The sequence below is a fragment of the Streptomyces thioluteus genome, assembly GCF_039535865.1.
Map to the genome: position 1 here is coordinate 1 of NZ_BAAAXZ010000085.1, position 57,671 is coordinate 57,671.

Consider the following 57,671-nt stretch of genomic DNA (forward strand, 5'->3'; position numbering starts at 1 on the left):
GAGATCGGATCGGTCATGCCCGCCAGCATCACCGGGCCGAGCCGGTGGTGCTGGCGGGCATCGGACGGGCAGCTTCAGAAGACGGGCAGCTTCAGAAGCGGATGTCGTCGGCCACCGGGACGTCCGCGGGCACCGGCACCGCCGAACGCTTCGTGCGCAGCGACGGCTTGTCCGTCTTCTGCGGCCCCGGTCGCGCCGCAGAACGCCGGCTCCAGCGTGTTCATCAGCCCCTGCGTCACCGCGCCGTTGTTGGAGGCGTTGGCGAAGACGACGACCGTCCGCCTGCCGTCGCGCGTCGCGAAGGACTGCGTCTGGTAGCCCTGGACGATGCCGCCGTGGCCGTAGACCTTGCCGCAGGAGAGGGAGACCTCGCGGAGGCCCAGGCCGTAGGCGATCTTGGCGGTGGGAGTCGGCAGCACGGCCGTCATCTGGCGCAGCGACGCGTCGGAGACCAGCCGGCCGCCGAGCAGCGCGCCGACGAAGCGGTCCATGTCGGCGGCGGAGGAGATGACGGCGCCGGCGCTCCAGACCCAGGAGCCGTTGGACTCGGTCGAGTCGAGGAGCGGCTTGGAGCGGTCGTCGTTCGTCAGGTAGCCGGTGATGTGCGGGCCGGCGATGGTCTTGTCGGGGACGACGAACGAGGTCTGCTCCAGCCCCAGCGGCTCGATGATCTCCTCGCGCAGGACGTCCGCGTACGCGCGGGCCGTGAGGTGCTCGACCGCCATGCCGAGCAGCAGGTAGTTGGTGTTGGAGTACGCGTACTGGGTGCCCGGCGTGGACTGCTTTCCGTGCTTGACGGACAGCGCCGCCAGCTCGGCCGGCTTGTAGACCGTGTTGCGGATGCGCTTCTCGAAGGCGCTCGTGGTCTCCTCGCCCGGCTGCTCCAGCAGGTCGTTGGTGTGGTCGTAGATGCCGGAGCGGTGCTGCATGACCTGCCGGACGGTCATGTTCCAGCCTTCCGGGAGGGTCCCGGCCGGGAGGTAGCCGCGCAGCGGCTTGTCGAGGTCGATGCGGCCCTGTTCGGCGAGGTGCATGACCAGGACGGCGGTGAACATCTTGGTGTTGCTGCCCACGCGGAAGCGCCAGTCGGCGTTCATGGGGGTGCCGTCGAGGTTCGCCTTGCCGACGGCGACCGACCGAGGAGTGCCCTCGCCGTCCCGGATCACCGCGAAGGCGCCCGGTGCACCCGCCGCGACGGTGCGCTGCAGCGCCGCGCGGACCCCCGCGTCGTCCCGCACCCCCGGATCGGCGACCGGATCGGCGACCGCGCCCGTGGCCCCCACGGCCGCCAGCACCACACTGCTCATGGCCACCGTCGCGGCCCGTACAACACCAGTTCTCATGATCGGGATCGTATAGGCGATCTGACGACCCGTCAGCAGTGAGGTGTGGTCACACCCGCGCCGACCGCGGTCCCACCGGCTCCAGCGCGTCCAGTTCGCTCCGCGCCCCCGGGATCCTCGCGAGCGCCTGGCGGCCGGGGCCGGTCAGGGCGTACTGGACGGCGAAGCCGGAGGCGACGACGAGGGCGCCGCCGACCGCGTCGAGGACGTAGTGGTTGGCGGTCCCGACGATCACCAGGAAGGTGAGGGTCGGGTAGACCATGCCGAGCGCCTTCATCCACAGCTTCGGCGCGACGACCGCGATGACGACGCCGCACCACAGCGACCAGCCGATGTGCAGCGAGGGCATCGCGGCGTATTGGGTTGGACAGTTCGGTCAGCGCCCCGAAGTCGGGGTTGGAGAGATCCTGCGGGCCGTTGGCCGTGTCGATGAAGTCACGGCCGGGCATCAGGCGCGGCGGGCGAGCGGGTAGGCCCAGAAGCCGACGAGCGCCATGAGGGTGGCGATGGCCAGGGCCGTGCGCGCCCAGCGGTAGGTGGCCGGGCGGCGCAGGTAGAGGAAGCCGAGCAGGGACAGCGGCACCAGGAAGTGGAAGGTGCCGTAGTAGTAGTTCATGCCGCCCTTGAGCCAGCCGACGCCCGCCACGAAGTGGTTGAAGGCGTGCTCGAAGTCGACGTGCAGGAACTCCTCGATGCCGAGGATCTGCCGGCCGTGGGTCTCGGCGACGCTCCGCTCGTCGGGGGGCGCTGCCGCGGATGTACGAGTAGGCGAAGTAGCCCACCCGTATCAGCATCAGCTCCAGCAGCAGGTTCGGGCGGTTGAGCGGGGCGCTTCCAGAAGCCCATGAGCGGGATCCAGGAGAGAAGCGGCCGGGCTGCGGGTCGGCGACCGGGGTCGGCACGGGCCGCTCCCACATCGCGGAGCCGCGGGTGAGGAACGGTACGGCGCAGGCGGCGGCGAGCGCGCGGCGAGCAGCGGGGCGTTGTCGCCGACGGGGGCGAGGGACGGGGTTGTCCGGCATGAGGATCCTGCTGGGCAGCGTCATGACGAGCACGACGAGCACCGGCCACACCAGCCGGTCCGCGCGGCGGCGGCCGACCCGGCCGACGAGGGCGAGCAGGATCCACAGTTGCTGGTGCTGGAAGGCGGTGGGCGAGACGGCGACGGTGACGCAGCCGGTGATCGCGGCGGCGAGCAGCCGGCTGCCCGTCGCGGGCGTAGTGCACGGCGCGGCGCAGCCGAGGACGGCGACGGCGGCGGCGACGCACCGCGTAGAGCGCGATCTCGACGGGACCGTGCAGGCCGAGGCGGAGCAGGAGGCCGTGCAGGGACTGGTTGGCGAGGCCGTCCGGCTGGTCGCCGAGGCCGGCGCCGGCGAGGTGGTGGATCCAGTACGTCCAGGAGTCGTCCGGCGCCGCGGCCCAGGCGAGGGCGGTGGCGGCGGCGAACGTCGCCCCCGCGGTGACGGCCGCGCGGCGGCGGTCGGTGAGCCGGAGCAGGGGGACGAAGAGCAGGACGGCCGGCTGGAGGGCGGCCGCGAGGCCGCAGAGGACACCGGCGGAGCGGCCGGGGCCCGCCGCGAGCCGGGGCAGGCAACAGGCGGGCACGACGAGGAGGACGGGCAGGATGCTGGTCTGGCCGAGGGTGAAGGTGTTGCGGACGGGCAGCGAGAGCACGGTGAGGCTCACCGCGACGGGCGCGGCGAGCAGGGCCGTGCGCCGGGAGAGCGGTCCGGGCAGCGAGCGGGCGGCGACGAGCGCGAGGGCGACGACGAGCAGCAGGGTGCCGATCGTCCAGCCGATGCCGAGACTGTGCTCGGCGGCGCGGGTGAGCGGTCTGAGGACGAGACCCCCGAAAGGGGTGCCGGTGAACTGGTCGTTGTCGTAGAAGGAACCGCGCGTGCGCAGCACGCCGTGGTCCCCTATCCAGGTGGCGAGTTCGGTGAACCGGCGTTCGGGCGGCCGGCGCAGGACGACGGCGGCCTGACGGACGGCCAGGACGCCGGCGACCAGCCAGAGGGCGCCCAGCGCCAGGACGGTCCGCGGGCCCGCACTCGACGGACCTGCCGGTCCGCCCCGTTCTGCATTCACCACGCCCCTGCCGCTCCTCCGGTCGACCTGCTCGGTCACTCTCGTCGGGCCCTGTGCGACCTTACTGAGTCCTGGCGGACACCTGCAGGCCACCCCCAAGTCACGTACAACCTTCCCCAGATGGCCTGAATGTGTTCCGGACAGATCTTTGAGGCCCGGCCGCACGGCCGGGGTGGAACGGGGTGGCCGGGTACGCGGCGGTGGACGCCCGTGTCACGGATCTATATCAGGTGCTCGCACCGAGTGACGACAGGCCCACGCGGTGGAACCGGGAGCCGTCCGACGGGCTCTCAGAAAGCGAGGGTTCCCGGCCTACCAGCAGGACCAGGAAGACGAGGAAGAGGCAGGGCCGACCGTGACAAGACTTCCCCGCGCGGTGCGGACCGCCGCCACCGCGGCACCGCTGCTGCTCCTGGGCACGGCACTCCCGGCGGCCTCCGCCACCGCCGCGGACGCCCCGCCCGCCCTCCCGCTCGTACCCGCCGCGGTCCGCTCCGTCCGGCCCGGCGACCGCCTGACCGTGACGGCGCGCGACGGCGAGGCGGGCAACGGCGACGTCGTCCTCTCCGACGCGTTCACCGCGCGCGGCACCCTGCGGATGCGGGCCCCGCTGCTGACCGCGACGGTCACCGTCGCCTGCGACGCCGCCCCCGGCGACCACCGCGTCGAGACGAACCTGCCGCCCGCGCAGGGCGGCGCCGCGCACCCGGCCTTCCGCACGACGCTCCGCGTCCGGGACGCGGACGCGCGGGCCCGGCGGGAGTGCCGCGACCGGCAGCGGGACCACCCGGCGCCGGCGGACCCGCCCGAGGAGCGCTGGCCGGCGCACACGAGCTGGCCGCAGAGCCCGTGGGACGTCCGCTCCTTCGCCCCCGGCAGCCGCGTCAGACTCACCGACAACGAGGACGAGGGCGTGGACGACGGCGCGGTCACCATGATCTCCCCGGCGTTCGCCGCGGCCGCGCCCGCCCGCGACCGGGGCCGTGCCGTGAAGGTGGCGATGGCCACGATCTCCTGCGGCACGAAACCGGGCGTCTACCCCGTCTACCGCAAGGGCCCCGTCGCCACCGGCTCCACGAAGGAGGTATGGGCCCGCTACCGGGTGACGGAGGCGTCCGCGGGCAGCACGGCGTGCCGGGAGACCGCCGCGGACCCCGGCCCGGAACACCGCGCCCTGCCGTGGGCGGTGGGCGGCGGCGCCCTGGCCGTCGCCCTGCTGGGCGCGGGCGGGGCGTTGGCCCGCGTCAGACGGACGCGACGACGTACGGCCGGCGGCTGAGGGCCGACGGACCGCGGTCGTCGGCGGGCGCCCGCGAAACCCCTCGCGCCCCGGCCCCCGCCGTGCCACGCTGCCGCCCCATGACCGAACACCCCGTGACCGACCCCCTCACCATCGCCCCGGCCCCCGCCGGCTCCCCCGTCGCCGACGCCCTGTTGCGCGCGTACCTGGCCGACGTCGCCGGCCGCTGGTACCGGCTGCGGCACCAACGCCCCTGCACACCGGAGGAGTTCGAGCGCCACCTCGCCGAGATCCGCGACGACGACCTCGACCCGCCGCGCGGCGTCCTCCTCGTCGCCCGCCGCGGGGACGAACCGGCGGGCTGCGCCGGGCTGCGGCGGCTGGACGACGAGAGGGCCGAGGTGACCCGGATGTACGTGCGCCCCGCGCACCGCGGCCGGGGCGTGGCGCCCGCCCTGCTGACCGCCCTGGAGGAGACGGCCCGCCTCTGGGGCGCGGCCCGGGTGGTGCTGGAGACGCGGCGGGACCTGACGGAGGCGCGGGCGCTGTACGCCCGGCACGGCTACACCGCGATACCGGCGTACGTCCACGGCCCGCACGCCGAGGTGTGGCTGGGCAAGGAGCTCGACCCGGCCTGACGTACCGTCAGAAGCGGTGGTCCGACCGCTCCCCGTTGTGCGGCTGCTCCGCGTCCGAGCCGCACATCTCGGTGCTCAACTCGCGGACGAGCGCGTCGAGATCGGTGGGCCGGTCCGGTGTCCACCAGTCGCCGAGCAGCTCGGCGAGCGAGTCCTCGCGCGCCCGGAGGAGCAGCCCGGCCTGCCGCCGCCCCTCCTCCGTGGGGAAGACCTGGACCCCGGCGCGGGCGACCAGCCCCCGCGACTCCAACTGCCGTACCGCGTCGGTGAGGACGTGCAGCGGGATGTCCACCCGCTCGGCGAGCAGCGGCGGTTCGATGTGCCCGTGGCGCTCGGCGCGCAGCAGCATCCAGCTCGCGGCGGGGTGCAGATCGAGCCCGGCCCGTTCGGTGATGTGCTCGTAGACCTGTTTGCGGCCCTCGCGGCTGCCGAGCAGGGACAGCGCGCGGGCGACCTCGTCGCGCGAGGAGCGTTCGACGGGGTTGCTGGAGACGACCTCGCTGGCGTCGGGGGCGGTGACGCCGCCGCGCAGCGGCTCCTCCTTGAGCCACCAGGCGAGGGCGAAGGCGAGCAGCCCGACGGGGGCGGCGTAGAGGAAGACGTCGGTGATGGAGTCGGAGTACGCGACGAGGACGCCGCTGCGGACGGACGGCGGCAGCCGGTCCAGGGCGCGCGGGTCGGCGGTGAGGCCGGCGGCCGTCACCCCCGGCGGGAGCGTGGCTCCGGCCAGCGCGTCGCGGACGCGCGGCCCGAGCTGGTTGCTGAAGATCGTGCCGAAGACGGAGACGCCGAAGGAGGCGCCGATGGAACGGAAGAAGGTGGCGCCGGAGGTGGCGACGCCGAGGTTCTCGTAGGAGACGGAGTTCTGCACGACGAGCACCAGCACCTGCATGACGAGGCCCAGCCCGAAGCCGAACACGAAGAAGCAGACGCTCATCACGGCCGTGCTCGTGGCCGGCTCCAACTGGTGCAGGAGCAGCAGCCCGACGATCATCACCGCGGTGCCGGAGATGGGGAAGAACCGGTAGTGGCCGGTGCGGCTGACGATCTGGCCGGAGCCGGTGGAGGCGATCAGCATGCCGGCGACCATGGGCAGCATGTGGACGCCGGACAGGGTCGGCGTGACGCCCTTCACGACCTGGAGGAAGGTCGGCAGATAGGTCATCGAGCCGAACATCGCGAAGCCCACGATGAAGCCGATCACCGAGCAGAGCGTAAAGGTGCGGTTGCGGAACAGCCCGAGCGGCAGCACCGGTTCGGCCGCACGCCGCTCGACGAGGACGAACGGCACCAGCAGCAGCACGCCGAGCACCCCGAGGCCGATGATCTGCCACGACGACCAGGGGTAGCTGACCCCGCCGAGCGAGGTCATCAGCACCAGGCAGGTCGCCACGCAGGCGATCAGGAACGTGCCGAGGTAGTCGATGCGGTGCGGGGTGCGGCGGACGGGGATGTGCAGGACGGCGGCGATGACGGCGAGGGCGACGATGCCGATGGGCAGGTTGATGTAGAAGACCCAGCGCCAGCTGAGGTTGTCCACGAACAGCCCGCCGAGCAGCGGGCCGAGCACGCTCGCCCCGCCGAAGACCGCGCCGAACAGCCCCTGGTAGCGGCCGCGTTCGCGGGGCGGGACGATGTCGCCGACGATCGCCATGGACAGGACCATCAGCCCGCCGCCGCCCAGGCCCTGGAAGGCCCGGAAGCCGATCAGTTCGGGCATGTCGCCGGCCATGCCGCAGAGCGCGGAGCCCACGAGGAAGATGACGATGGCGGTCTGGAAGAGCTTCTTGCGCCCGTACTGGTCGCCGAGCTTGCCCCACAGCGGGGTGGCCGCGGTGGAGGCGAGCATGTAGGCGGTGACCACCCAGGACAGGTGCTCCAGCCCGCCGAGGTCGCTGACGATGGTCGGCAGCGCGGTGGAGACGATCGTCTGGTCGAGCGCCGCCAGCAGCATGCCGAGCAGCAGCGCGCCGATCGCGAGCCGGACGGTACGGGTGGTCTGCCCCTCGCCGGGAGCGGGTGCGGCGGCCTCCGCCGCACCCGGGGTCTGCTGCGCCATGGCACCGCCTCCTCGGGCTCGGGTCGGTTCCGGCGCGTCCTTCCCATGGTCGTCCGGACGGGCGATTTCGGCCCGCTGGACTGACCCGTCGTGGGGTGTCCGCTCCCCCGCCCACCCCTGTGACCTGGTGCGTTGGCGCAAAAGCACTACTTTTTTGTATCTTTGGGAAACAAAGTGGCTCCGCCCGCACTCCCTGACCGGTGGGCGGAGCCGCTTGTTTCTTTTTCGCGACCGCTTCTTCGCGACTACGTTCTTCGCGACTACTTCTTGAGCAACGCGACCTCGGGGAAGTCCGCCGACGCCCCCTCCAGCAGCGGGCTCGCCGTCCCGTTCAGGTGCCGGTCGAAGAAGGCCGCCACGTAGGCACGGGTGAGCGCGTTCGCCCGGTCGCTCTTGAGCGTGCCGAACGCCCCCTCGGCGGCGTCCGGCGGCAGGCCCTCCGGCAGGCCGACGGCGTCCGCGAGCCAGTGGTTGTCGGTGAACGTCATGTGGCCGCCCTTGCCGACGTCCAGCCACCGCTTCCAGCCCGTGAGGTTCTTCCAGGCCGGGCTCCAGGTGTCCCGCTCGCCGCCCAGCTCACCGGCGCGGGCCGCGCCCAGCAGCATGACGGGCTTCTTGATCCCGCCCGCGGGCTGCTCGGTGAAGAAGTCGCCGTCCATGTCGGCCGCGGCGGCCACCCGCGCGTCCTGGCCCGCCACCTCGACGGCGCTCGCCCCGCCGATCGAGTGCCCGGCGACGCCGATGCGGGACTTGTCGACCTTCAGACCGGCCACCAGGCCGTCGCCGGTGGTGATCCGGTCGAGCAGGAAGCGGATGTCCTTGGCCCGGTTGCGGACGATCGCCCCGTTGTCGACGTCCTCCCTGACGCACAGTTCGCACTTCTCCACGCGGCCGCCGGGGAACTCCACGGCGGACTCGTAGGTGTGGTCGAGGGCGGCCACGACGTAGCCCCGGCTCGCCAGGTCCTCGGCCAGCGAGGTGAGCGAGGAACGGCTCTGGGTGAGGCCCGGCGAGAGGACGACGACCGGCCGCGCCCTCCCCTGCGCGGGGGCGGCGTCCACGACGGCGTGGGTGCGCACGGTGCTCAACTTGTCGTTGCCGTACAGCTCCCGGGAGAGCGCGGCGGAGACGTACGGCGCCTTGGCGCCGGCGGCGGAACGGGCCGGGTACCGGACCGAGACCATCAGCTCGCGGGGCCCGGCGGACGGCTTCCAGGGGTCGGTCCGGGCCGAGTCCACCAGGCGCAGGGTCTTCTCGCCGATGGCCTGCTTGCCGGAGGGGGCGGGGACCTCGGGGGCCGGTGCCGCGGCCTTCGCGGGCTTCGGGGCGGCGACGGCGGCCGCCTGGGGCGCCACCAGGGCGGCGGTCAGCAGAGCGGCGGCGACGCCGCCCGCGCGTACGGAATTCTTCATGATCGCCACGCTAGGAAGCGGAGGGGCGGACGGCATCGGCCGCCGGGAGGAGCGGGCCGCGGCGCGGGCCGTACCGCGCGGGGTCCCCTCCCCGCCGACCGGCGGGGTTGGCTGACGATACGTCACCACACAGGCACCCCAGGTGACTTGAGGCCCCACCCCTCAAAGGAGGACGACCGGACGGCCACCGCCGTTCCACCGCGCGACGGAGGGGACCGGCCCCCGCGGACGAGGCTCCGCCCCCGCCCCGCCGGACGGCATGGCCGCGCCGGGCGGACGCGCGGCGTGACGGCCTGCCGGCGGCCGTCACGGTCTCGTACCACCGCAGGCACCGGGGCCATGCCTTGTCCGTTCCGGAGGCGACTTTGTATCGTGGATGAACAAAGCCCGTCCCATCACCGCAGGAGTTGCAGTATGCGCAGGTCAGAGACCATGGGCGCGATCAAGGCCGTTCTTCTCGACATGGACGGCACCATCGTCAACTCCGACGCGGTCGTCGAGCGCTGCTGGCGCCGCTGGGCCGAGGAGCACGGCCTGGACGCCGACGAGGCGCTCAAGGTGGTGCACGGCCGCCAGGGCTGGGCCACCATGGCGCACCTCCTGCCGGACCGGCCGATGGAGCTCAACCACGAGGACAACCGCCGGATGCTGGAGGCCGAGACGGCCGACACCGACGGCGTCGTCCCCATCGGCGGCGCGCCCGCCTTCATGGCCTCCCTCGCGGACGTCCCGCACGCGCTGGTCACCTCCGCGGACCGCGCCCTGGCCGAGGCCCGCATGGGCGCGGCCGCCCTCCCGATGCCGGCCGTCCGCATCACGGCCGAGTCGGTCAGCGCCAGCAAGCCGGACCCGGAGGGCTTCCTCAAGGGCGCCGCGGAGCTGGGCTTCGCCCCGTCCGAGTGCGTCGTCTTCGAGGACTCCGAGGCGGGCGTCGCGGCGGGCCGCGCCGCGGGCATGCGCGTCGTGGGCGTCGGCCCCCGCGCGGCGTCCCTCGGCCCGGACGCGCACGTCATGGACCTGACGCGGCTCCGCGTGGAGCGGACGCCGGACGGCACGGTCACCCTCCACTTCACGGAGGCGTGAGGCCCGGTCCTGCACCCGGATCACCGATCCGGGTGCAGGACCTTCCGGCACACGCGTACGGACCTGTCCCGTACGGACTCACCTTGTGCGACAGCACCTTGACGCGGCACGGTGACGACCGATCCCGCTCCGGACCCGCCGACTTCCCCGGGGACAAGGGCTCACCGAGGCGCGCACTGTCGAAGCGTCCCGAAAGGGGATATCCGGTAGTCATCGGGGCATTCGGTCGGCAGGCTGGAGCCATGAACTCCCGGCTCGGTGACACGCCAAGGCACTCCTGGCTCGGCGCCCCGATCGACGCCCGCCCCCTGTTCGCCCCCGAGCACGCCGCGCTGATGGCCACGCTGCGCGGCCTGGCACCCGCCGACTGGGGCAAGGAGGCGGTGCCGGGCTGGACGGTGCGGGATCTCGCCGCGCACGTCCTGGGCGACTTCTACGGGCGCCTCGCCCGGGACCGCGACGGGCACCGGGAAGGGCCCGCCCTCGCACCGGGCGAGACGCTGGAGGCGTTCATCCACCGCATCAACCAGGAATGGGTGCACACCTTCTCCCGGGTGAGTCCGGCCGCGCTCACCGACACCCTCGACCTGGTGGGCGGGCAGGTGGCCCGGTTCTTCGAGGCGGCCGACCCCGGCCCGCCGTCGCTGGGCGTGTCCTGGGCCGGTGTCGATCCGGCACCGATGTGGCTGGACAGCGCCCGCGACTTCACCGAGTTCTGGACCCACCGCCAGCAGATCCGCCACGCGGCCGGCCGGGAGACCGACCCCGACCCGCGGTTCCTGTCCCTGGTCCTGGACACCTTCATGCGAGCTCTGCCCCATACCCTGCGCGAGATCGCCGCGCCGGTCGGCACACAGATGCAGGTGCGGATCGACGGCCCGGCCGGCGGCACCTGGACCGTGACGGCCACCGGGGATCGCTGGTCACTCGCCGAGCCGGACGCCGCACGTCCCGCCGCGGCCGTTCGCCTGGACGCGGAGACCGCCTGGCGGCTGTGCGTCCGCGGCATCCAGCCGGACGCCGCCCTCGCCCGTGCCCGCATCGACGGCGACCGGGAACTGGCCGAAGCCGCTTGCCGGATCCTGTCGATCGTCCACTGACAGCGACGTCCAGGTCCACCAGCGGCGATGCCGGTCGCACGCCCCGCATCACCACGGACGGCGCACTCACCAGTGCGTCACCGACCCGTCGGACGCGACCTGGCCCATCGCGTCCGTCCGCTCGGCCAACGCCCGCAGTTCCGGCGAGGCGGAGCGGCCCGCGACGAGCATCAGGTCCCGGATCGCCGCACGGGCGGCGGTGTGCGAGCGGACCATCTCGGGGGCCAGTTGCTCCGCCGCCAGGAAGCGCTCCACCGCGTCATCGACATGCCGCAGTTGGGCATGGGCCCGCCCGACGTCGAGGGCGAACCGCGCCTGCCGCTCGGTGGACATCCCTGCCGTGTCCAACTGCCCCGCGACGTCGAGGGCTTCCCCGGCGTCACCGAGGTCGACGGCGACGGCCACCGCGTGGACCTCCACATTGGTCGGGCCGAACTCCAGGTTGAAGTCATTCCTGTTGCGCCCCATGCGCCGGGCGACGCGGCGCGCGCATTCCGTCGCGTGACGGGCGTCCGCCCGGTTCCCGGACCGGGCGTGCACGAGGGCGAGCACCAGGTGGAAGGCCCCCAGGAGGGACAACTTCTCGTCGGATCCCCCGGATTCGCCGACGCTGCGCTCCAGCGCGTCCGCCGCCGCCCTCGCGACGTGCTCCGCCTGGTCGTACCGCTTGAGCCAGACACAGGCGTGGGCCAGCCGGTAGGTACCCGCGAACACATCGAGAACGCGGCCCGACATCTCGGCCGCGGCGATCGACCGGTCGGCGGCCACCCAGGCGGCATCCGCCTCGTCCTGCCGGACGAAAGCGGCCGACAGCGCCTGGTACGTACGGGCCAGCAGGCCGTACGACATGGCGCGTTCGCGCTTGCCCGCGGTGCGGGTCGTCCGCTCCAGCGCGGGGACGAGTGCGCTCAGCGCGACGGTCAGCTCCGCGTGGCGACTGCTGTGCGCCAGGGCCCACACGCGCTCGACGTCCGCGCTCAATTCGGGAAGCGAGGGGTCCGGGCGCCGTTCCCCGAGCGACAGGAGGGTGCCGAGGGCCGGATGGCCGGAGAGCACGAGCCGGGCGCGGTCCAGGTCGTTCGGCGGGGGCGAGGGCTCGGCCGGATCCGGCGGGGCGTCCGGGCGCAGTTCCGTCACCGCGACTCCCAGGCCGTCCACCAGGAGGCGCAGGACATCCAGCCGGTTGACCGGCTGCACCCCGCGCTCCACCTGGGAGAGCCAGCTCGTCGTGCGTCCGACCGCGGTCGCCAGATCCTTCTGCGTCAGCCCTCGCCGGGCCCTCAGTTCCGCAACCCTCGCGCCGAACGCGCCTCGCCCGTTGTCCGCCACCGGACCGATCACACCTTTCCGTCGATGTGCTCCAGGAAGGTCACGTCGGTCCGTGCCACGAACTTCCGGCGCTCTTCGAGGAAATGCCGGACATGCGGCTGCCGTTCATGGGCCTCGAACGCCGCACGGTCCGCATAGAGCTCATAGAAGACGCGTACGGCCGGTTCGTCCGGTACGCGATGGTTCACATACACCACCGTCCCCGGTTCGTCCCGGCGAATCCCTTCGAGCGTCCTCGACACCAACTCGTCGAAGGCCTCGGCGGCTTCCTCGCTCCGCAGCGTGAAGCGCACGACCAGCCCGTATCCCACGGCCATGTCCGTCCTCCCCTCAAGTCGCATCAAGAATCGCAGAAGTGGAGCGGACCGAGGTAGACGCAGATTTTCTTGACTCGCAGAAATACTGCGAGTAGCGTCGCGGTCACGCCGAACAACACACTCGCGCCCCACGGGAACTGCGTTCATCCGCAGGCGGCTTGGGTCACACGGGACGGAATGAGCACCTGCGGCGCGTGCGGCACGCGCCGCGTCACCGACTACCGGGCGCTCGGGCTCGCCCTGGAAGTACCCGAGCGCACGCAGCTCTACGGGCCGACCCGCACCCACCGGGGCACCGCTCGCCCGGAGGCCGGAAGACCCGACGCCCCCGCGACCTCTCGCCGGGAGGACCTGCACCGGAGAGTGTCCGAGGCGAACCGGCGGAGCACGGTGGGAAGACCATGGCAGCCCGTGACCACTCCTACCCCGCCACCGCCTCGTACAGGCTGAACCCCGCCAGCGCCAGCATCACCAGCGCCGCGATCTTGGTGATCAGCGCCAGGGGGACGTAGCGCAGCAGCGCCTTGCCGCCGACGATGCCCAGGCCCGCCACGGCCCACAGGCCCAGGACGGCGCCGACGCCGACGGAGAGCGGGTCGTCGTAGCGGGCCGCGAGGTTGGCGGTCATGATCTGGGTCAGGTCGCCGAACTCGGCGACGAGGATCAGCATGAAGCCCGCGCCGGAGACCTTCCAGAAGGACTGGTCGGCGGGCGCCTTGATCGCCTCGTCGTCATCGTCCTTCTTGAACAGCAGCACGGCCGCGCCCAGCAGGAAGGCCACACCCACGACCGCCTGGAGCAGGCGGTGCGGCAGCAGCGTGAGGAGGCTGCCGGCGGCGATGGCGAGGGCGACGTGGACGGCGAAGGCCGCGGCGACGCCGGCGAAGACGTAGGACGCCCGGTAGCGGGTGCCGAGCATCAGGGACGCCAGGGCGGTCTTGTCCGGCAGCTCGGCCAGGAAGATCACGCCGAAGACCAGGGCGGTCACGGTCGGGCTGATCAAGGGATTCTCCCCTTCGGTGGGGCTGCCGCACCGAAGAGCCTGCCGGATCGGATCAGGGGTCGCTTCGGCTCGGCAGCGTCGTGGACACTGCGGCCGAAGGTCTCGCTGACCCGCACCGTCGACCGGTACGGGCTCCGGGCGCCGGCCGGGCGCGAGGCCCAGCAGTATGTCGACGGTCCGGCGAAGAGCTACTCCCCTTCTGCTCCCCTCAGGGTACGTGACGCCCGCCGGTGCGCCGACCGGGCAATCGCTCCGCTCCCGTCGCACCCTGTAATCAGGAGCCCGGGCATCAGGGGACCCGGGACGCCGCCCCCGGATAACCGAACGGTCTCGAAGGGGGAGGTCAGGGGGAGATAAAGAACTTGAACTTGCAAGTATTGTGAGGGGTACCTAACCTTTGGACCTCTCGTCGTATCCGTCCCCCGACACGAGGAGCTCCACCATGACCTCCGGATCCACCCAAACCACGTCCAAACCGTCGTCCTCCCACGGCTCCGCACCGCTCGCGGAGCGCCTGGACGCGGCCCGGCCGTACGTCCTGTCCCTGTTCCGCATCGTCGTCGGCCTGCTGTTCGCCTGCCACGGCATCGCCTCGCTCTTCGGAGTCCTGGGCGGCGCGGCCGGGACGAACGGCGGCACGATCGACGCCGGCACCTGGCCCGGCTGGTACGCGGCCGTGATCCAGATGGTCTGCGGCCTCCTGGTCATGATCGGCGCCGGCACCCGCGGCGCGGCCCTGATCGCCTCCGGCTCGATGGCGTACGCGTACTTCGAGACGCACCAGAAGCTGGCGCTGTGGCCGATCCAGAACGGCGGCGAGGCCGCGGTGATGTTCTGCTGGGCCTTCCTGCTGCTGGTCTTCACGGGCCCCGGCCCGCTGGCCCTGAGCCGGCTGTACTCCCGCGGCCGGTGACCTCGCGGGCGGGGCTCCGGCCCCGCCCCGACGGGTCGTCACGGAACGCCCGGGGCATGTGATGAGCGTCTCGCCGAAGCGGTGATGCGCACTACATCGCGTGCCCCATTCACATTTCCCAGAAGCCCCACGCGTACTGTGTACGGTTGTGAAGGCCGCTCCTGCCGCTCCCCTGCGACATCGCGGCGGGGGACCGTACCAGGAGAATCGGACGTGCTGGAGCAGTTGGGGGCGTTGGCCGACACCCCATGGATATACGTCATTGTCGGAGCGTCCGTCCTGTTGGACGTCTTCCTGCCGGTGCTGCCGAGCGGCGTACTGGTGATCACCGCCGCCACCGCCGCCGCGGGCTCGGCCGTCAGCACCCACAGCGGGACCGCCTTCCCGCAGATGTGCGCCCTGGTGGCCTGCGCCGCGACCGCCTCGGTCGTCGGTGACCTGGTCGCCTACCGGCTCGCCTGGCGCGGCGGCGACCGCTTCGACCGCGCCATCGCCCGCTCCCGCCGGCTCACCACGGCCCAGGAGCGGCTCGGCACCGCGCTGCTGCGCGGCGGCGGCGCGCTCGTCGTCGTCGCCCGGTTCGCGCCGGCCGGCCGCTCGGTGGTCAGCCTGGGCGCCGGGGTCATGCACCGCCGGGTGCGGGAGTTCCTGCCCTGGTCCGCGCTGGCCGGCCTGTCCTGGGCCGTCTACAGCGTCTGCCTGGGCTACTTCGGCGGCAAGTGGCTCGGCGCCACCTGGATCGGCACGGCGGTCTCCGTCCTCGCGCTCTTCCTCGCGGGGGCGGGCGCCGCGTTCCTCGTCCGCCGGCCGCGGCACATCGAGGCCGAGGCGGGCTGATCGGCCGCAGCGAGCGGAGCAGGAGAACGCCGGACGGGCCGATGCCCGTCCGGCGTTCTTCATGCGACGGGCGTCAGTAGACCTTGGTCAGTGCGCCCTGCTTGCCGGCGAACGGGCTCAGCCCGTTCCGCCACAGCGAGTCCACCCGGCTGCGCTCGTTCGCGTTCGGGTAGCGGTTGGTGCAGGACGTGCCGGGGCCGCCGCCCGACATCAGCTCGCTGCACGGACCCGAGTAGTGGTCCGGCAGGCCGAGCACGTGACCGGTCTCGTGGGCGGTGACGCGCACCGAGTCGTACTGCTGGTTCTGGCGGTAGTCGAGGAAGATGTACCCCCGGCCGTGGCCGTCGGTGCTCGCGTACGAACCGCGCGAGTCGTTGCCCTCGTAGTAGCGGAAGTCCGCGTTCCCGCCCTGCTGCAGGCGGATGTTGCGGACGGAGCTGTTCCATATCTGCGCGCTCTGCGATATCTGGCTCGCGAAGCTCGGCGCCTGGCTGGCGTCGTACGTCACGGTGACGGCCTGCAGCCCGGGCGACGCCGCCTGCTTGGCCTTCGCGGACTTCATCACCGCGTCGAAGAACGCCTTGTTGTTGGCCTCCTCCTGGGCCGAGCCGACGTAGGAGGATCTCGCGGTCTGCTGCTGGGGCGGGCGTGGCCGCCGTCGCCGGGACGGCCGTTGCCGCGGTCGCCAGGCCGAGGCCGAGCGCGGCCGACGCGGCCAGCAGGGAACGCTTCATGGAGCGGTTCATGTGGGGGACTCCAATTCTGCGGAGTTCGTGCGGAGCGCCGCGGGAGCCGTGCGGGTGGGACGCGCGGCCCGTTGGCGCACCGAAGGGTTTCGGTTTCCGCAGAGTGTCTGCCGGGGCGTCGCCGGCGCGGATGATGCCAGTCCGCTATAGCCCCGGCCCATCACCCCGGGACGGACCCCATCGGCCGCCGCTCCACAGGCAATTCGCGCATCTGCCCGAGATGTGCCTGGTGTGACCCACGGGGCGCGGATATGCTCGCGACCGTGGAGCTTGAGGTCAGGCACCTCCGAGCGCTTTGCGCCATCGCCGACACCGGCAGCGTACGGAAGGCCGCGTTACAGCTGGGCATGACCCAGCCCTCCCTCACCACTCAGCTCAGGCGCATAGAGGGAGCCGTCGGAGGAACGCTGTTCATCCGGGGGCAGACGGGCAGCCGCCCCACGCCGCTGGGTCATTCCGTGCTGTCCCGGGCCAGACCCATCGTGGCCGAAATGACGGCCCTCGTTCTGGCCGCGCGCGACGCGGCCTGCGGCGTCGGCGGGTTGTGCCTGCGGATCGGCAGCGTCGGCGGCCGCGTCGTGTCCGGCTGGCTGCGCCGCGTCCACGAGCGGCTGCCCAACACCGAGACCACGATCCACATAGAGGTCTCCTCGTCCGCCCTGCTCCAACTGCTCGTCTCCAAACAGCTCGACGCCGCCCTGATCCACGAGCCGGCCGGCTTCCCGCTGCGCCTCCCGCCGGAGATGGAACGCCGCGTCCTGGCCCCCCGCGAACCCCGGTTCGTCGCCCTGTCCGCGGATCACCCCGCCGCCGCGCGCCCGGTGGTCACGCTCGCCGAACTCGGCGACGACGCCTGGATCGTGGACCCGTCGGCCGGCCACGAGTGCGCCGCGCTCCGCCGCGCCTTCACCCTGGCCGGTCTCAACCCCCGTCTGCTGCACGTCCGCGACAGCGTCACCGCCGCCGACCTGGTCGCCTCCGGCGAGGCCGTGCGCTCCTGCGAACCCACCACGGAGCCCACGGACGCCACCGTCGTCCGCCCGCTGCTCGGCGACCCCTTGACCGCGCAGCTGTCCCTCGTGACCCGGCCCGGCGCGCTGCCGATCACCGAGACCGACGCCCTGTACGCGGACCTGGCCGACGCCTACACCGAGCTCGCCAACGGCAGTGCGGCGTACCGCGCGTGGCTGGGCGGCGCCGGGAACGACCGGTCCGCGTCGCCCGTCGATTCACCCACGGGCGTCCCGCGCGAGCGCCAGGACATCTCCGCCTGACTCGTAAGGGTGACAGGGCGGTTGAAGCGGACGGGCCGGGGCAATTCCCCACGTCCAGGGGTTCACGCTCCCCGAGGACGAAAGGGGAACCCCATGGCCACTGTTTCCATCCGCGATTTCGCCTTCATACCCGACTCGTTGACGGTCAACGCCGGCGATACGGTCACCTGGACCAACGAAGACGGCACCGACCATACGGTGACGGCCGACGACGGCTCATTCAACTCGGGGCGCTTCGGCCAGGGCAGGACCTTCTCCCACACCTTCACCCTGAGCGGGCCGTTCCCGTACCACTGCGACATCCACCGGGAGATGAGGGGGACAGTCACGGTCACCTGAACACGGGCCCGGAACTCCGGGCCGTCCGGTCCTTGTCCGGGCGGCGGCCGATTGCGCACACCGGCCGTCGTCCGCGGGGCCTCAGCGCAGGAGCGCCCCCACCCGTTCCAGCACCTCCGCGTTCCCGAACGCCATCCGCCCCACGTACACCCCGTCCGAGCCGTACGCCGGCTCCTTGAGCACGGCCGTCTTCAGCACGTCCACCGACCACGGCTCACCACTGACCACGAGTCCGCCGGCGGGCGGCATGACGCTCATGCTCCACCCCGCGCACAGCAGCCATCTGCCGTACGTGTCCGCCTCGTTGGCGGTGCTGCCCGGGCAGTGGCGCCCCGCGACCTCCCACAGCGAGCCCTCCGCCGCCGACGCGCCCGGCACCGCGACGGACGCGACCACCGCCATCGACCCGTGCTTGGCATACACCAGCACGCACCGCCCGTCCGGCCACTGCGCCGTGAACCGCCCCATGATCACGCGGTCCGCCCCGGTGATGCGCTTGGCCATGCCCTCGTCCCTCCCCTGACGACCTCTGTGGTGGACCAACAGCCGTGGGGACGCAAGGGGTCACGGGTGTTGCCAGGTACACCCCGCACCGGGGTTCCAGGCCCATGGGCCCGGCCGGCGCCCGCTGGTTGGCTGGAACCAGTTGCCGGAACGACGGGGAGAAGGACGGACGATGCGCACGAGGACGGGTATGCGGATGAGCCGCTGGACGGCTGCGGCCCTGGTCGCCGGGGTCCTGGTGACAGAAGTCGCCACCTCGGCGAGCTGCGCCCCGCGCGCCTCGCTCGACGCGGATGTACGGGCCGTCCGCGCGGCGGGCGGCGACGTCCGCGTCCTCGCCGAGGCGGACACCGGGCACGGCGTGCGCCGGGCGCGGGCGGGCGGCGGCTCCGAACCCACGCCCTGGAACGCGCAGTTCCGCACTGCGAGCACGACGAAGACGTTCACCGCGACGGTCGTCCTCCAGCTCGCCGCCGAGCGGAAACTGTCGCTCGACGACACCGTCGAGAAGTGGCTGCCCGGCGTCGTCTCGGGCAACGGCAACGACGGATCGCGGATCACGGTCCGCGACCTGCTCCGACAGACGAGCGGCCTCTACGACTACGTCGACGACCCCGCGCTCCTGGCCGCCCTCACCGGGGACTTCGAGAAGATCCGCCACGACGCGACCCCGGCGCGGGACTGGGTGGCCGTCGCCCTGCGCCACCGCCCGCTCTTCACCCCGGACCACCGGAAGCCGCGCTGGTCGTACTCCAACACCAACTACCTCCTGGCCGGGATGATCGCCGAGAAGGCGTCCGGCGACGACTGGCGCACCCTCGTCGAGCACCGCGTCATCGCCCCGCTCGGCCTGCGCCACACCTACGTCCCCGGCGCGAACCCGCACCTCCCCGGGCCGCACGCCCGCGTCACCCTGCGCGGCCCCGGCGGCACGGTCCTCGACGCCACGGAACACAGCATCCAGCACACGGCCGACTCCGGCGTGGTGTCGACGACGTCCGACCTCAACACCTTCTTCCGCGCCCTGCTGGGCGGAAAACTCCTGCCGCCCGCCCAACTGGCCGAAATGAAGCGGACGGTGGAGCGGACCGGCGCCGACGAGGACCTCGCGGCGTGGCCCGACGGCGGGTACGGGCTCGGGGTGCGCCGGACGCCGCTGTCCTGCGGGGGCGGCTACTGGCACCACGAGGGCGACGGCTTCGGCACGTACACCCGCACCGGGGTGACGGAGGACGGCCGCCGGGCCGTCGCCGTCTCCGTCACGAGCGCGGGCGACCGCCCGGACCTGGTCCGGCTCAACCGCGCCACGCGGAAGCTGGTGGACGACGCGCTGTGCCGCGCAGGTGGACGGTGAGGGTCACCGGGGTGCTGCCGGGGGCCGAAGCCGAGCGGCTTCTCACCGAATCACACAATGCCGCCATGTGATCAGGCCGGCGGCTGCGGGCCGCGCCACACGGTGTACAGGCCCGAGACGGCGACGGCGATCGTCGCCAGCGACTCCGGCGCCACGCCGCACAGGACGAGCACCGTACCGGCGCCGAGTACGGCGAGGAAGACGACGAGATCCCAAGTTCGCCCGTTGCGCGCTGCGGCATTGCGAAGCCCCCTGTCATGGTTGGCGATGCGCCCAGGCTGACGGATGGTCGGGGCGCTGCGGCAGGTGCAGCGGTGCTGCCGGATCACCGGCAGCGGGCGGGGGGAAAGCGGCGATGAGCGAGCTGAAGCCGATGGACGACGATCTGCCGCCCGATGTGGTCGCGCTCGCAAGGGCGTTGCGGGATCTCTTCGCGGGCCTGTGCGTCTCCACCCGTCGCTACGCGGCCCGCCGCGCGTACGACTCGTCCACGGTCTCCCGCTACCTCAGTGGACGCCGGCTGCCGCCGTGGGAGTTCATCCTCAACCTCCTGCACGACGTCGGTGAGGCGCGGGGTTCCACGCCGACCACCGCGGCGGTCGACATGCTCCGCACACTGCACACCGCGGCGCTGGAGTCGGGCAGCAGCCCTGCCCACAGGACGCAGCTCCTGGAACGCGAACTGGCCGAGGCCGACCGGGAGGCGCGGAGCGCCGCCACGCGGGAACGCTGGCTGGAGGACACCCTCCAGGACCGCGAACACCGCATCCGCGACCTGGAGATGCGCAACCGCGAGCTGGAGGCGAGACTGGCGGCCGCGGAGGCGAACGCCCGGCTGAACGAGGAGATCCGGGAGCTGAAGGAGGAGTTGGCGCGTGTTCGGGCCCTGCACCAGCAGGCGGAGGAACGCTGCGAGCAGTTGGAGCGCCTGCTGGCCGAGACGGAGGAGACGGGCCTTCTGCCGGAGCCGCTGACCTCCGACTTCCGCACCCCCGACTTCCGCCCCGAGGCGGACGTCCACAACAACGTGGTGGCCGCCCCCGGCGCACCGCCCTTGAACACGGTGTACCAGTTCGGGCACGTCAACGGCAGCGTCACGATGATCACGGACACCTGGCAGGTGGACGAGGAGTACGTCGCGTCGGTGAGCGTCCGGCTCTACGACGCGCACGGTCAACACCTGGGCAACGGCCTGCTCTTCGACGCCGAGACGGTCATTACGGCGGACCCGGGCCCGAACGGATTCTGGCTGGGACCACAGGGCCGCGCGATGAGCGCCGGTACCGACGAGTGGAAGGTGCCGGTCGAGCCGATCGAGGCACAGGCGTTCCCACCCCTCAAGGTTCTGCGCCTGGCCGAGCCCGTCGCCTTCCCCGACCGGTCACTGGCCTTCGAGCAGCGCCCAACGCCCGGCAGGCAGTTGCTCGTCAGCGCGCATGCGATGCAGGGACGGTACTCATGCCTCCTCGACGTCAAGGGCCGCTCCGGGGACCTGCTGCGCGCGTCCGGCGAATTCGTCGACGGGCTGGTCGGGGCCCCGGCGTTCTCCAGCGCGGGGGCCCTGACGGGCCTGGTCATGGATTACAGCCTGGCCGAGGAGCGAGGGCTGCTGCTCCCCGTCGCAGCCCTGCGCACTCTCACCACGGTCAAGCTGCCCGACTAGCGTCCGGGCCCCCCGCTCAGGGGATGTCACGCGCCCGGTCGACGACCGCCCGCTCCAGGATCGCGTTGGCCCACACCAGGGTGCCGGCCTTGCCCCACTCGTCGGTCCTGGTGAGGTAGGTCCGCCGGCCGAGGTACGACAGGGACTTCTTGTCGAAGACCCACTCGGTGCGACGGCCGAGTTGACGGTCCTCGCGGGCGACGGCGACGCCGTGCCGGCCGTCGGCGTCGACGGCGTCCCGCATCGTCACCACCCCCGGGATCTTCGCGGCGGCCTTGTAGAGGGCGGCCTCGGTCCTGGGGGGCATGACCCCGGTCCAGAGCAGGTTCCCGATCGTGTCGAAGACGGTCTGGTCGAACTCCTGGCCCTTGATGGGACGGGTCTCCTTGCGGAGGCGCCGGAGGAGGGCGTCGGGGTCGGTGGGCAGGGAGGCGAGCCACTGGTAGGTGGGCCGGTCGATGCCCGCCGGGTCCTTGTCGGCGCCGTGGATGGTCACGTACTCCCCGTCCTCGCGGAACACCCCGACGTCGTTCGTCGGGCCGGAGTTCTGCGAGAACCAGTCCTCGCGCTGCTTGAGCTTCCCCGCCTTGACCGGCTTGATGTGCTCGGTCTCGGTGGCCACGCTGCGTACGTAGACGTACTGGTCGTCCCGCACCGGCTTGGTGCCGGACTTCAGGGCGACGGCGGCGATCCGGTCCAGCAGCACCACGGCTCCCCGCCCGGTGCCGGTCTCGGCCAACGGGACGCGCGCCGCGGGGGGTTCGTCGTGTCCGCCCGTCAGGGTGGTGACGACGAGGGTGCCCGCGACGGCCGTGGCCGCGAGGGGCAGGGCGAAGGCGGGGCGGACGAGTCGGCGGACGAGCGGCCGGGGCCGCCGGTCGGCGTCGATGGCGCGCAGCAGCCGCTCCTTGTGGTGGCGGTGGCGGCCCGGCGGCAGGTCGCGCTCGGCGGGGCCGGGCAGCAGCCGGGCCAGGTCCTGGTGCTCGGGGGTCTTCATCGGGCGTCCTCCTGGACAGCCAGGGCCGTCAGGGCGGCCGTGTTCGCTGCGGGGCTTCCGGCCGGTGCGCGCCCGGCGCCCGCGCCGAGCTGCTCGTCGGTCAGCCGGCGGAGCCGGGCCCGTGCGCGGGAGAGGCGGGAGCGGACCGTGCCGACGGGCACGCCGAGGGCCTGTCCGGCCTGGGCGTAGTCCAGGCCGCCCCAGACGCACAGGGCCAGCACCTCCCGCTCGGAGCGGCGCAGTGCCGTCAACGCGCGCCGGACGGCGTCCAGTTCGCGTCCGCCGTCGACGCGGGACGCCGATTCGTCCGCGAAGTCCCGCACCGTGTCTGCCGTCGGCGCCGGTTTGCGGGCCAGGAAGGCCAGCTTGCGGCGCAGGCCCCGGTTGGCGTTGCGCGCCTTGTTGGTGGCGATGCCCATCAGCCAGGGGCGCAGGGAGTCGCCCTCCGGTTCCAGCCTGTCCCGGGTGCGCCAGGCCTCCAGGAAGGTCTCGGACATCACTTCCTCGGCCGTCGACCAGTCGCCCGTCAGCCGGTAGGCGTGGTTGTAGACCGTTCGCGCGTGCTCCTCGTAGAGCTCGGCGAACGCGTCGCGGTCACCCGCTCTGATGCGGGTCGCGCATGGGCGGCCCTCGTTCTGTTTCCGTCATGCCCGGTGCCTCTCCGCGGGCGGAGGGCAGTATCCGGGTTTTCTTGGCGCGGCCGTTTTGGGCGGGCTGGACCGTCACATGGGTCGCGTCATACGGGTCGCGTCAGATGGGGCTTCGGCGTCCACGGCTCGCCCGCCCTCTGCAGCCCGGAACGCGCCGCGCCACGCGCGCGCACGGGCACACGGCACCATCGGCGCGGCGAGCAGCGCCAGAGCGCCGGTCGCCGTCCAGAGCGGAGATCGAGCGCCGCGACGGTCACCGCACGGCGCCGACGCGACTCCCAGGCGAAGGCGAGCCGGACGACGTGGCGCATGCGCCGGGTCGCTCGTCCGGTCGGCTCCTGCCGCAGCGCAGCCGCACGCGTGCTCAGAACCAGTCAAGCGGTCGCCGACGCCGGGCGGCGGCGAGATCCGCGCGCGGGCGGATGACGGGGCGCGCTCCGAGGGCGCCCTGCTCGTCCCGCTTGGCCCGCGACCCCCCCCCCCACCCCCCCCCCCCCCCCCCCCCCCCCCCCCCCCCCCCCCCCCCCCCCCCCCTCCCCCCCGCACCCCCCCCCCCCCCCCCCCCCCCCCCCCCCCCCCCCCCCCCCAAAACCAAAAAAAAAAAAAAAAAAAACCCCCCCCTCCCCCCCACCCCAAAAACCCCTCTCCTGGACCGCGCCGTGCCAGACGGTGGCGTGACCCGGTCGCGTCGCTCAGCTGCTCAGCACAACGGTCGTCACGGCAGCAAACCCGACCGCCGGAACCGCCCGCGGAGTCGGTCAGGGTCGCCTTGTGCCGTCCTTCCCAGCGATGTCGGAGACGGTGAACTCCCGCTCCGGACGCATGTCGTCCGTCCCCGGCAAGAAAGAAGAAACGCACTCGCGTACCGCGCGCAGGCCGGCGCGGGCACCGGTACGCGCGCTCGTCGGCGATCGTGTCCGGCACCAGGGTGGCACGCCACCCACACGGCGAAGACACTGCCGAAGACGCGCGAGGAGGTACAGGATCGCCGTCCCGAGTTACACGAAGGGGTCTCGACCGTCATATCGAACACATCCTCGCACACAACCGACAGAAGGCCCTCAGGTCGCTGCCGAACGCGACCTAGCCGCATCCGCCCCCGTCGCGGACTCACCGCGAGACGAGGCGTTCCGTGCACGGGCCACGGTCGGGCCGACTGTCGCTCGCCCCGCCGGAGAGCACGTACGCGCAGCGCGACGATCACGCATACGTGCGCGACGACAACACCCGTCGTGCCGCCGAGTCGACACAGCCCCAGCGCCTCCCGGACAGCGTCGGCGCCACGTCGCGACACACGACTCCCCGCCGGGCGGCCGGTGCTCCCACTCCCCCAGCGGGCGCCTCCCTCGACGGGGCACGCTCGCGCAGGGCGATCTCGGTGAGTCCGTAGAGCTCATGTCCCGGTCGCGCAGCCGCACGTTCGACGCGGGGCGGCGGCAGGGAGACCGCGTACACCGCAGCCATCCCTCCCACGTCTGCCGGGCCCGCAGGGTAGGGCGAGACGACGCGGCGTCCGGCGGCTCCTGCCCAGGCCAGCCACCGGCCGCCCGCGCGGCTGCTCCCACGTGCCTCGGACAGGGGCACCTCGCGTCCCGCCGGGCGGCAGCACGACCGGCACCCCGCCCGCCGCCCCCGCTCGAAGAGCACGTTCGCCGGCTCTCCCCATGCCGGACGAGCGACCAGCTTGTCTCGCCTTGCCTCCACCCCGCCCCACACGGTCCTGGTGCGCCATCTCACATGATCGACTAACTCCACCTCGCTAGCTTCTCCTACGGCACCTGCCTCCAGCCCGAGGTCCAGCGCTCCCTCTTCGGCCGCGAGGTGACAGCGCCATCCGAGGACTGCCCGGCTACCGCCTGGACACGGTGAGATCACCGAAACCCTCACGTCATCGCCCTCAGCGGCTCGGACACCCGACCACCCCATCCGCGCCCACCGCGACCGGCGGGTCGGGTCCAGGGCACCGCCCTGCAGATCACCGAGGCCGAGCTGGCGGCCGGCCGACGACTACGAGGTGACGACTACGCCCGCACCCTCGTCCCCCTCGCCTCGGCAGCGCACGCCTGGGTCCACGCCCCGCCGACGCCCGTAACGCGACAGCGTGAGGGAGCAGCGAGCGGGCACTCGGCCGCGCCCTCCGGTGCGGAACGCCTAGCACCTCCCCACCGCCGCGCCGGGCGACACACCACTCGCCCGCCGCTGCTCGTACGTCCGCGCTCGGCGGCGCGTGAGCGCACGCCCCCGGCGCTGCGGACAGGAACGCCGAATGCGCGGTTGATCTCCTCCGCGCAGAGACTGCTGACGCACACGTACGGGGACATGCGCACAGGCTACGACCGCACTGACAAACGACCCGGGTTGCGGCCAAGTTAAGAAGATGCATCATCAACCCTCATCAACCGGGCCCGCTGACCGCTTCCGCCCCGCGGGACCCGTCCGCGGCGACCTCGCGGACCGTTCACGGCGCTCGCGGACGTTCCACGGCGACCTCGCGGACCGTTCACGGCGGCCCGCATGGGGCCGGACGGAGGACCCCACGGCGTTGCGCGAGCCCTCACCGCGCCTCCATGCCGAGGAATCGGATCGTATGAGTTACGACTCCGGACCGTCATCCCGTGGGGAGACCCGCATGAACCCAGGCGGAACCCGTCCCGTCGGCGCGTGCTGCGAGGAGTGGGCGCGCTGGGCACGCAGCGCGCTGGCGCGGACTCGCCGGCGCCGCGATCGAAGCGGCCGACACGACAGGCCACCGCCCGCCCCGCCGACGGCCCGCTCCTGCGCGACCTGCCGCAGGTCTCAGCGGGCGGGACGACTCGAGCACACCCTCTCCATGGCCACCACCAGCACCGTTCGTCGGCGGACGCCGGCTCCGGCTGGACACCTACAACAACGGGCTGCCCGGCGAGATTCTGCGCATCCGCCCCGGCGACCAGGTCCGGCTCCTGCTGCGGAACCAGATGGTCCCCACCGACTGCTCCCCGCCTGCGACGACCTGGACAAGGGGCCGGAAACACTCCGACTGCCTGCCCAAGGCCCAGGGCCTCCCGGAGGTCGAGGACCTCCGCAAGGAAACGTTCGCCACCAACGTCCACGTACACGCCTCCAGGTGTCCCCGAGCGGGCGCTCGGACAACATGGGAAGTCCGCGTCGACACCGCGCGGCAGCTTCCAGTACGTCTACGACATCCCGAAGACCAGCCCGCGGGCCTGCACTGGTACCACCCGCAACCACCACGGCTCCACCACCCACCAGGCGTGGTCCGGACTGAGCGGGCCCATCATCGTCGAGGGCGACATCGACCGCGTCCCCGAGATCGCCGCCATGCGCGAACGGACCATCGTCGTCAGCTCGTTGCGGGTGGACGCCAACGGCGAGAACCCACCGACTTCATGCTGCCGGCCGGGGACGACGAGGGTTACGACGCGCTCCCCGGGTGCAGGCCGAGCGCCTCTACACGCTCAACGGCCAACTCCGCCCCGTCGCCCGCATCCAGCCGGGCGAAAAACGCAGCGGTTGGCGCGTGCTCAACGCGTTCCGCACCGCGAACTATGGCTGCGCGTCGAGGCCACACCTGCACTGGATCGGCGCGGACGGCATCCCCTTCGACCGCACCCGCCCGTACCGGCCATCATGCTGGCCTCGGGCACACCGCGCCGAGTTCGTCGTACGCGGCGGCAAACCCGGCCGCTACCGCATCGAAGCGGCGCCGCGTACCACCCGGCGCGCAGCCTGCGCCGACCGGCCGGCCCTACGCGCGGCGACCCTCGAGGTCACCAGGCCGCAAAAGACGTCGGGCGCCGCATCCCGGACCGCTCGTCGCCCCCCGCCGATGCCCGACCTGCCGTCGCCCGTCACCGCACGCACCGTCTCCCGCGACAACTCGGCCACCACGGCCCCGGTCCCCAGATCACCATCAACGGCCGGCTCTCGGAATGACTACCGCATCGACGTCGAGAAGCGGGGAGCGCGACACGGTCGGAGAGAGTGCGTTCATCATGGCCGAGACGGAGGGGACAACGCTACCAGCACCCGATGCACTATCACATCAACCCGTTCCGATCGTCGACACAAGGCGTCGCGCGCGGCGACACGTCCTGGTGACACCGACCCTGGCATCTCTGGTGGGACGAACCACCTACCGCCTCGCACGGCGAACTCACCCTGCGCACCTACTTCCGCCCCGACGCCCACGGAAAGACCGTCTGCCACTGCCACGTCCCTCACGCGGACCACGGCACGAGGGCAACTGCTGATCCGGCCGCCTGTGCGCGGCCGACTGCCACGGGGGACACGGACTGTACGGACGGGCGGGAAGGCCCGGGAGAGCGCGATCGCTCCCGGCTCTTCCGACGGGTGGTCGTCTGAGAGACGGATGTGAAACTCGCCGAAATCCGCTTGTCAGTTCGCGGCCTGCGAGCAGCACAGAGCGTTGCCCGCAGGAGGGCAATCGCTGTTGCACGCTGAAGCTGTCGCGATCCGTGGCGTTGTGGTCAGGCGGTAGATGTCAGCTTGAGTGTGCGCTTGACGACCGGGACGCTATACCTACACCCATAGGCGGGACGTACAGAGCCGCGGCAAAGCAACAGGATACGTACAAGCCGAGTCTGCCATGCCTCACACCTCGGCCGATCGCCCTCAGAGCCAGCACGATCATATCGATGCTGCGTAATTGGACGCGACACAACATCGATGTGCCTGCTGACCACGCGGGGGGCTGTGATCCAGTAGCTGTGGCGTCGACAGCCGAATCTTTGCAGCTACGGGTCGGCTCGCGGACGAGTTGGTTCATTACGTCATCGACCTTCATGGAGAGGGCCAGGGCTGAGGTCGCTTGTGAGGGGACGGCGCCGCTTGAACTGGCACGACCCGTGTCTGGCGTCGGTAGGAACCACAGCGTCCCACTGCCATCGCCGTCCCACCCCTTGGTCGCTCACTCGTCAGCGCTCATCCCATGCGGACCCGCAGCTCTGATCTCGCGGCTCCGCCGTCCAGCGCCGGAGCGCCGCGCCGGAGCATTCGTCTGCAGTTCAGCGCTCTCCGCGGCTGTCGCGGGGACAGCGGCGACCGGTCGGAGCGGCAGAGACAGAGCGGCGCCCGTGGGGAGCCGGGCGCCGCGCGCGCGGCGAGCGGATGCGCGCCGTCTTGAACCTGCAGAGAAGGGTGTACTCACCGGGAGCGGCGGGAGCGCAGCTTGAAGGGGTAGGTCGTGAACCGCTTGGCAGCAGTGTGGGGAGTTCGGATCGTCTGCGTCGTGCCAGGGGGACGGAAGAGGGCCGGCGATCGTCCATGTGAGGGTGAGGTCGCCGTGGTCCCGTGTAGGTGCAGGTCTCGGCCGCGATGAGCGATGACACGGCCTGGGCCTGTCGGCAGGCGCGTACGCCTGCGCTTCGCTCTCGTGCTGGTACGGCGTTGTCATCTCCATGGCCACGATGATGCTGGCGGTACGGCTCGATGCGCTTCTGCGTCGAGGCTGTGACGAGCCTCGATTCCTCGCGTGCTGTCGAAGAACGTGATGGTGCACTGCCACCAGTAGCCGAGCCGTAAGGCCAGTTCGGCCGTCGCTTCATCGCTTGCCTCTGCGTTGCCGGTGGGTGACCAGCTCGGCGGGTCACGGAGTGTGGCTCTGCCGTCTCCTGACTCGGACCAGGGTCAGTCCGGTTGCGAGCGAGCAGGACGAGGCCAGCCCCGCCGCGCGGAGTCGTTTTTCGGGAGGCGATCGCGCATTCGTCGTGTCGTGCGGGAGCCGCCGCGTTTTTCGCGACCCGAGACGTGCGACGGACGTGTTCGGACGACGCACACACGAGCACGTAGAGTGTGCCGTCCCCACGTAGCCGCTCGCTGTGTGCTGGACGGCGTTCGTGCTCAGCTCGCTCACGATGACGGCCGCGTCGTCGACGTACGGGGAATGTCGAGTACGTCCCGAGCCCAGCGGCGTACGCGTCGGACCTCTTCCGCGAACCGGGCAAGTGAGCGACCTGCACACACTACTCGTATACTCATCATACAAGTTCCTTTAGCGCTGTAGGCGCTAGGACAGTGGGTTCTACTAGACGAGTCGACGCCGTCGTGGGCCGACAGTAGCCGGCGATTCGCGGCGTCAAGGCGTACAGGACGCGTATCGCGTACGCCTCGTCGGCGAGCTCAGGTGACCGTCGCTGCGTCCCAGCGCAGGGCACTGCGTCTCGGCACCTATGGCCGGAGCCCCGTCGATCGCCTCGCAGCGAAGACGAGGAGACGATCAAGCCGTCATGTTCTTGTACACACGCCAGTCAGCACGGCCGGTGCCCCACCCAGCGCAATCTTGATCCCGGTCTCTTCGAGGGCACTCGACGCTCCAGCGCGTCCGGATGTCTCGCCGCTTCGAGCACGCCGCCGGGCGGCTGCCCGTGACCGTTGTCGCCAGCCGCTGGATGCAGCAGGGCACGGCCCCGGTGTCCCACGATGACCCGCGGCGACGCTCACGGAGTGCGGGCGTTCGCATGCTCACGTTCCTCGTCGCCTTTGGCTGACTAGGCTCTCCGCACCGTAGCAACTGACTCAGCTGCTCGTCTAGATACCTAAAGGAGTGAGCACAAGGTGGCTGCTCTTTCGTCGGCCTGCTCGTGCGCTGTGATCCCACCCAGTGATCGCGCGGTGTATCGCCAGATTGCTGACAACTGCGTCGAGCATCGACAAGGACGCTTCGGGATGAGCACCAGCTGCCCTCCGAAGCCTGCGTTGGTGGAGCACTACTCCGTATCGCCGATGGGGACGCGTCCGCAACATCAGCGTCATCCTCAGAGTGAGAGCTCGTGCTGCCCAGAGCACGGCCGGGGCGTCTTCGTCCGGCCGCCGCCCGCCGTACGGCTGCCTCAGCCTCCGACCGCTTCGGGCCCGCGCGGCACGCGATCAGGGCAAGTCGGCCTTCACGGTGGAGGCGGAAGCCGCAGGAAGGCCGCCCCGAGGTCGACCGCCCTGGAGGTGAAGGAGGAACGCCCCCGCAGGACATCTCACGCACGACCTCGGCGGACCACGCAGGGTCCTGGCCGGCGTCGTCGCTACCTCCTCGATCAGCGCCGGTCGAATTCGCAGTACTCGTACATCCCCACTCGACCTCGCCCCGCAAACACCCCCATCGCCGAGGCCCAACCTGGCCCCCGGCGGCAATCTACGCGACTTGAAGAACACTCGGCGGCATCGAGCACTTCGAGGAAGAGATCCGCTCACCGGATGCCAACTCCTCCGAGGTGCGGACCCTTCAACTCGCCACGGCGTACCCGGTGATCACCTGGTCCGGACCGCATACGACACCGAGGACGGGCCGTCGAAGTGTGCGACAACGATCATGGCAGCGGGACGCCTACGTCCTCTCCTACCAGCTAGCCTGCCACCTAGGAGTTGGGGAGGTGCGGGGCGGTCTCCTGTCGACTCGCCATCCGACGGCGCCAACTCAGCTACACCTCCGCCGGGGACCCTTCGTACGGAACTACTCTCACATAGAGACCAGGTGTCCTTCCTTGGCAACGCCTCCGTCAGGGCGCACCATGCGCGCCAAGGGCGGGCGCTAACTGGCACGCACAGCGACCTGGTGTTCACCACACGAACATTAGGTCGGCCTATTGAGGACAGCGACGTCCTGCGGACTTCCATCGGCCGACCGACAAAGGTTGGCTGCCCCGCATCCGCGTCCACGCGCCCCCGCGCCGCGATGGGAGGCGGTCAACAACACACACGGCACACGCATACACCGGTCGCGCCGTCCGGCACACACGACGATGGACGTTGATGTCATCCGCGGATGCCGACTGAGCCGCGGGCCGAAAGCTCCGGGCTCTTCGCTGCGGTGGGCACAGACGGATTTGAACCGCCGACATCCGCTTTGTAAGTTCGCCCAGCCTCTCCGCTGCTGGGAAGCTCGTACTCGTGCCCGGGCGGGGAGTCCTGGGAGTCCTCCGGTGGTCACCTTCGTCCAAGGCCGTTGCCGTCACGAAGTGCCGTCACTCGGACGTTCCAGATGGGCGCAGCGGCCCAGATCAGCGTCGCGCCAGGGCCAGCTTGGCTGGAGTCACCAGCCGCGTACGACCATTGAAGGCGCGGGTGAACTGATCGGCTGGCAGGAGCTCATTGGCGGTTCTGAGTCGAGTTCTCCAAGCGCTGAAGCCGGTCCTCAGACAGGCGATATGTGCCCGCAGCGACTCGATCTCTGCCTGATCAGCCACAAATTCCGCGCTTGACTCACGCCTTTCATGCGCCTCCGGGCGAATCGCGTCACGAAAGTACCCGCGGGTGGACTCGGCCCGCGCGTAGCACCGACCTGGCCAGCAGTTGCAGGGCCTTGGTTGCGGTTCCCGCGGCGACCTCACGAAGCGCTCCGCAATGTCGCGGACGGCCGGCAGCTTGTCTCCGGGCTTCAGGCGTACCTGTGGCGATCTTCGCTCTGAGGGCATCCGCGATCTTCTCGTTCACTCGGCGTGCTTCGGCGTCGGCGGGCGTCATGCTTTGAGGCTAACCGCCCCTTTTCAGTGATCTAACTGGCCTTACTGACACAGCCATTGCCGACCGGCCGACGATCAAGGCTGGGTGCCGTGGCTCCGATCAACGTGGGGGTACCACCGGGGGGCAGGCGCACCGGGTGGCGTGGAAGCAGTGGTCCCGCGCCTGCGAGGAGTCACCACCACCCGTAAAACGTTACCGGTGTGGGTTGCGCGACCCCACGGAGGGAGACGGGTGAGCGTGACAGAAGCAGCACCGGCTACCAAGAGATCGCAGATGCGCTGAGGGCCAGATTGCTAAGGGATCCTTGCGTGCAGGGGATGCTCTGCCTCCCGAAGCCGTGCTGAGTAGACAGTTCGGCGTGCGCCCGCGACAACCGCGCGACACGCCTTGCTCACCCTGGAGGCGGATGGCCTCGCCAGCGCAGCCGTCCCTGGGGCGCGACGCTTCGTTCAAGACCCTCAAAGCACGACCGAGGTCAAGGCCAGGCACCAGGAGGTCGCGGACACGCTGAGGGCCTGGATCGCTGCTGGAAAGCTCGGTGTGGTTCGGAGCTTCCTCTGAGGCAAGAACTATGCAGGGAATCAAGCATCTCGCGCTCAACCGCTCGGCGAGCTTATTCCGCTTTGGAACAGGAAGGCCTTGTCAGCGGCTCAAAGGGGTCAAAGCGCGTTGTCTCCGCCCCTATGAGCTTCCACGACGATGGGAACCGACTCAACAGCTTGGAAGTTTACGGAGAGCGACCACATCTACGAAAACCGGTGGGTAACCGTCGCAAAGGCCGACATCGAAACGCCGACGGGGAACCGATTCGAACATCACAAGGTGTACCTGCCGGCCGCAGCAATGACCGCCATGCTGGACGACCAGGACCGTGTCTTTCTGATGTGGCGCCACCGCTTCGTCTCGGACACTTGGAATTGGGAATTGCCGGCGGGCTGATCGACGCGGACGAGGATCCAGCGTCACGGCTGAGCGTGAAATCCTTGAGAGACCGGATATCGCCCCCAGGGCAAGTTGGAGCACGTGGCAACGTTTGAGCCATGATCGGAACCGTGACGTAGCCCTCACCACGTTTACGTGGCCAGGGGCGTGGAGTACGTGACAGACCGACTGAGGTCAACGAGTCACAGCGAACGGCAATGGATTCTCTCTCCTCAGTGAGATCCCGAGCCTGATCAAGCCGGGAGAAATCGCGAATTCGGGGGAACGTTGGTCGGCCACTCCTTCACCTACTGGCCAACCAGAGGAATCAGCTCAGTAGCGTTATAGGATTCGGTCGATCCGGCGGCGTGACGAAGGGATCCGGTCACAGCGTAGCCAACTCGCTTGCGGTCTGCGCCTGCTTACGAGCCTCGCTAAGATCGCCTCGCTTCGCGAGCGCGCTCGCAGGCGCAGCGTAGTCAGCCTCAGCACTGGTGAACCCGGGCTCCATCGAGCCCAATGCCCGGCTGAGGTCTTCGACTGCTTCAAGTGCCCCCAATTGAGCCAAGCAGGCTCCGCGCCACCGAACGAGGTGAGGCCCGCTAGGAAGAGGAAGGGCCATTTCCGGGTGTGGTAGCGTCTGACGGCAGCGATTCATCGGCTCGCTGCAAGGCCCGGCGACACTCCTTATCGTTGCCAAGAAACTGCCTGCACCTCCGCTCGGATGCACTGATCCAGGTAGCCATCAGAGCGGGGAGGCCTATTTTTCCCCAACTCTTGAGCCTGTTGAACCAACTGCAAGGCTTCGACAGGCGGTTCAAATCCAGGAGAATGCAGGCTTGTTGCGCTGTGGCGTGCGTCAGCAGAACTGAACTCCCAGCCTCACGCGCCGCATTCTTCGCTATTCGTAGTCAGGTTCCAAGCATCGCGGTAGCGCCCTAAATCCCAACGCCTGGCCACCCTGCGACTGCGCCGCCGCATCGGACAATGCAGCAGCGGTTAGCTGCCGCGCTCCTGCCACTACACCGTCCTCAACAGCCCTTCCATTTGGGCCACGTGACCTTGAATCTGGGGAGCAAGGCGGAAGCGCCGAGACGACGGTCTAGCTGGCGCAGGTTCTCGCGTCTGCGATTCCAGTAGCTTGACCAACGAAATATCCGCAGCTGCGGGCGGCCAGCAGTTCGCGCTTGAACTCCGGCAAACCTCGGTCTTCATCAGGCCCCTTCGCATCGTCGGGGAAGGCCCCCAACGCGACTGCCGTGGACTCGTAAACGTACACAGAAGAGGGTCAAGTACTCCCCTACGAGGGGGCGCCGTCCGAGACTCCCACTCGCGAAACCATCCGGTCCAGCTACTCGCTCAGAGGGCGACCCTCATGCCGCGGTTTCCGGCGGCGCGCTTCAGCTCCAAGATCAGGCGAGCCTTCTTCCACCCGCGCTCTTGGCGGCACTGGGCGAGTGCAGTCATGGCAGACCCCGACGCTCGAACGTCCCGCCTGACACTCCCACTTGACCTCGATGTATCGCAAACCAGCAACGGAGGACGGACAGTCCCACCACTGTCCGCCCTTGCTCCTCTGCCGCTACGCCCCCTCGGAGCGGGATCGTCATGGAGGCGACGGACAGTCGCTGAAACCCCGCGAACGCCTTGACGGGTGACCCGCAACGCGTAACCTGTACTAGACGCCGACATACAAGTTGGCCAACGGCTCCGTGCTGCCTGGGACTTCGGACTCAGCCAGCAGGGGCAAGGGGCTCGGGACAGATCGAGCCGAGGGCGCACCCGACCTTGTCATTCGGGAGGGCTTAGACCGAAAGGTCATGTCTCCATACGCCTTCGCCGGGCGTGGCGGCTCTACCTGACACGGGAGTCGCAGCCGAAGGAGACAGCAAGTCCGCTCAACCTCTGCGGCAGCGCCTATCGCGTTGCGACCGGGTTGCTCCCCTGCCCCGTCCAGCCCCGTGCTGTACGTTGAGGGGAGCCGGGCGTTCAGGCTCTGCAGGACGGCCGTCCTCTCACCACGACGCGCCGGCCGCCCTCCTTCCCGTCCTCACAGATCAGGGGGGATCGCATGCGCACGTATATCGGCGGCCAGGTGGCCGTCACTGCCGACGATCGTCGTTGAACTCGCCCTCGGTACGCCGGTCGACCTGTGGCTGGGTGTGGACAGGACGATTGAGTGGCGAGGAGACGTCGCGCGCGTCTGGCGGCGGACCGGGACATCACTCTCCCGCGACGACACGAGCTGACACTCTCGAAGTGAGACACGGGTCGCTCCGCCGCGACACGCGTCGAGGAACGGAATCGACGGGCGAGCAGTCGCCCGCAGCATGCTCACGTGCCACGCTGTCCCGCCCGACGGAAGGACGACCGTCCGCGCCTGCACCGCGCAAGAACCGGGCGGTGGCGTGATGGCGGGCACGATCACCGGCTACCGCCCCGGCGGGCCAGTCCGGGCGGGCGGGCGGGCGCCTGGCTTCGAGCCGGCGCTGACCCCGGCCTGCACGCCGCCCTGTGCCGGGCGATCAGCCGGAAGTCTTTCTCTCCCCGCCCCGGATGACCGCGCCACCAGGGAGGTCGCCCGGTCCTGTGCGCCGCATGCCGGTCCAGGCCGAGTGCTGGCCGACGCGATGGCGTCGGAGCGGGGCCGCCGGGCACTCCACCGGCACGGGATCCGGGGCGGGCTGACCCCGTGGCCAACGCTGGAAGCTCTACCGCACCAACCGCCCTCCCCGGCCGCGACGCCGGCGCCCCGGCACCCTGCCGCGGTGCCGGGGACTGAACGACAGGATCGCCACCACCGTGCTGCCCTGCTCAACCACCGACGGCAGGGCGGCCGACAGCGCGCTTACGCCCCAGTCTCGCCGCTCGCAGCCGAGGAGGTACCCCGTGACCATCGCCCTGCCCGAGACCGTCGTGCCGTCCACCAGGATCCGCGAGTGATGCATGCTCTCCGAAGATGACGATGGCGTTCCTGTCGAGGAACTGCTGCGACTTCACGCGGTCCGGCGACTGCTCCATGGACACGGCCCGTTGGGTGCTGTCCGTCAAGCCCCTCGCCAAGGGCCGGTGGCCGGAGTACCGCTGGCCCGTCGCGCGCCGCAACCTGCCGCCCACCGTGGCCGAGCGCAACGCGACGCTGTCGGCGCTTGGCTGGCGCGCCATGCCTGACGCGACCTGGAAGTGGGACGAGCTGTCAGGGCCTTCCTATACTACGGAGTGATCTCTTCTCCTTTTCTTTTTATTATTATTCCTATATATTTTTTTTTTGATTTATTTCCCTCCTACATAACCGTTCGTTTTGATTGAGACGAGATCACTCACGTGTGATATGAGACCGAACAGCTCGTCCCACTTCCAAGGTCGCGTCAGGCATGGCGCGCCAGCCAAGCCGCCGACAGCGTCGCGTTGCGCTCCGGCCACGGTGGGCGGCAGGTTGCGGGCGCGCGACGGGCCAGCGGTACTCCGGCCACCGCCCTTGGCGAGAGGGCTTGACGGACAGCACCCAACGGGCCGTGTCCATGGAGCAGTCGCCGGACCGCGTGAAGTCGCAGCAGTTCCTCGACAGGAACGCCATCGTCATCTTCGGGAAGGCATCACCCGGATCCTGGTGGACGGCACGGACGGTCTCGGGCAGGGCGATGTTCACGGGGTAACTCCTCAGGTCTGCGAGCGGCGAGCTGCGGGCGTAAAGCGCGCTGTCGGCCGCCTGCCGTCGGTGGTGAGCAGGGCAGCCACGGTGGTGGCGATCCTAGTCGTTCAAGCACCGGCACCGCGGCTAGCTGGCGGGGCGCCGGCGTCGCGCCGGGGACGCGGTTGGTGCGGTAGCAGCTTCCAGCGTTGCCACGTCAGCCCAGCCCCGCGATCACCGTGCCGGCGTGGAGTGCCCGGCGCCCGCTCGCAGCACCCATTCGCAACGTCGCCAGGCACGCGGCCTGGACGGGCATGCGGCGCACAGGGACCGGGGGACACCTCCATGGTGGCGCGGTCATCCGGGGCGGGGAAGAAGACTTCCGGGCTGATCGCCCGGCACAGGCGCGAGCGTGCAGGCCGCGGCGTCACCGCGGCCGGCTCAGAAAGCCAGGCCGCCCGCCGCCGCCGGACAGCCGCGCGGGCGGTAGCCGGTGATCGTGCACCGACCATCACGCACCGCCCCAGGCGCTTGTCTTCGCGACGCCCGCGTGCACCGGGCGACGCCGAGTCGCACGTCTCGTCGCGGCGGGACAGCGGCGACGAGCACCGTGACGCAGCCGCGGGGCGCTCTGCCTCAACCTGATCGCTCCTACGACCGCGGGGTCCGGCGCGACACCCGACCGGCTTCCCACCGAGCCCGACGTCGTCGGCACCGAGAGACCCATGCCTCCGAGTGCACGCCGCCAGGACGCGCACGAGCACGCCTCTCTCGCCACTCCCATCGCCTCCTCCACACTTACTCAAATGCCACACAGGATCGACCGGTGCGTCTCCGAGGACACCGAGCTTCAACGCGATCATCAGTCTGGTCACACCCAAACAGTCACGACGTCGTGCCCCTTAGCATTGATCGGTCCACCTGCTCAGTCCAGATATACGTAGCGCACATGCACTGAGTCCCCATGACATCTGATCGCAGCATCGACTGAAATCGGGAAGGGCACACCGCACCTTGGCCACACGCGCGTCGCGTTTTCCGACGAGCGAAGACGAGCTACCGCAGTCTGCCCAGAGCCGTAACACTGCTCCCGACTCACACCCCGCCGTATCCGCCAGCACACCGGGGTTGTCTGCACGCTGGCAGGGGAGGCAACGGTCGCCAACGCGATACGGCGCACGCTGCGCAGAGGTTGAGACGACATTTGCTGTCTCACCATTCGTGGCCACCTGCGACACATACCCCGCGTCAGCGTAGAGCCGCACGCCCGCGAAGAGCGTCACCCACCACACATCTTATGACATGATCCTTCGTCACATAAAGCCACATCCGCGTCATGACGCGTCCGAAGAGTGAACAGAGGTCGTACCGCGAATGCATCTAGACTACACTCGAACTTACGCATGCTGCCCAACACAGATGATTCCTACACACTTCAGGAGCAACCACCTGCATGGCTGAAGTCACCGAGTCATCCCACTTGCAGTCGGCAGCCAGGTTGTGCACACGTTGTGCCAACTTGTCAGTGAGTCGCGAGCGTACTAGGATTCACAGGTTACGCACGATTGCAGAGTCACACTCGTCAGGAACACACGTTCGCGGGGTATTCAGCGACTGTCCGTCGCCTCCATGACGATCCCGCTCCGAGGGGGCGTAGCGGCAGAGGAGCAAGGCGGACAGTGGGGGGACTGTCCCTCCCGTGCTGTTGCGATACATCGAGGTCAAGTGGCAGTGTCAGGCGGGACGTTCGAGCGTCGGGGGGTCGCCATGACTGCACTCGCCCAGTGCCGCCAAGAGCGCGGGTGGAAGAAGGCTCGCCTGATCTTGGAGCTGAAGCGCGCCGCCGGAAACCGCGGCATGAGGGTCGCCTCTGACGAGAGCCTGGACCGGATGGTTCGCGAGTGGGAGTCCGGACGGCGCCCCCTCGTAGGGGAGTACTTGACCCTCTTCTGTGACGTTTACGAGTCCACGGCAGTCGCGTTGGGGGCCTTCCCCGACGATGCGAAAGGGCCTGATGAAGACGAGGTTGCCGAGTTCAAGCGCGAACTGCTGGCCGCCCGCAGCGCGGATATTTCGTTGGTCAAGCTACTGGAATCGCAGACCGAGAACCTGCGCCAGCTAGACCGTCGTCTCGGCGCTTCCGCCTTGCTCCCCCAGATTCAAGGTCACGTGGCCCAAATGGAAGGGCTGTTGAGGAACGGTGTAGTGGCAGGAGCGCGGCAGCTAACCGCTGCTGCATTGTCCGATGCGGCGGCGCTCGCAGGGTGGCAGGCGTTGGATTTAGGGCGCTACCGCGATGCTTGGAACCTGCACGAAATAGCGAAGAATGCGGCGCGTGAGGCTGGGAGTTCAGTTCTGCTGACGCACGCCACAGCGCAACAAGCCTGCATTCTCCTGGATTTGAACCAGCCTGTCGAAGCCTTGCAGTTGGTTCAACAGGCTCAAGAGTTGGGGAAAAATAGGCTCCCCGCTCTGATGGCTACCTGGATCAGTGCATCCGAAGCGGAGGTGCAGGCAGTTCTTGGCAACGATAAGGAGTGTCGCCGGGCCTTGCAGCGAGCCGATGAATCGCTGCCGTCAGACGCTACCAACCCGGAAATGCCCTTCCTCTTCCTAGCGGGCCCTCACCTCGTTCGGTGGCGCGGAGCCTGCTTGGCTCAATTGGGGGCACTTGAAGCAGTCGAAGACCTCAGCCGGGCATTGGGCTCGATGGAGCCCGGGTTCACCAGGGCTGAGGCTGGGACTACGCTGCGACCTGGCGAGCGCGCTCGCGAAGCGAGGCGATCTTAGCGAGGCTCGTAAGCAGGCGCAGACCGCAAGCGAGTTGGCGACGCTGACCGGATCCCTTCGTCAGCGCCGCCGGATCGACCGAATCCTAAACGCTACGTGAGCTGATTCCTCTGGTGGCCAGTAGGTGAAGGAGGGCCACCAACGTCCCCGAATTCGCGATTTCTCCGGCCTTGATCAGGCTCGGGATCTCAGAGAGAGGAATCCATGCCGTTCGCTGTGACTCGTTGACCTCAGTCGGTTCTGTCACGTACTCCACGCCCCTGGCCACGTAAACGTGGTGAGGGCTAGTCACGGTTCCGATCATGGGCTCAAACGTTGCCACGTGCTCCAACTTGCCCTTGGGGCGATATCCGGTCTCCTCAAGGATTTCACGCTCAGCCGTGACAGCTGGATCCTCGTCCGCGTCGATCAGCCCGCCGGGCAATTCCCAATTCCAAGTGTCCGAGACGAAGCGGTGGCGCCACATCAGAAAGACACGGTCCTGGTCGTCCAGCATGGCGGTCATTGCTGCGGCCGGCAGGTACACCTTGTGATGTTCGAATCGGTCCCCGTCGGGCGTTTCGATGTCGGCCTTTGCGACGGTTACCCACCGGTTTTCGTAGATGGGTCGCTCTCCGTAAACCTTCCAAGCTGTTGAGCGGTTCCCATCGTCGTGGAAGCTCATAGGGGCGGAGACAACGCGCTTTGACCCCTTTGAGCCGCTGACAAGGCCTTCCTGTTCCAAAGCGGAATAAGCTCGCCGAGCGGTTGAGCGCGAGATGCTGAATTCCCGGCATAGTTCTGCCTCAGAGGGAAGCTCCGAACCAACACCGAGCTTTCCAGCAGCGATCCAGGCCCTCAGCGTGTCCGCGACCTCCTGGTGCCTGGCCTTGACCTCGGTCGTGCTTTGAGGGTCTTGAACGAAGCGTCCGCGCCCAGGGACGGCTGCGCTGGCGAGGCCATCCGCCTCCAGGGTGAGCAAGGCGTGTCGCGCGGTGTCGCGGGCGACGCCGAACTGTCTACTCAGCACGGCTTCGGAGGGCAGAGCATCCCCTGCACGCAAGGATCCCTTAGCAATCTGGGCCCTCAGCGCATCTGCGATCTCTTGGTAGCCGGTGCTGCTTCCTGTCACGCTCACCCGTCTCCCTCCGTTGGGGGTTCGCGGCAACCCACACCGTAACGTTACGGGGTGGTGGTGACTCCTCGCAGGCGCGGGGACCACTGCTTCCACGCCACCCGGTGCGCCTGGCCCCCGGTGGTACCCCCACGTTGATCGGAGCCACGGCACCGCCTTGATCGTCGGCCGGTCGGCAATGGCTGTGTCAGTAAGGCCAGTTAGATCACTGAAGGGGCGGTTAGCCTCAAAGCATGACGCCCGCCGACGCCGAAGCACGCCGAGTGAACGAGAAGATCGCGGATGCCCTCAGAGCGGAGATCGCCACAGGTCGCCTGAAGCCCGGAGACAAGCTGCCGGCCGTCCGCGACATTGCGGAGCGCTTCGAGGTCGCCGCGGGAACCGCAACCAAGGCCCTGCAACTGCTGGCCAGGTCGGGCTACGCGCGGGCCGAGTCCACCCGCGGGTACTTCGTGACCGATCGCCCGGAGGCGCATGAAAGGCGTGAGTCAAGCGCGGAATTTGAGCTGATCAGGCAAGAGATCGAGTCGCTGCGGGCACATATCGCCTGTCTTGAGGACCGGCTTCAGCGCTTGGAGAACTCGACTCAGAACCGCCAATGAGCTCTGCCAGCCGATCAGTTCACCGCGCCTTCAATGGTCGTACGCGGCTGGTGACTCCAGCCAAGCTGGCCCTGCGCGACGCTGATCTGGGCCGCTGGCGCCCATCTGGAACGTCCGAGTGACGGCACTTCGTGACGGCAACGGCCGTGGACGAAGGTGACCACCGGAGGACTCCCAGGGACTCCCCGCCCGGGCACGAGTACGAGCTTCCCAAGCAGCGGAGAGGCTGGGGCGAACTTACAAAGCGGATGTCGGCGGTTCAAATCCGTCTGTGCCCACCGGCAGCGAAGAGCCCCGGAGCTTCGGCCCCGGGGCTCATCGGCATCCGCGGATGACATCAACGTCCATCGTCGGTGCCGACGGCGACCGGGTATGCGGTCCGTGTGTGTGACCGCCTCCCATCGCGGCGCGGGGGCGCCGTGGACGCGGATGCGGGGCAGGCCAACCTTGTCGGTCGGCCGATGGAAGGTCCGCAGGACGTCGCTGTCCTCAATAGGCCGACTAGTTCGTGTGGTGAACACCAGGTCGCTGGCGTGCCAGTTAGCGCCCGCCTTGGCGCGCATGGCGCCCTGACGGAGGCGTTGCCAAGGAAGACACCTGGTCTCTATGTGAGAGTAGTTCGAACGAAGGGTCCCCGGCGGAGGTGTACGAGTTGGCGCCGTCGGATGGCGAGTCGACAGGAGACCGCCCGCACCTCCCCAACTCCTAGGTGGCAGGCAGCTGGTAGGAGAGGACGTAGGCGTCCGCTGCCATGATCGTGTCGCACACTTCGACGGCCCGTCCCTCGGTGTCGTATGCGGTCCGGACCAGGTGGATCACCGGTACGCCGGTGGCGAGTTGAAGGGTCCGCACCTCGGAAGGAGTTGGCATCCGGGAGCGGATCTCTTCCTCGAAGTGGTCGAGCCGGTGGCCGAGTTCTTCAAGTCGGGCGTAGATGCCGCCGGGGCCAGGGTTGGGCTCGGCGATGGGGGTGTTGCGGGCGAGGTCGAGTGGGATGTACGAGACGGCGAATTCGACCGGCCGCTGATCGAGGAGGTAGCGACGACGCCGGGCCAGGACCCTGCGTGGTCCGCCGAGGCGTGCGGAGATGTCCTGCGGGGGGCGTTCCTCCTTCACCTCCAGGCGGTCGACCTCGGGGCGGCTTCCTGCGGCTTCCGCCTCCACCGTGAAGGCCGACTTGCCCTGATCGCGGTGCCGGCGGGCGAAGCGGTCGGAGGCGAGGCGCCGTACGGGCGGGCGGGGCCGGACGAAGACGCCCCGGCCGTGCTCGGACAGCACGAGCCCTTCACTCTGGAGGATGGACAGCGAGTTGCGGACGGTCATCCGCGATACGGAGTAGTGCTCCACCAACTCGGCTTCGGAGGGCAGCTTGTCGCCTTCCCCGAAGCGGTCCTTGTCGATGGCCTCGCGCAGTTGGTCAGCAATCTGGCGATACACCGCGCGATCACTGGTGGGATCCAGCGCACCGAGCAGGCCGGACGAAAGAGCAGCCACCTGTGCTCACTCCTTTAGGTATCTAGACGAGCAGCTGAGTTCAGTTGCTACGGTGGGAGAGCCTAGTCAGCCAAAGGGGACCGAGGAACGTGAGCAGCGAACGCCCGCACTCCGTGAGCGTCGCCGGGGTCATCGTGGACACCCGGGGCCGTGCCCTGCTGATCCAGCGGCGGGACAACGGTCACTGGGAGCCGCCCGGCGGCGTGCTCGAAGCGGGCGAGACCATCCCGGACGCGCTGGAGCGCGAGGTGCTCGAAGAGACCGGGATCAAGATTGCGTCCCCGGCCGTGCTGACTGGCGTGTACAAGAACATGACCGGCTTGATCGTCTCCCTCGTCTTCCGCTGCGAGGCGATCGACGGGGATCCGGCCATAGGTGCCGAGACCAGTGCCCTGCGCTGGGCGACGCGCGAACAGGTCACCGAGCTCGCCGACGAGGCGTACGCGATACGCGTCCTGGACGCCCTTGACGCCGCGAATCCGCCGGCTGTCCGGGCCCACGACGGCGTCCGACTCGTCTAGTAGAAACCCACTGTCCATAGCGGCCTACCAGCGTAAAGGAACTTGTATGGATGAGTATACGAGTAGTTTGCAGGTCTGGGGGCTCACTTGCCCAGGTTCCGCGGAAGAGGTCGGACGCGTACGCCGCTGGGCTCGGGACGTACTCCGACATTCCCCGTACGTCGACGACGCGGCCGTCATCGTGAGCGAGCTGAGCACGAACGCCGTCCAGCACACAGCGAGCGGCTACCGGGACGGGCACTTCTACGTGGCCGTGTGCGTGTCCGAACACGTCGTCGCCGTCTCGGTCTCGGACGCCGGCGGCTCCCGCACGACACCGACGATCGGTCGCCTCCCGAAAACGACTCCGCGCGGCCGGGGCCTGGCCCTCGTCTGCTCGCTCGCAACCCGGACGACGGTCCGAGGAGACCGCAGAGGCCACACCGTGACCGCCGAGCTGGTCACCCACCCGGCAACCGCAGGAGGCAAGCGATGAAGCGACGGGACGAACTGGCCTTACGGCTCGGCTACTGGTGCCAGTGCACCATCACGTTCTTCGACAGCACGCGAGGATCGAGGCTCGTCACAGCCTTCGACGCCAGAAGCGCATCCGAAGCCGTCGTCAGCATCATCGTGGCCATGGAGATGACAACGCCGTACCAGCACGAGAGCGAAGCGGCAGCCGTACGCGCCTGGGCCGACAGGACCCAGGCCGTGTCATCGCTCATCGGCGGCCAGACCTGCACCTACACCGTGGACCACGGCGACCTTCACCTCACATGGACGATCCGCCCGGCCCTCTTCCTCCCCCTGGCCGACCGCAAGACGATCGAACTCCCCACCTGCGCCAAGCGGTTCACGACCTACCCCTTCAAGCCTGCGCTCCCGCCGCTCCCGGGTGAGTAACACCCTTCTCTGCAGGTTCAAGACGGCGCGCATCCGCTCGCCGCGCGCGGCCCGGCTCCCCCGGGCCGCCGCTCCTGTCTCTGCCCCGCTCCGACCCGGGTCCGCCCGCCCGCGCGACAGCCGCGGAGAGCCGCTGAACCTCAGGACGAATGCCTCCGGCGGGGGCGCTCCGGCGCTGGACGGCGGAGGGGCCGGCGATCGAGTGCGGGTCGCATGGGGCTGAGGAGGGGGCTGACGACGACAGACGGGATGGCAGTGGGGGACGCTGTGGTTCCTACCGGACGCCAGCACGGGGTCGGTGCAGTTCCAAGCGGCGCCGTCCCCTCACAAGGACCTCAGCCTGGCCCTCTCCATGAGGTCGATGACGTAATTGACCAACTCGTCCGGAGCTGACGTAGCTGCAAAGATTCGGTGGTCGACGCCACGCTCTGGATCAAAGCCCCCCGCGTGGATCAGCACGGGCACATCGATGTTGTGTCGCTCCAATTTACGCAGCATCGATATGATGTGCTGGCTCTGAGGGCGATCGGCCCGAGGGTGGGCATGGCAGAACTCGGCGTACGTATCCTTGCTTTGCCCGGCTGCTGTACGTCCTATGGTGTAGGTAGGTCCCGGTCGTCAAGCGCACAACTCAAGGCTGACATCTACCGCTGACAACAACGCCCACGGATCGCGACAGCTTCAGGCGTGCAACAGCGATTGCCCTCCTGCGGGTCACGGCTCTGTGCTGCTCGCAGGCCGAACTGACAAAGCGGATTTCGGCGGTTCACATCCGTCTCTGCCCACCCCGTCGGAAAGGCCCGGGAGCGATCGCGCTCCCGGGCCTTCGCCGTCCCGTCAGTCGTGTCCCTCGTGGCAGTGGCCGCACGGCGGCCGGATCAGCAGGTTGGCCATCGTGCCGTGGTCCTCGTGGGGGAGGACGTGGCAGTGGAAGACGGTCTTTCCGTGGGCGTCGGGGCGGAAGTAGGTGCGCAGGGTGAGTTCGCCGTGCGGGGGGAGGCGGTGGGTGTCCCACCAGATGCCGGGGTCGGTGTACCAGGACGTGTCGCCGCGGGGGACGCCCTTGGTGTCGACGATCTGGAACGGGTTGATGTGGATGTGCATCGGGTGCTGGTAGGCGTCCTCGTTGATGAACCGCCACTCCTCGACCGTTCCGGCCTCGGCCTCGACGTCGATGCGGTTCATGTCGAAGAGCCGGCCGTTGATGGTGAATCGTGGACCGGGGCCGTGGTGGCCGGAGTTGTCGCGGGAGACGGTGATCGTGCGGTGACGGGCGACGGGCAGGTCGGGCATCCGGCGGGGGGCGACGAGGCGGTCCGGGATGCGGCCCGACGTCTTGCGGCCGGTGACCTCGAGGGTGCCGAGCCGTAGGGCCGGCCGGTCGGCGCGGCTGCCGCCCGGGTGGTACGCGGCCGCTTCGATGCGGTAGCGGCCGGGTTTGCCGCCGCGTACGACGAACTCGGCGCGGTTGCCCGAGGCCAGCATGATGGCCGGTACGGGGCGGGTGCGGTCGAAGGGGATGCCGTCCGCGCCGATCCAGTGCAGGGTGTGGCCCTCGACGCGCAGCCAGAGTTCGCGGTGCGGAACGGCGTTGAGCACGCGCCACCGCTGCGTTTCGCCCGGCTGGATGCGGGCGACGGGGCGGAGTTGGCCGTTGAGCGTGTAGAGGCGCTCGGCCTGCACGCCGGGGAGCGCGTCGTAACCCTCGTCGTCCCCGGCCGGCAGCATGAAGTCGGTGGGGTTCTCGCCGTTGGCGTCCACCCGCAACGAGCTGACGACGATGGTCCGTTCGCGCATGGCGGCGATCTCGGGGACGCGGTCGATGTCGCCCTCGACGATGATGGGCCCGCTCAGTCCGGACCACGCCTGGTGGGTGGTGGAGCCGTGGTGGTGCGGGTGGTACCAGTGCAGGCCCGCGGGCTGGTCCTTCGGGATGTCGTAGACGTACTGGAAGCTGCCGCCGGGGTCGACGCGGACGTCCATGTTGTCCGAGCGCCCGCTCGGGGACACCTGGAGGCCGTGTACGTGGACGTTGGTGGCGAACGTTTCCTTGCGGAGGTCCTCGACCTCCGGGAGGCCCTGGGCCTTGGGCAGGCAGTCGGAGTGTTTCCGGCCCTTGTCCAGGTCGTCGCAGGCGGGGAGCAGTCCGGTGGGGACCATCTGGTTCCGCAGCAGGAGCCGGACCTGGTCGCCGGGGCGGATGCGCAGAATCTCGCCGGGCAGCCCGTTGTTGTAGGTGTCCAGCCGGAGCCGGCGTCCGCCGACGACGGTGCTGGTGGTGGCCATGGAGAGGGTGTGCTCGAGTCGTCCCGCCCGGCTGGAGACCTGCGGCAGGTCGCGCAGGAGCGGGCCGTCGGCGGGCGGGGCGGTGGCCGTCGTGTCGGCCGCTTCGATCGCGGCGCCGGCGAGTCCGGCCAGCGCGCTGCCGGTGCCCAGCGCGCCCACTCCTCGCAGCACGCGCCGACGGGACGGGTTCCGGCCTGGGTTCATGGCGGGTTCTCCCCACGGGATGACGGTCGGGAGTCGTAACTCATACGATCCGATCCTCGGCATGGAGGCGCGGTGAGGGCTCGCGCAACGCCGTGGGGTCCTCCGTCCGGCCCCATGCGGGCCGCCGTGAACGGTCCGCGAGGTCGCCGTGAACGGTCCGCGAGGTCGCCGTGAACGGTCCGCGAGGTCGCCGCGGACGGTCCGCGGGGCGGAAGCGGTCAGCGGGGCCCGGTTGATGAGGGTTTGATGAGCATCTTCTTAACTTGGGCCCGAACCCGGGGTCGTTGTCAGTGGGCGGTCGTAGCCTGTGCGCATGTCCCCGGTTCGTGTGCGTCAGCAGCTCTGCGCGGAGGAGATCAACCGCGCCATTCGGGCGTTCCTGTCCGAGCGCCGGGGGCGTGCGCTCACCGCCGCCGAGCGGCGGGAGTACGAGCAGCTGCGGGCGGAGTGGGTGGTCGCCCGGCGGGGGCGGCGGTGGGGGAGGTGCTAGGGCGGTTCCGCACCGGAGGGCGCGGCCGAAGTGCCCGCTGTCGCGGTTACCGGGCGTCGGCCGGGGCGTAGACCCAGGCGTGGGTGCCGGAGGCGAGGGGGACGAGGGTGCGGGCGTAGTCGTCCACCTCGTAGTCGTCGGCGGCCGCCAGCTCGGCCTCGGTGATCTGCAGGGCGGTGCCCTGGACCCGGTCCGCCGGGTCGCCGGTGGGGCGCAGGATGGGGTGGTGGGCCGAGCCGCTGAGGGCGATGACGTGAGGGTCGGTGATCTCCACCGTGTCCAGGCGGTAGCCGGGCAGTTCCTCGGATGCGCCGGTCACCTCGCGGCCGAAGAGGGAGCGCTGGACCTCGGGCTGGCGCAGGGTGCCGTAGGAGAAGAGGCGGACGGTGGAGTTGTCGATCATGCGCACCAGGATCCGTGGTGGGGCGGGGTGGAGGCAAGGCGAGCAACTGGTCGCCGTCCGGCATGGGGAGAGCACGGCGAACGTGCTCTTCGAGCGGGGGCGGCGGGACGGGGTGCCGGTCGTGCTGCCGCCCGGCGGGGACGCGGAGGTGCCCCTGTCCGAGGACGGGTGGGAGCAGGCCGCGCGGGCGGGCCGGTGGCTGGCCGGGCAGGAGCCGCCGGACGCCGGCGTCGTCTCGCCCTACCTGCGGGCCCGGCAGACGTGGGAGGGGATGGCGCGGTACGCGGTCTCCCTGCCGCCGCCCCGCGTCGACGTGCGGCTGCGCGACCGGGACATGGGGGAGCTCTACGGACTCAACGAGATCGCCCTGCGCGAGCGTGCCCCCGAGGAGGCGGCCCGCCTGGGGGAGTGGGAGCACCGGCCGCCCGGCGGGGAGTCGTTGTCCGACGTGGCGGCGCGCGTCCGGGAGGCGCTGGGCGAACTCGGCGGGGCACGACGGGTGTTGGTCGTCGCGCACGATGCCGTGATCGTCGCGCTGCGGTACGTGCTCTCCGGCGGGGGCGAGCGGCCCGTCGGCCGACCGTGGCCCGTGCCGAACGCCTCCGTCTCGCGGTGGGTCCGCGACGGGGGCCGGATGCGGCTGGTCGCGTTCGGGCAGCGACCCTGAGGGGCCTTCTGTGCGGTTGTGCGAGGATTGTTCGATATGAACGGTCGAGACCCCTTGTGTAACTCCGGGACGGCGATTCTGTACCTCCTCGCGGGCGTCTTCGGCGTGGTCTTCGCCGTGTGGGTGGCGTGCACCCTGGTGCCGGACACGATCGCCGACGAGCGCGCGTACCGGTCCGCGCCGGCCTGCGCGCGGACGGCGACCGGGACGGACGACTGCGTCCGGGAGCGGGAGTTCACCGTCTCCGACATCCGCCTGGGGAAGGACCGGCACAAGGCGACCCTGACCGACTCCGCGGGCGGGGTCCGGCGGGTCGGGTTCGCCGGTGACGACCCGTTGCTGAGCAGGCTGAGCGACGGCGACCGGGTCACCGGCACCGTCTGGCACGGCGCGGTCCAGGAGATCGCGGCCAAGGGGACGAGGCAGGGCGCCTGGGCGCGCCCCGTCAATCCGCCCGGCGCGGATCTCGCCGCCGCCCTGGGCGTCGGCACCGCTTGCTTGGTTCTGATCACCGCGTGCGGCTGGCGGCTGCGGCAGGGAGCCGACCGGACCGAGCCGACCCGGCGCATGCGCCACCTCGTCCGGCTCGCCTTCGGCCTGGGAGTCGCCGGGGTCGCCGCCGCGGTGACCGTCGCGGCGCTCGATCTCCGGCTCTGGACGGGACCGGCGCTCTGGGCGCTGCTCGCCGCGCCGATGGTGGCCGTCGCCGTGCGCGCGTGGCGGCGGGCGCCGTTCCGGGCCCCCGAGCCGTGGACGCCGAAGCCCCTCTGACGCGACCCGTATGACGCGACCCATGTGACGCGGGTCACCGGAACTGCCCTCCGCCCGCGGAGAGGCACAGGGCATGAACGGAAACAGAACGAGGGCCGCCCATGCGCGACCGCATCAGAGCGGGTGACCGCGACGCGTTCGCCGAGCTCTACGAGGAGCACGCGCGAACGGTCTACAACCACGCCTACCGGCTGACGGGCGACTGGTCGACGGCCGAGGAAGTGATGTCCGAGACCTTCCTGGAGGCCTGGCGCACCCGGGACAGGCTGGAACCGGAGGGCGACTCCCTGCGCCCCTGGCTGATGGGCATCGCCACCAACAAGGCGCGCAACGCCAACCGGGGCCTGCGCCGCAAGCTGGCCTTCCTGGCCCGCAAACCGGCGCCGACGGCAGACACGGTGCGGGACTTCGCGGACGAATCGGCGTCCCGCGTCGACGGCGGACGCGAACTGGACGCCGTCCGGCGCGCGTTGACGGCACTGCGCCGCTCCGAGCGGGAGGTGCTGGCCCTGTGCGTCTGGGGCGGCCTGGACTACGCCCAGGCCGGACAGGCCCTCGGCGTGCCCGTCGGCACGGTCCGCTCCCGCCTCTCCCGCGCACGGGCCCGGCTCCGCCGGCTGACCGACGAGCAGCTCGGCGCGGGCGCCGGGCGCGCACCGGCCGGAAGCCCCGCAGCGAACACGGCCGCCCTGACGGCCCTGGCTGTCCAGGAGGACGCCCGATGAAGACCCCCGAGCACCAGGACCTGGCCCGGCTGCTGCCCGGCCCCGCCGAGCGCGACCTGCCGCCGGGCCGCCACCGCCACCACAAGGAGCGGCTGCTGCGCGCCATCGACGCCGACCGGCGGCCCCGGCCGCTCGTCCGCCGACTCGTCCGCCCCGCCTTCGCCCTGCCCCTCGCGGCCACGGCCGTCGCGGGCACCCTCGTCGTCACCACCCTGACGGGCGGACACGACGAACCCCCCGCGGCGCGCGTCCCGTTGGCCGAGACCGGCACCGGGCGGGGAGCCGTGGTGCTGCTGGACCGGATCGCCGCCGTCGCCCTGAAGTCCGGCACCAAGCCGGTGCGGGACGACCAGTACGTCTACGTACGCAGCGTGGCCACCGAGACCGAGCACATCAAGCCGGTCAAGGCGGGGAAGCTCAAGCAGCGCGAGGACTGGTTCTCGCAGAACTCCGGCCCGACGAACGACGTCGGGGTGTTCCGCGAGGACGGGGAGTACGTGACCATCCACGGCGCCGACAAGGACCCGGCGGGCATCGACCGGCCCACCTACCAGTGGCTCGCCTCCCTGCCCACCGACCCCGACGCCCTCCTCCGGCGCCTCCGCAAGGAGACCCGTCCCATCAAGGGCCAGGAGTTCGACCAGACCGTCTTCGACACGATCGGGAACCTGCTCTGGACCGGGGTCATGCCCCCCAGGACCGAGGCCGCCCTCTACAAGGCCGCCGCGAAGATCCCGGGGGTGGTGACGATGCGGGACGCCGTCGACGCCGACGGCCGGCACGGCGTCGCCGTCGCCCGCGAGGACCGTCAACTCGGCCGTCGCACCGAGTGGGTCTTCGACAAGAAGTCCCTGTCGTACCTCGGCCGGCGGACCTACCTCACCAGGACCGACGAGTGGGGCAAGGCCGGCACCCTGGTGTGGGCCAACGCGATCCTGGAGCGGGCGGTCGTCGACCGGGCGCGTGACATCCCCTGAGCGGGGGGCCCGGACGCTAGTCGGGCAGCTTGACCGTGGTGAGAGTGCGCAGGGCTGCGACGGGGAGCAGCAGCCCTCGCTCCTCGGCCAGGCTGTAATCCATGACCAGGCCCGTCAGGGCCCCCGCGCTGGAGAACGCCGGGGCCCCGACCAGCCCGTCGACGAATTCGCCGGACGCGCGCAGCAGGTCCCCGGAGCGGCCCTTGACGTCGAGGAGGCATGAGTACCGTCCCTGCATCGCATGCGCGCTGACGAGCAACTGCCTGCCGGGCGTTGGGCGCTGCTCGAAGGCCAGTGACCGGTCGGGGAAGGCGACGGGCTCGGCCAGGCGCAGAACCTTGAGGGGTGGGAACGCCTGTGCCTCGATCGGCTCGACCGGCACCTTCCACTCGTCGGTACCGGCGCTCATCGCGCGGCCCTGTGGTCCCAGCCAGAATCCGTTCGGGCCCGGGTCCGCCGTAATGACCGTCTCGGCGTCGAAGAGCAGGCCGTTGCCCAGGTGTTGACCGTGCGCGTCGTAGAGCCGGACGCTCACCGACGCGACGTACTCCTCGTCCACCTGCCAGGTGTCCGTGATCATCGTGACGCTGCCGTTGACGTGCCCGAACTGGTACACCGTGTTCAAGGGCGGTGCGCCGGGGGCGGCCACCACGTTGTTGTGGACGTCCGCCTCGGGGCGGAAGTCGGGGGTGCGGAAGTCGGAGGTCAGCGGCTCCGGCAGAAGGCCCGTCTCCTCCGTCTCGGCCAGCAGGCGCTCCAACTGCTCGCAGCGTTCCTCCGCCTGCTGGTGCAGGGCCCGAACACGCGCCAACTCCTCCTTCAGCTCCCGGATCTCCTCGTTCAGCCGGGCGTTCGCCTCCGCGGCCGCCAGTCTCGCCTCCAGCTCGCGGTTGCGCATCTCCAGGTCGCGGATGCGGTGTTCGCGGTCCTGGAGGGTGTCCTCCAGCCAGCGTTCCCGCGTGGCGGCGCTCCGCGCCTCCCGGTCGGCCTCGGCCAGTTCGCGTTCCAGGAGCTGCGTCCTGTGGGCAGGGCTGCTGCCCGACTCCAGCGCCGCGGTGTGCAGTGTGCGGAGCATGTCGACCGCCGCGGTGGTCGGCGTGGAACCCCGCGCCTCACCGACGTCGTGCAGGAGGTTGAGGATGAACTCCCACGGCGGCAGCCGGCGTCCACTGAGGTAGCGGGAGACCGTGGACGAGTCGTACGCGCGGCGGGCCGCGTAGCGACGGGTGGAGACGCACAGGCCCGCGAAGAGATCCCGCAACGCCCTTGCGAGCGCGACCACATCGGGCGGCAGATCGTCGTCCATCGGCTTCAGCTCGCTCATCGCCGCTTTCCCCCCGCCCGCTGCCGGTGATCCGGCAGCACCGCTGCACCTGCCGCAGCGCCCCGACCATCCGTCAGCCTGGGCGCATCGCCAACCATGACAGGGGGCTTCGCAATGCCGCAGCGCAACGGGCGAACTTGGGATCTCGTCGTCTTCCTCGCCGTACTCGGCGCCGGTACGGTGCTCGTCCTGTGCGGCGTGGCGCCGGAGTCGCTGGCGACGATCGCCGTCGCCGTCTCGGGCCTGTACACCGTGTGGCGCGGCCCGCAGCCGCCGGCCTGATCACATGGCGGCATTGTGTGATTCGGTGAGAAGCCGCTCGGCTTCGGCCCCCGGCAGCACCCCGGTGACCCTCACCGTCCACCTGCGCGGCACAGCGCGTCGTCCACCAGCTTCCGCGTGGCGCGGTTGAGCCGGACCAGGTCCGGGCGGTCGCCCGCGCTCGTGACGGAGACGGCGACGGCCCGGCGGCCGTCCTCCGTCACCCCGGTGCGGGTGTACGTGCCGAAGCCGTCGCCCTCGTGGTGCCAGTAGCCGCCCCCGCAGGACAGCGGCGTCCGGCGCACCCCGAGCCCGTACCCGCCGTCGGGCCACGCCGCGAGGTCCTCGTCGGCGCCGGTCCGCTCCACCGTCCGCTTCATTTCGGCCAGTTGGGCGGGCGGCAGGAGTTTTCCGCCCAGCAGGGCGCGGAAGAAGGTGTTGAGGTCGGACGTCGTCGACACCACGCCGGAGTCGGCCGTGTGCTGGATGCTGTGTTCCGTGGCGTCGAGGACCGTGCCGCCGGGGCCGCGCAGGGTGACGCGGGCGTGCGGCCCGGGGAGGTGCGGGTTCGCGCCGGGGACGTAGGTGTGGCGCAGGCCGAGCGGGGCGATGACGCGGTGCTCGACGAGGGTGCGCCAGTCGTCGCCGGACGCCTTCTCGGCGATCATCCCGGCCAGGAGGTAGTTGGTGTTGGAGTACGACCAGCGCGGCTTCCGGTGGTCCGGGGTGAAGAGCGGGCGGTGGCGCAGGGCGACGGCCACCCAGTCCCGCGCCGGGGTCGCGTCGTGGCGGATCTTCTCGAAGTCCCCGGTGAGGGCGGCCAGGAGCGCGGGGTCGTCGACGTAGTCGTAGAGGCCGCTCGTCTGTCGGAGCAGGTCGCGGACCGTGATCCGCGATCCGTCGTTGCCGTTGCCCGAGACGACGCCGGGCAGCCACTTCTCGACGGTGTCGTCGAGCGACAGTTTCCGCTCGGCGGCGAGCTGGAGGACGACCGTCGCGGTGAACGTCTTCGTCGTGCTCGCAGTGCGGAACTGCGCGTTCCAGGGCGTGGGTTCGGAGCCGCCGCCCGCCCGCGCCCGGCGCACGCCGTGCCCGGTGTCCGCCTCGGCGAGGACGCGGACGTCGCCGCCCGCCGCGCGGACGGCCCGTACATCCGCGTCGAGCGAGGCGCGCGGGGCGCAGCTCGCCGAGGTGGCGACTTCTGTCACCAGGACCCCGGCGACCAGGGCCGCAGCCGTCCAGCGGCTCATCCGCATACCCGTCCTCAGTGCGCATCGTCCGTCCTTCTCCTCGGTCGTTCCGGCGTCAGCTGGTTCCAGCCAACCAGTCGGCGCCGGCCGGCCCATGGGCACCTGGAAGACCCCGGTGCGGGGTCGTACCTGGCACACCCGTGACTCCCTTGCGTCCCACGGCTGTGGTCCACCACAGAGTCACGTCCGAGGGACGAGGGCCATGGCCAAGCGCCATCACCGGGCGGACCGCGTGATCAGCGGGCGGTTCACGGCAGCAGTGTGCCGACGGGCGGTGCGTGCTCGTTGGTAATGCCAAGCACGGGTCCGATGCGGTGGTCGCGACCCCTCCGTCGCGGTGCCGGCGCGTCGGCGGCGGAGGCGTCGCTGTGGGAGGTCGCGGTGCGAGCCACTGCCCGGGCAGCACCGTGCCACGGAGGCGGACACGTACGGCAGATGTCTGCATGTGCGCGGTGTGTGCATGAGCGTCATGCCGCCCGCCAGGCGACTCGTGGTCAGTGGTGAGCGTGGGCCGGTGACGTGCTGTAAGACGGCACGATGCTCAATGAGCCGCGTGAGCGGCTCGGACGGGGTGTATCGTGCGGATGGCGATTCGGGACGCGGGCGAGTGCTGAACGCGCGCGCTCCGGCGCTGAGTGCCTCCGTCGGACGACACGGGCCCGTGTGCGCAATCGGACCGCCGCCCGTACAGGACGGACGTGCCGGAGTTCCGGGCCCCGTGTTCAGTGTGACCGTGAGCTGTCCCCCTCATCTCGCCGGTGGATGTCGCAGTGGTGACGGTGAACGGCCCGCTCACGGGTGAAGGTGTGGGAGAAGGTCCTGCCTGCCGAAGCGCCCGAGTTGAATGAGCCGTCGTCGGCCCGTGTCGACCTGTATGTGGTCGTGGTGCGTCTTCGTTGTCAGGTGACGTATCGCCGGCGTTGACGCGTCAACGCGTCGGTATGAAGGCGACATCGCGGATGGAAGACAGTGGCCATGGGTTCCCCTTTCGTCCATCGGGAGCGCGAACCGCGCTGGAACGTTGGGAATTGGCCCCGGCACCGTCCGCTTCAACCGCGCTGTCACCCGTCCGATGTCAGGCGAGATGTCCTGCGCTCGCGCGGACGCCGTCGTGGGTGAATCGCGAGGACGGCGACGCGGACCGGTCTGTTCCGGCGCCGCCCGCCACGCGCCGGTGTACGCGCACTGCCGGTGGCGAGCTCGGTGTAGCGTCGGCCAGGTCGCAGGAGCGGGCGCGGTGTAAGTCGCGTACAGGGCGATCGCATCTCGGTGTGATCGGCAGCGCGGCCGTGCCTGGGTCACGAGGTGACGCTCGTGCGCGTCCAGGGTGTGCCGCTGAGGCAGCGGCGTGACGACTTGGTGGCTGTCCACGTGGGCTGCGTGGTGGGTTCGCAGGAGCGCACGCGCCTCGCCGGAGGCGACCAAGTGTGTCGCGCGCGGTGACGACTGTCGCGGAGACGTGCGAGCAGAGCGAGTGGTTGATGTGTCGCGGCCAAGGGCTGAAGGCTGCGGCGGAGCGCGGCGCGCTCTCGTGCCGGCCGACGGTCCACGATCCAGGCGTCATGATCAAAAAACAAAGTTCGTGATGTTCGGCGAGCGTGACCACCGAGGCGCGTGCGGACGGCGGGGTGATCCGCGGACAGGGCCTGCACGAACGCCGTGTGGTTCGCGGGTGGGCGCAGGCACGCGCGCTTTCCTCTCCGCGGGTGAGGCGCAGCGGGAAGCCGGCGCGGCTCGTGTAGCTCGATGCCGGCGTCGAGCTGTGTGTGGAGACGAGTCAGTGGGAGCAGGCGCTGTACGAGGAGACCGATCTATGTGATCGTGTCGCTGTGTTGTGGGTCAGCCGCTCGTGTCGCAGGCGCAGCCACACGCCGTGACACGACGCGGCACGCCGACGCCGTTGCGCGATCCAGTGGCATGGCACGGAACCCAGCCGACTGCCGCAGCCGCGTCGCGCGCGGTAGGCCAGAACGGTGGTGGTGGCCGTCATTTCGTGCACGCTGGTCCGGCCCGGGACAGCACGGAGATTTGACCCAGCGGCGTGGGTCGGCTGCCCGTCTGCCCCGCGATGAACACCGTTGGAGACTATCCTCGACGGCTCCTGCTATGCGCGCCTGATGCTAGAGTGTGAGGGAGGGCTGGGTCATGCCTCAGCTGTACGCGGCCTTCCGTACGCTGCCGGTGTCGGCGATGGCGCAAAGCGCTCGGAGGTGTCCTGACCTCAAGCTCCACGGGCGCGAGCATATCGCGCCCCGTGGGTACACACCACGGCACATCTGCTGGGCGAGATGCGCGAATTGCGCTGTGGAGCGGCGCCGATGTCCGTTCCCCGGGGTGATGGGCCGGGGCTATAGCGGACTGGCATCATCCGCGCCGGCGACGCCCCGGCAGACACTCTGCGAAACCGAACCCTTCTGGTGCGCTCCAACAGGGCGCGCGTCCACCGCACGGTGGTTCTCCCTGCGCTGCGGTCTGTCCGCACGAACTCCGTGCAGAATTGGGAGTCCCCACATGATAGCCGCTCCATGAAGCGTTCCTGCTGGGCCGCGTCCGCCGCGCTCGGGCCAGTCGCCGTGGCGACCGCGGCACGCCGTCCCGCGACGGCGGCCACTGCCGCCTCAGGCAGCAGGCCGCGAGATCCTCCTAGCGTCGGCTCGGCCCAGGTAGGAGCCGTAAACAACAAGGCGGTGTACTCTGTCGACGCGGTGATGGGTAAGTGGGTCCGCGAAGGCCTAAGCATGTGCGGCAGGATGACGCCCGGGCTGTGCAGGCCGTCACGTGACGCTACGACGACCGAGCCAGGTCGCCGAGCTCGCGAGCCAGATATCGCACCGAGCGCGTGCGCAGAGATATGGGAACAGTCTCCGTCCGCAACACGTTCCTGCCATGCGACGCAGTGGCTGAACACGCGGACTTCCGCTACTCAACAGACAGGGCAACGACTCGCGCGGTTCTCGTACAGCGAGCACCGAGGGCTACGCGCCCGGCCGGGATGTGGGTACATCTTGCTCGACTACCGCCAGAGACCAGCAGTACACGACTCCGTGCGTGCGCGTCACACCGCCCACGAGACCGTCGGGACGTGCTCGTGGCTGCGCCGTACATCTACTCGGGTCCAGATGCGGAGCGTGGCTGATGTCGGGCGCGGCCCCGGCCGTCCTGCACCACACCGCTACCCGATAAACGCGAACGAGCGCATGCCGTGACTACAGCTGTTGGCGGAACGGGCGTAGCCCTCGTTTACGCGCGGCAAGCAGGGCGCATTCTGTGCAGCCAATGGTCTACTGACGCCGTCGCATGAAGACGCCGGACTGGGCATCGCCCGTCCGCGTTCTCGCTGCTCCGCTCGTGCTGCGGCCGATGCCACGGGGTCCCGCCTCGGCCCTCGATGTATGCCGCGGCCCATGGAGCGTGACCGAGGAACGCGTGCGCCTCGCGCGAGGAAGAGCGCGAGGACGGAGACCGCCGTGCCGTTATCCAGGTGGGCGCGCCCGTGAGAGCCGACTTGCCGCACCGAGTGAGCCCAGGCAGACGCTTGGTGAGTTACGGCCCGGACAGGCCGCCAGCGCGGACGCAGGCGAGAAGCTCCCGCACCCTGAGCGTGTCGCATGACCTCCCGGCGCCCAGGCTGACCACCGCGGGCCGCGGCAGCCGCGCAACCGGCGACAGCGTACGAGCGAGCGCGCCGCCCGCCGCGCAGCAGCAGCGCGTGCCGAAGCCGCTCCTGGTGCCGTGTGTGAGCGCCGGCGGGGGCTGGGCGATGGCGCGGTCGAAGCGGTCCGTGCGCGCGCCGCGCCATGGCGGCCCGGTAGGCGACCAGGTCCACCGAGACGACCGAGGCGGTCTGCGCGCAGGCCACGCAGGCCGCACACTCTGCGAAGGCGGTCCCGTCTGTGGGTGCTGACGGTGCCGTGAGCCCGCGGCGTGCGGTGGCGGCGTGATCACACAGTACGCCGCTCGCAGCACCGGCTAGGAAGACGTCCCACAGGACGGACGCATCCGACAATGACGTAGGTCCATGGGGTGTCGTGCCAACGCCCCAACTGCTCCCAGCACGTCCGATTCTCCTCGCTACGGTCCCCCCGCCTGCGATGTCGCGAGTGGATCGCAAGCAGGAGCGCCTTCACCACCGTCCACAGTACGCTGTGGGGCTTCTGGGAAATGTGAATGCGGGCGCAGCGATGTAGTGCGCATCACCGCTTCGCGAGTACGCTCATCACATGCCCCGGGCGTTCCGTGACGACCCGCGGGCGGGGCCGTGGAGCCCGCCTCCGCGAGGTCGCGGCCGCGGAGTAAACAGCCGGCTCAGGGCCAGCGGGCCGGGCGCCGCGTGAAGACTCTACAGCGAACGCAGCAGAGAGCCGCAGCAGAAGCGACTCAGACCGCGGCCCATCGCCGCGCGTCTGATGCGGCCACATGTGCGCCAGCTTCTGGCTGCGTCTCGCAGTACGCGTGTGACGCCATCGAGCCGGAGGCGATCAGGCCGCGCCGCGGGGTACGCCGGCGCCGAATCATGACCAGGCGGCCTGCAGACCATCTGGTGATCACGGCCGCGTACCAGCCGGGCCAGGTGCCGGCGTCGATCGTGCGCCGTTCGTCCGGCCGCGCACGCCAGGACTCCGAAGAGCGAGCGAATGCGTGGCAGCGCGCGAACAGCAGCCGACGACGATGCGGAGACAGCAGGACGTACGGCCGGGCCGCGTCCAGGCGCTCCGCGAGCGGTGCGGAGACCGTGGAGGACGACGTTTGAACATGTTTTGGGTGGATCCGGAGGTCATGGTGGAGCTCCCTCGTGTCGGGGACGGAACATACGACGAAGTCCAAAGGTTAGGTACCCCTCACAATACTTGCAAGTCAAAATTTCTTTAATAGTCCCCCGACCTCCCCCTATCAGAAAAACCGTTCGGTAAATACGGGGGCGGCGTCCCGGGTCCCACTGACGCCCGGGCTCCTGATTACAGGGTGCGACGGGAGCGAAGCGATTTGCC

General features: G+C 70.2%; 44 protein-coding genes and 4 pseudogenes. 26 read left to right on the forward strand and 22 right to left on the reverse strand.

Annotated elements, in window-relative coordinates; translation table 11 throughout:
* Positions 1 to 74: 74 nt before the first annotated feature.
* The 3 genes and pseudogenes from ABD794_RS11025 to ABD794_RS11035 form a co-directional block, all read right to left on the reverse strand.
* Positions 75 to 1,343 carry a serine hydrolase domain-containing protein gene (locus tag ABD794_RS11025; protein WP_344962742.1) on the reverse strand — a complete coding sequence of 423 codons (1,269 nt, stop codon included), beginning with the start codon at positions 1,341 to 1,343 and terminating at the stop codon, positions 75 to 77.
* A gap of 49 nt (positions 1,344 to 1,392) precedes the next feature.
* A pseudogene (locus ABD794_RS11030) lies at positions 1,393 to 2,046 on the reverse strand (phosphatase PAP2 family protein).
* On the reverse strand, positions 1,956 to 3,437 hold the full coding sequence (locus ABD794_RS11035; protein ID WP_344962744.1) for a glycosyltransferase family 87 protein: 1,482 nt from the start codon (positions 3,435 to 3,437) through the stop codon (positions 1,956 to 1,958). The pseudogene ABD794_RS11030 and the gene ABD794_RS11035 overlap by 91 nt, the downstream one beginning before the upstream one ends.
* A 352-nt stretch (positions 3,438 to 3,789) precedes the next feature.
* Between ABD794_RS11035 and ABD794_RS11040 the strand changes: the two genes are divergently transcribed.
* Entirely contained in the window at positions 3,790 to 4,713 is a 924-nt protein-coding gene (locus tag ABD794_RS11040) for a hypothetical protein (RefSeq protein ID WP_344962746.1), read from the forward strand.
* Between the two features lie 95 nt (positions 4,714 to 4,808).
* A complete protein-coding gene (locus tag ABD794_RS11045) occupies positions 4,809 to 5,312 on the forward strand; it encodes a GNAT family N-acetyltransferase (protein ID WP_344962748.1) in 504 nt (167 codons plus the stop codon).
* A gap of 7 nt (positions 5,313 to 5,319) precedes the next feature.
* On the opposite strand, the gene ABD794_RS11050 is transcribed toward ABD794_RS11045, so the two are convergent.
* Positions 5,320 to 7,371 (reverse strand): MFS transporter, encoded by a 2,052-nt coding sequence (locus ABD794_RS11050; protein ID WP_344962750.1) that lies wholly within the window; start codon positions 7,369 to 7,371, stop codon positions 5,320 to 5,322.
* Positions 7,372 to 7,631: 260 nt separating this feature from the next.
* Positions 7,632 to 8,783, reverse strand: coding sequence for an alpha/beta hydrolase family protein (locus ABD794_RS11055; RefSeq protein ID WP_344962753.1), 1,152 nt, complete (start codon positions 8,781 to 8,783; stop codon positions 7,632 to 7,634).
* Positions 8,784 to 9,197: 414 nt separating this feature from the next.
* On the opposite strand from ABD794_RS11055, the gene ABD794_RS11060 reads away from it, so the two are divergent.
* Together ABD794_RS11060 and ABD794_RS11065 are read left to right on the forward strand one after the other, a co-directional pair.
* Entirely contained in the window at positions 9,198 to 9,866 is a 669-nt protein-coding gene (locus tag ABD794_RS11060; RefSeq protein WP_344962755.1) for an HAD-IA family hydrolase, read from the forward strand.
* A 242-nt stretch (positions 9,867 to 10,108) separates the two neighbouring features.
* On the forward strand, positions 10,109 to 10,966 hold the full coding sequence (locus ABD794_RS11065; RefSeq protein ID WP_344962757.1) for a maleylpyruvate isomerase family mycothiol-dependent enzyme: 858 nt from the start codon (positions 10,109 to 10,111) through the stop codon (positions 10,964 to 10,966).
* A 66-nt stretch (positions 10,967 to 11,032) separates the two neighbouring features.
* Here the strand turns inward: ABD794_RS11065 and ABD794_RS11070 are convergent, their stop codons facing one another.
* Both ABD794_RS11070 and ABD794_RS11075 read right to left on the reverse strand, forming a co-directional pair.
* Entirely contained in the window at positions 11,033 to 12,295 is a 1,263-nt protein-coding gene (locus tag ABD794_RS11070) for a helix-turn-helix domain-containing protein (protein WP_344962759.1), read from the reverse strand.
* An 8-nt stretch (positions 12,296 to 12,303) separates the two neighbouring features.
* Entirely contained in the window at positions 12,304 to 12,612 is a 309-nt protein-coding gene (locus ABD794_RS11075) for a putative quinol monooxygenase (protein WP_344962761.1), read from the reverse strand.
* A 69-nt stretch (positions 12,613 to 12,681) separates the two neighbouring features.
* Between ABD794_RS11075 and ABD794_RS18875 the strand changes: the two genes are divergently transcribed.
* Positions 12,682 to 13,062 carry a DUF6255 family natural product biosynthesis protein gene (locus ABD794_RS18875; protein ID WP_425585995.1) on the forward strand — a complete coding sequence of 127 codons (381 nt, stop codon included), beginning with the start codon at positions 12,682 to 12,684 and terminating at the stop codon, positions 13,060 to 13,062.
* Here ABD794_RS18875 and ABD794_RS11080 read toward each other — a convergent pair.
* Entirely contained in the window at positions 13,034 to 13,615 is a 582-nt protein-coding gene (locus tag ABD794_RS11080) for a TMEM165/GDT1 family protein (protein WP_344962763.1), read from the reverse strand. The two genes, ABD794_RS18875 and ABD794_RS11080, sit on opposite strands and share 29 nt — an antisense overlap.
* Positions 13,616 to 14,057: 442 nt before the next feature.
* On the opposite strand from ABD794_RS11080, the gene ABD794_RS11085 reads away from it, so the two are divergent.
* Together ABD794_RS11085 and ABD794_RS11090 are read left to right on the forward strand one after the other, a co-directional pair.
* Positions 14,058 to 14,528 carry a DoxX family protein gene (locus ABD794_RS11085; RefSeq protein ID WP_344962765.1) on the forward strand — a complete coding sequence of 157 codons (471 nt, stop codon included), beginning with the start codon at positions 14,058 to 14,060 and terminating at the stop codon, positions 14,526 to 14,528.
* A gap of 213 nt (positions 14,529 to 14,741) precedes the next feature.
* Complete coding sequence (locus ABD794_RS11090; protein WP_344962767.1) at positions 14,742 to 15,365, forward strand: DedA family protein; 624 nt, start codon at positions 14,742 to 14,744, stop codon at positions 15,363 to 15,365.
* 73 nt (positions 15,366 to 15,438) lie between these two features.
* Here the strand turns inward: ABD794_RS11090 and snpA are convergent.
* Positions 15,439 to 16,099 (reverse strand): annotated as a pseudogene (gene snpA / locus ABD794_RS11095) (snapalysin).
* Positions 16,100 to 16,362: 263 nt separating this feature from the next.
* Here snpA and ABD794_RS18880 point away from each other — a divergent pair.
* The 3 genes and pseudogenes from ABD794_RS18880 to ABD794_RS11105 form a co-directional block, all read left to right on the forward strand.
* A pseudogene (locus ABD794_RS18880) lies at positions 16,363 to 16,551 on the forward strand (helix-turn-helix domain-containing protein); the annotation flags it as partial.
* Positions 16,552 to 16,602: 51 nt separating this feature from the next.
* Positions 16,603 to 17,385 (forward strand): LysR family substrate-binding domain-containing protein, encoded by a 783-nt coding sequence (locus ABD794_RS11100; protein ID WP_425585996.1) that lies wholly within the window; start codon positions 16,603 to 16,605, stop codon positions 17,383 to 17,385.
* A 9-nt stretch (positions 17,386 to 17,394) separates the two neighbouring features.
* A complete protein-coding gene (locus ABD794_RS11105; protein ID WP_344962771.1) occupies positions 17,395 to 17,724 on the forward strand; it encodes a cupredoxin domain-containing protein in 330 nt (109 codons plus the stop codon).
* An 81-nt stretch (positions 17,725 to 17,805) separates the two neighbouring features.
* Here ABD794_RS11105 and ABD794_RS11110 read toward each other — a convergent pair whose 3' ends face one another.
* Positions 17,806 to 18,228 carry a hypothetical protein gene (locus tag ABD794_RS11110; RefSeq protein ID WP_344962773.1) on the reverse strand — a complete coding sequence of 141 codons (423 nt, stop codon included), beginning with the start codon at positions 18,226 to 18,228 and terminating at the stop codon, positions 17,806 to 17,808.
* 196 nt (positions 18,229 to 18,424) lie between these two features.
* Between ABD794_RS11110 and ABD794_RS11115 the strand changes: the two genes are divergently transcribed.
* Complete coding sequence (locus ABD794_RS11115; protein ID WP_344962775.1) at positions 18,425 to 19,582, forward strand: serine hydrolase domain-containing protein; 1,158 nt, start codon at positions 18,425 to 18,427, stop codon at positions 19,580 to 19,582.
* 71 nt (positions 19,583 to 19,653) lie between these two features.
* Here ABD794_RS11115 and ABD794_RS11120 read toward each other — a convergent pair whose 3' ends face one another.
* On the reverse strand, positions 19,654 to 19,911 hold the full coding sequence (locus ABD794_RS11120) for a hypothetical protein (protein WP_344962778.1): 258 nt from the start codon (positions 19,909 to 19,911) through the stop codon (positions 19,654 to 19,656).
* A gap of 26 nt (positions 19,912 to 19,937) precedes the next feature.
* Between ABD794_RS11120 and ABD794_RS11125 the strand changes: the two genes are divergently transcribed.
* Positions 19,938 to 21,245: an AAA family ATPase gene (locus tag ABD794_RS11125; protein WP_344962781.1), complete on the forward strand. Its 1,308-nt coding sequence runs from the start codon at positions 19,938 to 19,940 to the stop codon at positions 21,243 to 21,245.
* A 16-nt stretch (positions 21,246 to 21,261) separates the two neighbouring features.
* Here the strand turns inward: ABD794_RS11125 and ABD794_RS11130 are convergent, their stop codons facing one another.
* The 4 genes and pseudogenes from ABD794_RS11130 to ABD794_RS11145 all read right to left on the reverse strand — a co-directional run.
* On the reverse strand, positions 21,262 to 22,242 hold the full coding sequence (locus ABD794_RS11130; RefSeq protein WP_344962783.1) for a CU044_5270 family protein: 981 nt from the start codon (positions 22,240 to 22,242) through the stop codon (positions 21,262 to 21,264).
* Complete coding sequence (locus tag ABD794_RS11135) at positions 22,239 to 22,850, reverse strand: RNA polymerase sigma factor (RefSeq protein ID WP_344962822.1); 612 nt, start codon at positions 22,848 to 22,850, stop codon at positions 22,239 to 22,241. Before ABD794_RS11135 ends, ABD794_RS11130 begins: the two co-directional genes overlap by 4 nt.
* A gap of 3,218 nt (positions 22,851 to 26,068) precedes the next feature.
* Positions 26,069 to 26,260 (reverse strand): hypothetical protein, encoded by a 192-nt coding sequence (locus tag ABD794_RS11140; RefSeq protein WP_344962785.1) that lies wholly within the window; start codon positions 26,258 to 26,260, stop codon positions 26,069 to 26,071.
* Positions 26,261 to 28,949: 2,689 nt separating this feature from the next.
* Positions 28,950 to 29,354 (reverse strand): annotated as a pseudogene (locus ABD794_RS11145) (NUDIX hydrolase); the annotation flags it as partial.
* 2,528 nt (positions 29,355 to 31,882) lie between these two features.
* Between ABD794_RS11145 and ABD794_RS18885 the strand changes: the two are divergent.
* Positions 31,883 to 32,404, forward strand: coding sequence for a GntR family transcriptional regulator (locus ABD794_RS18885; RefSeq protein WP_425585997.1), 522 nt, complete (start codon positions 31,883 to 31,885; stop codon positions 32,402 to 32,404).
* Between the two features lie 2,595 nt (positions 32,405 to 34,999).
* On the opposite strand, the gene ABD794_RS11150 is transcribed toward ABD794_RS18885, so the two are convergent.
* The gene (locus ABD794_RS11150; RefSeq protein ID WP_344962787.1) at positions 35,000 to 35,236 is read right to left on the reverse strand and encodes a hypothetical protein; all 237 of its coding nucleotides are present in this window, start codon (positions 35,234 to 35,236) and stop codon (positions 35,000 to 35,002) included.
* Positions 35,237 to 35,247: 11 nt separating this feature from the next.
* Between ABD794_RS11150 and ABD794_RS11155 the strand changes: the two genes are divergently transcribed.
* From ABD794_RS11155 to ABD794_RS11165, 3 genes are all read left to right on the forward strand, one after another.
* Complete coding sequence (locus ABD794_RS11155) at positions 35,248 to 35,511, forward strand: DUF6303 family protein (RefSeq protein ID WP_344962789.1); 264 nt, start codon at positions 35,248 to 35,250, stop codon at positions 35,509 to 35,511.
* Positions 35,512 to 35,779: 268 nt separating this feature from the next.
* Positions 35,780 to 35,944 carry a hypothetical protein gene (locus ABD794_RS11160; protein ID WP_344962791.1) on the forward strand — a complete coding sequence of 55 codons (165 nt, stop codon included), beginning with the start codon at positions 35,780 to 35,782 and terminating at the stop codon, positions 35,942 to 35,944.
* A 1,913-nt stretch (positions 35,945 to 37,857) separates the two neighbouring features.
* Positions 37,858 to 38,709 (forward strand): NsdA family TPR-like regulatory protein, encoded by an 852-nt coding sequence (locus tag ABD794_RS11165; protein ID WP_344962793.1) that lies wholly within the window; start codon positions 37,858 to 37,860, stop codon positions 38,707 to 38,709.
* 85 nt (positions 38,710 to 38,794) lie between these two features.
* On the opposite strand, the gene ABD794_RS11170 is transcribed toward ABD794_RS11165, so the two are convergent.
* Entirely contained in the window at positions 38,795 to 39,820 is a 1,026-nt protein-coding gene (locus ABD794_RS11170; protein WP_344962796.1) for a GntR family transcriptional regulator, read from the reverse strand.
* A 266-nt stretch (positions 39,821 to 40,086) separates the two neighbouring features.
* Between ABD794_RS11170 and ABD794_RS11175 the strand changes: the two genes are divergently transcribed.
* Positions 40,087 to 40,425, forward strand: a complete 339-nt coding sequence (locus ABD794_RS11175) for a GntR family transcriptional regulator (RefSeq protein ID WP_344962798.1) — start codon at positions 40,087 to 40,089, stop codon at positions 40,423 to 40,425.
* Positions 40,426 to 41,130: 705 nt separating this feature from the next.
* Here ABD794_RS11175 and ABD794_RS11180 read toward each other — a convergent pair.
* A complete protein-coding gene (locus tag ABD794_RS11180) occupies positions 41,131 to 41,919 on the reverse strand; it encodes a GntR family transcriptional regulator (RefSeq protein WP_344962801.1) in 789 nt (262 codons plus the stop codon).
* A 113-nt stretch (positions 41,920 to 42,032) separates the two neighbouring features.
* Here ABD794_RS11180 and ABD794_RS11185 point away from each other — a divergent pair, with 113 nt between their 5' ends.
* From ABD794_RS11185 to ABD794_RS11195, 3 genes are read left to right on the forward strand one after another with little or no spacing between them, the layout of a single operon-like run.
* Positions 42,033 to 42,440, forward strand: coding sequence for an NUDIX hydrolase (locus ABD794_RS11185; protein WP_344962824.1), 408 nt, complete (start codon positions 42,033 to 42,035; stop codon positions 42,438 to 42,440).
* A 46-nt stretch (positions 42,441 to 42,486) separates the two neighbouring features.
* Complete coding sequence (locus ABD794_RS11190) at positions 42,487 to 42,915, forward strand: ATP-binding protein (protein WP_344962803.1); 429 nt, start codon at positions 42,487 to 42,489, stop codon at positions 42,913 to 42,915.
* Positions 42,912 to 43,325 carry a hypothetical protein gene (locus ABD794_RS11195; RefSeq protein ID WP_344962806.1) on the forward strand — a complete coding sequence of 138 codons (414 nt, stop codon included), beginning with the start codon at positions 42,912 to 42,914 and terminating at the stop codon, positions 43,323 to 43,325. Before ABD794_RS11190 ends, ABD794_RS11195 begins: the two co-directional genes overlap by 4 nt.
* Before the next feature lie 837 nt (positions 43,326 to 44,162).
* On the opposite strand, the gene ABD794_RS11200 is transcribed toward ABD794_RS11195, so the two are convergent.
* The gene (locus ABD794_RS11200; RefSeq protein ID WP_344962808.1) at positions 44,163 to 45,815 is read right to left on the reverse strand and encodes a multicopper oxidase family protein; all 1,653 of its coding nucleotides are present in this window, start codon (positions 45,813 to 45,815) and stop codon (positions 44,163 to 44,165) included.
* A 313-nt stretch (positions 45,816 to 46,128) separates the two neighbouring features.
* Here ABD794_RS11200 and ABD794_RS11205 point away from each other — a divergent pair, with 313 nt between their 5' ends.
* Entirely contained in the window at positions 46,129 to 46,305 is a 177-nt protein-coding gene (locus tag ABD794_RS11205) for a hypothetical protein (protein ID WP_344962810.1), read from the forward strand.
* A 46-nt stretch (positions 46,306 to 46,351) separates the two neighbouring features.
* Here the strand turns inward: ABD794_RS11205 and ABD794_RS11210 are convergent, their stop codons facing one another.
* The gene (locus tag ABD794_RS11210; RefSeq protein WP_344962812.1) at positions 46,352 to 46,708 is read right to left on the reverse strand and encodes a gamma-glutamylcyclotransferase family protein; all 357 of its coding nucleotides are present in this window, start codon (positions 46,706 to 46,708) and stop codon (positions 46,352 to 46,354) included.
* Between ABD794_RS11210 and ABD794_RS11215 the strand changes: the two genes are divergently transcribed.
* From ABD794_RS11215 to ABD794_RS11230, 4 genes are all read left to right on the forward strand, one after another.
* Positions 46,707 to 47,375 carry a histidine phosphatase family protein gene (locus ABD794_RS11215; RefSeq protein WP_344962814.1) on the forward strand — a complete coding sequence of 223 codons (669 nt, stop codon included), beginning with the start codon at positions 46,707 to 46,709 and terminating at the stop codon, positions 47,373 to 47,375. The genes ABD794_RS11210 and ABD794_RS11215 overlap by 2 nt on opposite strands.
* Positions 47,376 to 47,429: 54 nt before the next feature.
* Entirely contained in the window at positions 47,430 to 48,146 is a 717-nt protein-coding gene (locus ABD794_RS11220) for a hypothetical protein (protein WP_344962816.1), read from the forward strand.
* A gap of 101 nt (positions 48,147 to 48,247) precedes the next feature.
* Positions 48,248 to 48,871 (forward strand): RNA polymerase sigma factor, encoded by a 624-nt coding sequence (locus tag ABD794_RS11225; protein ID WP_344962818.1) that lies wholly within the window; start codon positions 48,248 to 48,250, stop codon positions 48,869 to 48,871.
* Positions 48,868 to 49,848 carry a CU044_5270 family protein gene (locus tag ABD794_RS11230; RefSeq protein WP_344962783.1) on the forward strand — a complete coding sequence of 327 codons (981 nt, stop codon included), beginning with the start codon at positions 48,868 to 48,870 and terminating at the stop codon, positions 49,846 to 49,848. The genes ABD794_RS11225 and ABD794_RS11230 overlap by 4 nt, the downstream gene beginning before the upstream one ends.
* Positions 49,849 to 49,864: 16 nt before the next feature.
* Here ABD794_RS11230 and ABD794_RS11235 read toward each other — a convergent pair whose 3' ends face one another.
* Positions 49,865 to 51,172 (reverse strand): AAA family ATPase, encoded by a 1,308-nt coding sequence (locus ABD794_RS11235; protein ID WP_344962781.1) that lies wholly within the window; start codon positions 51,170 to 51,172, stop codon positions 49,865 to 49,867.
* Between the two features lie 114 nt (positions 51,173 to 51,286).
* Between ABD794_RS11235 and ABD794_RS11240 the strand changes: the two genes are divergently transcribed.
* On the forward strand, positions 51,287 to 51,454 hold the full coding sequence (locus tag ABD794_RS11240) for a hypothetical protein (RefSeq protein WP_344962820.1): 168 nt from the start codon (positions 51,287 to 51,289) through the stop codon (positions 51,452 to 51,454).
* A gap of 71 nt (positions 51,455 to 51,525) precedes the next feature.
* Here ABD794_RS11240 and ABD794_RS11245 read toward each other — a convergent pair whose 3' ends face one another.
* Positions 51,526 to 52,683: a serine hydrolase domain-containing protein gene (locus ABD794_RS11245; protein ID WP_344962775.1), complete on the reverse strand. Its 1,158-nt coding sequence runs from the start codon at positions 52,681 to 52,683 to the stop codon at positions 51,526 to 51,528.
* Positions 52,684 to 57,671 lie beyond the last annotated feature (4,988 nt).

Bases quoted from the DNA above. Each gene is read 5' to 3' on its own strand.
- ABD794_RS11025 (WP_344962742.1), bottom strand. From the start codon at position 1,343: ATGAGAACTGGTGTTGTACGGGCCGCGACGGTGGCCATGAGCAGTGTG.
- ABD794_RS11050 (WP_344962750.1), bottom strand. From the start codon at position 7,371: ATGGCGCAGCAGACCCCGGGTGCGGCGGAGGCCGCCGCACCCGCTCCC.
- ABD794_RS11055 (WP_344962753.1), bottom strand. From the start codon at position 8,783: ATGAAGAATTCCGTACGCGCGGGCGGCGTCGCCGCCGCTCTGCTGACC.
- ABD794_RS11060 (WP_344962755.1), top strand. From the start codon at position 9,198: ATGCGCAGGTCAGAGACCATGGGCGCGATCAAGGCCGTTCTTCTCGAC.
- ABD794_RS11065 (WP_344962757.1), top strand. From the start codon at position 10,109: ATGAACTCCCGGCTCGGTGACACGCCAAGGCACTCCTGGCTCGGCGCC.
- ABD794_RS11075 (WP_344962761.1), bottom strand. From the start codon at position 12,612: ATGGCCGTGGGATACGGGCTGGTCGTGCGCTTCACGCTGCGGAGCGAG.
- ABD794_RS11085 (WP_344962765.1), top strand. From the start codon at position 14,058: ATGACCTCCGGATCCACCCAAACCACGTCCAAACCGTCGTCCTCCCAC.
- ABD794_RS11100 (WP_425585996.1), top strand. From the start codon at position 16,603: ATGACGGCCCTCGTTCTGGCCGCGCGCGACGCGGCCTGCGGCGTCGGC.
- ABD794_RS11110 (WP_344962773.1), bottom strand. From the start codon at position 18,228: ATGGCCAAGCGCATCACCGGGGCGGACCGCGTGATCATGGGGCGGTTC.
- ABD794_RS11115 (WP_344962775.1), top strand. From the start codon at position 18,425: ATGAGCCGCTGGACGGCTGCGGCCCTGGTCGCCGGGGTCCTGGTGACA.
- ABD794_RS11125 (WP_344962781.1), top strand. From the start codon at position 19,938: ATGAGCGAGCTGAAGCCGATGGACGACGATCTGCCGCCCGATGTGGTC.
- ABD794_RS11130 (WP_344962783.1), bottom strand. From the start codon at position 22,242: ATGAAGACCCCCGAGCACCAGGACCTGGCCCGGCTGCTGCCCGGCCCC.
- ABD794_RS11150 (WP_344962787.1), bottom strand. From the start codon at position 35,236: ATGCATCACTCGCGGATCCTGGTGGACGGCACGACGGTCTCGGGCAGG.
- ABD794_RS11155 (WP_344962789.1), top strand. From the start codon at position 35,248: ATGACGATGGCGTTCCTGTCGAGGAACTGCTGCGACTTCACGCGGTCC.
- ABD794_RS11190 (WP_344962803.1), top strand. From the start codon at position 42,487: ATGGATGAGTATACGAGTAGTTTGCAGGTCTGGGGGCTCACTTGCCCA.
- ABD794_RS11195 (WP_344962806.1), top strand. From the start codon at position 42,912: ATGAAGCGACGGGACGAACTGGCCTTACGGCTCGGCTACTGGTGCCAG.
- ABD794_RS11200 (WP_344962808.1), bottom strand. From the start codon at position 45,815: ATGAACCCAGGCCGGAACCCGTCCCGTCGGCGCGTGCTGCGAGGAGTG.
- ABD794_RS11205 (WP_344962810.1), top strand. From the start codon at position 46,129: ATGTCCCCGGTTCGTGTGCGTCAGCAGCTCTGCGCGGAGGAGATCAAC.
- ABD794_RS11215 (WP_344962814.1), top strand. From the start codon at position 46,707: ATGCGCACCAGGATCCGTGGTGGGGCGGGGTGGAGGCAAGGCGAGCAA.
- ABD794_RS11210 (WP_344962812.1), bottom strand. From the start codon at position 46,708: ATGATCGACAACTCCACCGTCCGCCTCTTCTCCTACGGCACCCTGCGC.
- ABD794_RS11225 (WP_344962818.1), top strand. From the start codon at position 48,248: ATGCGCGACCGCATCAGAGCGGGTGACCGCGACGCGTTCGCCGAGCTC.
- ABD794_RS11230 (WP_344962783.1), top strand. From the start codon at position 48,868: ATGAAGACCCCCGAGCACCAGGACCTGGCCCGGCTGCTGCCCGGCCCC.
- ABD794_RS11235 (WP_344962781.1), bottom strand. From the start codon at position 51,172: ATGAGCGAGCTGAAGCCGATGGACGACGATCTGCCGCCCGATGTGGTC.
- ABD794_RS11240 (WP_344962820.1), top strand. From the start codon at position 51,287: ATGCCGCAGCGCAACGGGCGAACTTGGGATCTCGTCGTCTTCCTCGCC.
- ABD794_RS11245 (WP_344962775.1), bottom strand. From the start codon at position 52,683: ATGAGCCGCTGGACGGCTGCGGCCCTGGTCGCCGGGGTCCTGGTGACA.